Source organism: Acidovorax sp. SRB_14 (assembly GCF_012932145.1).
Taxonomy (GTDB): domain Bacteria; phylum Pseudomonadota; class Gammaproteobacteria; order Burkholderiales; family Burkholderiaceae_C; genus Simplicispira.
In genome coordinates this window covers 366,324-421,520 of record NZ_MWOK01000001.1, presented here as the reverse complement: position 1 = coordinate 421,520, position 55,197 = coordinate 366,324, and the positions used below count along the sequence as shown (strand labels likewise).

52 protein-coding genes and 3 tRNA genes (1 of these 55 cut by a window edge) are annotated in these 55,197 nt (G+C 66.2%); 28 read left to right on the top strand and 27 right to left on the bottom strand.

Features of this window, described 5'->3' with window-relative positions; genetic code table 11:
• Positions 1 to 135: 135 nt before the first annotated feature.
• The 3 genes from sufC to B2J86_RS01920 all read right to left on the bottom strand — a co-directional run bounded on the left by sufC (position 136) and on the right by B2J86_RS01920 (position 3,815).
• Positions 136 to 906: a Fe-S cluster assembly ATPase SufC gene (gene sufC / locus B2J86_RS01930; protein ID WP_169167775.1), complete on the bottom strand. Its 771-nt coding sequence runs from the start codon at positions 904 to 906 to the stop codon at positions 136 to 138.
• A gap of 85 nt (positions 907 to 991) precedes the next feature.
• Positions 992 to 2,461, bottom strand: a complete 1,470-nt coding sequence (gene sufB, locus B2J86_RS01925; protein ID WP_169167776.1) for a Fe-S cluster assembly protein SufB — start codon at positions 2,459 to 2,461, stop codon at positions 992 to 994.
• Between the two features lie 163 nt (positions 2,462 to 2,624).
• Complete coding sequence (locus tag B2J86_RS01920) at positions 2,625 to 3,815, bottom strand: GNAT family N-acetyltransferase (RefSeq protein ID WP_169167777.1); 1,191 nt, start codon at positions 3,813 to 3,815, stop codon at positions 2,625 to 2,627.
• An 89-nt stretch (positions 3,816 to 3,904) separates the two neighbouring features.
• On the opposite strand from B2J86_RS01920, the gene B2J86_RS01915 reads away from it, so the two are divergent.
• Positions 3,905 to 5,563 carry an NAD+ synthase gene (locus B2J86_RS01915; protein ID WP_169634443.1) on the top strand — a complete coding sequence of 553 codons (1,659 nt, stop codon included), beginning with the start codon at positions 3,905 to 3,907 and terminating at the stop codon, positions 5,561 to 5,563.
• 59 nt (positions 5,564 to 5,622) lie between these two features.
• Positions 5,623 to 5,961: a P-II family nitrogen regulator gene (locus tag B2J86_RS01910; RefSeq protein ID WP_173024586.1), complete on the top strand. Its 339-nt coding sequence runs from the start codon at positions 5,623 to 5,625 to the stop codon at positions 5,959 to 5,961.
• A gap of 37 nt (positions 5,962 to 5,998) precedes the next feature.
• Here B2J86_RS01910 and B2J86_RS01905 read toward each other — a convergent pair whose 3' ends face one another.
• From B2J86_RS01905 to B2J86_RS01880, 6 genes are read right to left on the bottom strand one after another with little or no spacing between them, the layout of a single operon-like run.
• Entirely contained in the window at positions 5,999 to 6,592 is a 594-nt protein-coding gene (locus tag B2J86_RS01905) for a TIGR00730 family Rossman fold protein (protein WP_173024585.1), read from the bottom strand.
• Complete coding sequence (locus B2J86_RS01900; RefSeq protein ID WP_169167781.1) at positions 6,585 to 6,995, bottom strand: diacylglycerol kinase; 411 nt, start codon at positions 6,993 to 6,995, stop codon at positions 6,585 to 6,587. The genes B2J86_RS01905 and B2J86_RS01900 overlap by 8 nt, the downstream gene beginning before the upstream one ends.
• Before the next feature lie 43 nt (positions 6,996 to 7,038).
• On the bottom strand, positions 7,039 to 7,572 hold the full coding sequence (locus B2J86_RS01895) for an RDD family protein (RefSeq protein WP_169167782.1): 534 nt from the start codon (positions 7,570 to 7,572) through the stop codon (positions 7,039 to 7,041).
• Positions 7,573 to 7,590: 18 nt separating this feature from the next.
• On the bottom strand, positions 7,591 to 8,448 hold the full coding sequence (locus B2J86_RS01890; RefSeq protein WP_169167783.1) for a DUF3106 domain-containing protein: 858 nt from the start codon (positions 8,446 to 8,448) through the stop codon (positions 7,591 to 7,593).
• Between the two features lie 17 nt (positions 8,449 to 8,465).
• On the bottom strand, positions 8,466 to 8,909 hold the full coding sequence (locus B2J86_RS01885; protein ID WP_169167784.1) for a DUF3619 family protein: 444 nt from the start codon (positions 8,907 to 8,909) through the stop codon (positions 8,466 to 8,468).
• Positions 8,906 to 9,475: an RNA polymerase sigma factor gene (locus tag B2J86_RS01880; RefSeq protein WP_169167785.1), complete on the bottom strand. Its 570-nt coding sequence runs from the start codon at positions 9,473 to 9,475 to the stop codon at positions 8,906 to 8,908. Before B2J86_RS01880 ends, B2J86_RS01885 begins: the two co-directional genes overlap by 4 nt.
• A 280-nt stretch (positions 9,476 to 9,755) precedes the next feature.
• Between B2J86_RS01880 and B2J86_RS01875 the strand changes: the two genes are divergently transcribed.
• From B2J86_RS01875 to B2J86_RS01850, 6 genes are all read left to right on the top strand, one after another.
• Positions 9,756 to 11,534: an acetolactate synthase 3 catalytic subunit gene (locus B2J86_RS01875; RefSeq protein ID WP_169167786.1), complete on the top strand. Its 1,779-nt coding sequence runs from the start codon at positions 9,756 to 9,758 to the stop codon at positions 11,532 to 11,534.
• A gap of 143 nt (positions 11,535 to 11,677) precedes the next feature.
• Positions 11,678 to 12,169 carry an acetolactate synthase small subunit gene (ilvN, locus tag B2J86_RS01870; protein WP_169167787.1) on the top strand — a complete coding sequence of 164 codons (492 nt, stop codon included), beginning with the start codon at positions 11,678 to 11,680 and terminating at the stop codon, positions 12,167 to 12,169.
• Between the two features lie 52 nt (positions 12,170 to 12,221).
• Positions 12,222 to 13,238, top strand: a complete 1,017-nt coding sequence (ilvC, locus tag B2J86_RS01865; protein ID WP_169167788.1) for a ketol-acid reductoisomerase — start codon at positions 12,222 to 12,224, stop codon at positions 13,236 to 13,238.
• A 174-nt stretch (positions 13,239 to 13,412) separates the two neighbouring features.
• The gene (gene pssA / locus B2J86_RS01860) at positions 13,413 to 14,249 is read left to right on the top strand and encodes a CDP-diacylglycerol--serine O-phosphatidyltransferase (protein ID WP_169167789.1); all 837 of its coding nucleotides are present in this window, start codon (positions 13,413 to 13,415) and stop codon (positions 14,247 to 14,249) included.
• A 207-nt stretch (positions 14,250 to 14,456) separates the two neighbouring features.
• Positions 14,457 to 15,995: a 2-isopropylmalate synthase gene (locus B2J86_RS01855; protein WP_169167790.1), complete on the top strand. Its 1,539-nt coding sequence runs from the start codon at positions 14,457 to 14,459 to the stop codon at positions 15,993 to 15,995.
• Positions 15,996 to 16,128: 133 nt separating this feature from the next.
• Positions 16,129 to 17,205: a serine hydrolase gene (locus tag B2J86_RS01850; RefSeq protein WP_169634438.1), complete on the top strand. Its 1,077-nt coding sequence runs from the start codon at positions 16,129 to 16,131 to the stop codon at positions 17,203 to 17,205.
• 57 nt (positions 17,206 to 17,262) lie between these two features.
• Here the strand turns inward: B2J86_RS01850 and B2J86_RS01845 are convergent, their stop codons facing one another.
• Genes B2J86_RS01845 through aat form a run of 3 tightly spaced genes read right to left on the bottom strand, consistent with a single transcriptional unit; the run spans position 17,263 to position 19,631 of the window.
• Entirely contained in the window at positions 17,263 to 18,078 is an 816-nt protein-coding gene (locus tag B2J86_RS01845; RefSeq protein WP_169634437.1) for an IclR family transcriptional regulator, read from the bottom strand.
• A 15-nt stretch (positions 18,079 to 18,093) separates the two neighbouring features.
• Positions 18,094 to 18,879, bottom strand: a complete 786-nt coding sequence (locus tag B2J86_RS01840) for an arginyltransferase (RefSeq protein WP_173024584.1) — start codon at positions 18,877 to 18,879, stop codon at positions 18,094 to 18,096.
• Positions 18,876 to 19,631, bottom strand: a complete 756-nt coding sequence (gene aat, locus B2J86_RS01835) for a leucyl/phenylalanyl-tRNA--protein transferase (RefSeq protein ID WP_169167870.1) — start codon at positions 19,629 to 19,631, stop codon at positions 18,876 to 18,878. The genes B2J86_RS01840 and aat overlap by 4 nt, the downstream gene beginning before the upstream one ends.
• A 216-nt stretch (positions 19,632 to 19,847) precedes the next feature.
• Between aat and B2J86_RS01830 the strand changes: the two genes are divergently transcribed.
• The 4 genes from B2J86_RS01830 (at position 19,848) to B2J86_RS01815 (ending at position 22,455) form a co-directional block, all read left to right on the top strand.
• Positions 19,848 to 20,612: a metallophosphoesterase gene (locus B2J86_RS01830; RefSeq protein WP_169167794.1), complete on the top strand. Its 765-nt coding sequence runs from the start codon at positions 19,848 to 19,850 to the stop codon at positions 20,610 to 20,612.
• Between the two features lie 114 nt (positions 20,613 to 20,726).
• Positions 20,727 to 21,437, top strand: a complete 711-nt coding sequence (locus tag B2J86_RS01825) for an RNA polymerase sigma factor (RefSeq protein ID WP_173024583.1) — start codon at positions 20,727 to 20,729, stop codon at positions 21,435 to 21,437.
• A gap of 17 nt (positions 21,438 to 21,454) precedes the next feature.
• On the top strand, positions 21,455 to 22,030 hold the full coding sequence (locus tag B2J86_RS01820) for a ferritin-like domain-containing protein (RefSeq protein WP_173024582.1): 576 nt from the start codon (positions 21,455 to 21,457) through the stop codon (positions 22,028 to 22,030).
• On the top strand, positions 22,027 to 22,455 hold the full coding sequence (locus B2J86_RS01815) for a cytochrome c family protein (RefSeq protein WP_173024581.1): 429 nt from the start codon (positions 22,027 to 22,029) through the stop codon (positions 22,453 to 22,455). Before B2J86_RS01820 ends, B2J86_RS01815 begins: the two co-directional genes overlap by 4 nt.
• A gap of 41 nt (positions 22,456 to 22,496) precedes the next feature.
• Here B2J86_RS01815 and B2J86_RS01810 read toward each other — a convergent pair.
• The 3 genes from B2J86_RS01810 to B2J86_RS01800 form a co-directional block, all read right to left on the bottom strand.
• Positions 22,497 to 22,572, bottom strand: a tRNA-Asn gene (locus tag B2J86_RS01810).
• A 51-nt stretch (positions 22,573 to 22,623) separates the two neighbouring features.
• A tRNA-Asn gene (locus B2J86_RS01805) sits at positions 22,624 to 22,699 on the bottom strand.
• 90 nt (positions 22,700 to 22,789) lie between these two features.
• On the bottom strand, positions 22,790 to 23,206 hold the full coding sequence (locus tag B2J86_RS01800; RefSeq protein WP_169167797.1) for a YbaN family protein: 417 nt from the start codon (positions 23,204 to 23,206) through the stop codon (positions 22,790 to 22,792).
• Positions 23,207 to 23,336: 130 nt separating this feature from the next.
• On the opposite strand from B2J86_RS01800, the gene def reads away from it, so the two are divergent.
• Positions 23,337 to 23,876: a peptide deformylase gene (gene def, locus B2J86_RS01795; protein WP_173024580.1), complete on the top strand. Its 540-nt coding sequence runs from the start codon at positions 23,337 to 23,339 to the stop codon at positions 23,874 to 23,876.
• Between the two features lie 24 nt (positions 23,877 to 23,900).
• Here the strand turns inward: def and B2J86_RS01790 are convergent, their stop codons facing one another.
• The 3 genes from B2J86_RS01790 to map all read right to left on the bottom strand — a co-directional run bounded on the left by B2J86_RS01790 (position 23,901) and on the right by map (position 28,047).
• Positions 23,901 to 24,338, bottom strand: a complete 438-nt coding sequence (locus tag B2J86_RS01790; RefSeq protein ID WP_169167799.1) for a universal stress protein — start codon at positions 24,336 to 24,338, stop codon at positions 23,901 to 23,903.
• 232 nt (positions 24,339 to 24,570) lie between these two features.
• Entirely contained in the window at positions 24,571 to 27,171 is a 2,601-nt protein-coding gene (locus B2J86_RS01785) for a [protein-PII] uridylyltransferase (protein WP_173024601.1), read from the bottom strand.
• A gap of 60 nt (positions 27,172 to 27,231) precedes the next feature.
• Positions 27,232 to 28,047, bottom strand: coding sequence for a type I methionyl aminopeptidase (gene map, locus B2J86_RS01780; protein WP_169167800.1), 816 nt, complete (start codon positions 28,045 to 28,047; stop codon positions 27,232 to 27,234).
• Between the two features lie 173 nt (positions 28,048 to 28,220).
• Between map and purL the strand changes: the two genes are divergently transcribed.
• The 3 genes from purL to B2J86_RS01765 all read left to right on the top strand — a co-directional run bounded on the left by purL (position 28,221) and on the right by B2J86_RS01765 (position 33,641).
• On the top strand, positions 28,221 to 32,249 hold the full coding sequence (purL, locus tag B2J86_RS01775) for a phosphoribosylformylglycinamidine synthase (protein WP_173024579.1): 4,029 nt from the start codon (positions 28,221 to 28,223) through the stop codon (positions 32,247 to 32,249).
• Between the two features lie 142 nt (positions 32,250 to 32,391).
• Positions 32,392 to 33,375, top strand: coding sequence for a DUF808 domain-containing protein (locus tag B2J86_RS01770; protein WP_173024578.1), 984 nt, complete (start codon positions 32,392 to 32,394; stop codon positions 33,373 to 33,375).
• A 98-nt stretch (positions 33,376 to 33,473) separates the two neighbouring features.
• Positions 33,474 to 33,641: a hypothetical protein gene (locus B2J86_RS01765; protein ID WP_169167803.1), complete on the top strand. Its 168-nt coding sequence runs from the start codon at positions 33,474 to 33,476 to the stop codon at positions 33,639 to 33,641.
• 106 nt (positions 33,642 to 33,747) lie between these two features.
• On the opposite strand, the gene B2J86_RS01760 is transcribed toward B2J86_RS01765, so the two are convergent.
• The 4 genes from B2J86_RS01760 to asd form a co-directional block, all read right to left on the bottom strand.
• Positions 33,748 to 35,409: an L-lactate permease gene (locus B2J86_RS01760; protein WP_169167804.1), complete on the bottom strand. Its 1,662-nt coding sequence runs from the start codon at positions 35,407 to 35,409 to the stop codon at positions 33,748 to 33,750.
• Between the two features lie 357 nt (positions 35,410 to 35,766).
• Positions 35,767 to 37,050, bottom strand: a complete 1,284-nt coding sequence (locus B2J86_RS01755; RefSeq protein ID WP_173024577.1) for an O-acetylhomoserine aminocarboxypropyltransferase/cysteine synthase family protein — start codon at positions 37,048 to 37,050, stop codon at positions 35,767 to 35,769.
• A 202-nt stretch (positions 37,051 to 37,252) separates the two neighbouring features.
• Positions 37,253 to 39,256, bottom strand: coding sequence for a U32 family peptidase (locus B2J86_RS01750; protein ID WP_173024576.1), 2,004 nt, complete (start codon positions 39,254 to 39,256; stop codon positions 37,253 to 37,255).
• 64 nt (positions 39,257 to 39,320) lie between these two features.
• The gene (gene asd, locus B2J86_RS01745; protein ID WP_169634425.1) at positions 39,321 to 40,184 is read right to left on the bottom strand and encodes an archaetidylserine decarboxylase; all 864 of its coding nucleotides are present in this window, start codon (positions 40,182 to 40,184) and stop codon (positions 39,321 to 39,323) included.
• 292 nt (positions 40,185 to 40,476) lie between these two features.
• On the opposite strand from asd, the gene B2J86_RS01740 reads away from it, so the two are divergent.
• The 5 genes from B2J86_RS01740 to B2J86_RS01720 all read left to right on the top strand — a co-directional run bounded on the left by B2J86_RS01740 (position 40,477) and on the right by B2J86_RS01720 (position 44,102).
• Positions 40,477 to 41,664 carry an HPP family protein gene (locus B2J86_RS01740; protein WP_169167808.1) on the top strand — a complete coding sequence of 396 codons (1,188 nt, stop codon included), beginning with the start codon at positions 40,477 to 40,479 and terminating at the stop codon, positions 41,662 to 41,664.
• A 239-nt stretch (positions 41,665 to 41,903) separates the two neighbouring features.
• The gene (gene infA, locus B2J86_RS01735; protein ID WP_169167809.1) at positions 41,904 to 42,152 is read left to right on the top strand and encodes a translation initiation factor IF-1; all 249 of its coding nucleotides are present in this window, start codon (positions 41,904 to 41,906) and stop codon (positions 42,150 to 42,152) included.
• Between the two features lie 102 nt (positions 42,153 to 42,254).
• Positions 42,255 to 42,331, top strand: a tRNA-Pro gene (locus B2J86_RS01730).
• Between the two features lie 356 nt (positions 42,332 to 42,687).
• Positions 42,688 to 43,098, top strand: a complete 411-nt coding sequence (locus B2J86_RS01725; RefSeq protein ID WP_254067942.1) for a hypothetical protein — start codon at positions 42,688 to 42,690, stop codon at positions 43,096 to 43,098.
• 218 nt (positions 43,099 to 43,316) lie between these two features.
• Positions 43,317 to 44,102 (top strand): heparan-alpha-glucosaminide N-acetyltransferase domain-containing protein, encoded by a 786-nt coding sequence (locus tag B2J86_RS01720; protein ID WP_206041805.1) that lies wholly within the window; start codon positions 43,317 to 43,319, stop codon positions 44,100 to 44,102.
• Positions 44,103 to 44,178: 76 nt separating this feature from the next.
• Here B2J86_RS01720 and B2J86_RS01715 read toward each other — a convergent pair whose 3' ends face one another.
• The 5 genes from B2J86_RS01715 to B2J86_RS01695 all read right to left on the bottom strand — a co-directional run bounded on the left by B2J86_RS01715 (position 44,179) and on the right by B2J86_RS01695 (position 47,769).
• Complete coding sequence (locus B2J86_RS01715; protein WP_169167810.1) at positions 44,179 to 44,964, bottom strand: peptidylprolyl isomerase; 786 nt, start codon at positions 44,962 to 44,964, stop codon at positions 44,179 to 44,181.
• 67 nt (positions 44,965 to 45,031) lie between these two features.
• Positions 45,032 to 45,301 (bottom strand): BolA family transcriptional regulator, encoded by a 270-nt coding sequence (locus B2J86_RS01710; protein ID WP_169167811.1) that lies wholly within the window; start codon positions 45,299 to 45,301, stop codon positions 45,032 to 45,034.
• On the bottom strand, positions 45,298 to 45,852 hold the full coding sequence (locus B2J86_RS01705; protein WP_169167812.1) for a septation protein A: 555 nt from the start codon (positions 45,850 to 45,852) through the stop codon (positions 45,298 to 45,300). Before B2J86_RS01705 ends, B2J86_RS01710 begins: the two co-directional genes overlap by 4 nt.
• 25 nt (positions 45,853 to 45,877) lie before the next feature.
• A complete protein-coding gene (msrB, locus tag B2J86_RS01700) occupies positions 45,878 to 46,291 on the bottom strand; it encodes a peptide-methionine (R)-S-oxide reductase MsrB (RefSeq protein ID WP_169167813.1) in 414 nt (137 codons plus the stop codon).
• A complete protein-coding gene (locus B2J86_RS01695) occupies positions 46,288 to 47,769 on the bottom strand; it encodes a YdiU family protein (RefSeq protein ID WP_169634424.1) in 1,482 nt (493 codons plus the stop codon). The genes msrB and B2J86_RS01695 overlap by 4 nt, the downstream gene beginning before the upstream one ends.
• A gap of 176 nt (positions 47,770 to 47,945) precedes the next feature.
• Here B2J86_RS01695 and B2J86_RS01690 point away from each other — a divergent pair, with 176 nt between their 5' ends.
• From B2J86_RS01690 to B2J86_RS01660, 7 genes are all read left to right on the top strand, one after another.
• Positions 47,946 to 49,583: a 3-(methylthio)propionyl-CoA ligase gene (locus tag B2J86_RS01690; protein WP_173024575.1), complete on the top strand. Its 1,638-nt coding sequence runs from the start codon at positions 47,946 to 47,948 to the stop codon at positions 49,581 to 49,583.
• Between the two features lie 134 nt (positions 49,584 to 49,717).
• Entirely contained in the window at positions 49,718 to 50,953 is a 1,236-nt protein-coding gene (locus tag B2J86_RS01685) for a branched-chain amino acid ABC transporter substrate-binding protein (protein WP_169167816.1), read from the top strand.
• Between the two features lie 71 nt (positions 50,954 to 51,024).
• The gene (locus tag B2J86_RS01680; protein ID WP_169167817.1) at positions 51,025 to 51,978 is read left to right on the top strand and encodes a branched-chain amino acid ABC transporter permease; all 954 of its coding nucleotides are present in this window, start codon (positions 51,025 to 51,027) and stop codon (positions 51,976 to 51,978) included.
• Between the two features lie 4 nt (positions 51,979 to 51,982).
• Complete coding sequence (locus B2J86_RS01675) at positions 51,983 to 53,305, top strand: branched-chain amino acid ABC transporter permease (protein ID WP_173024574.1); 1,323 nt, start codon at positions 51,983 to 51,985, stop codon at positions 53,303 to 53,305.
• A 3-nt stretch (positions 53,306 to 53,308) separates the two neighbouring features.
• Positions 53,309 to 54,091: an ABC transporter ATP-binding protein gene (locus tag B2J86_RS01670; RefSeq protein ID WP_169634421.1), complete on the top strand. Its 783-nt coding sequence runs from the start codon at positions 53,309 to 53,311 to the stop codon at positions 54,089 to 54,091.
• 1 nt (position 54,092) lies between these two features.
• Positions 54,093 to 54,788, top strand: a complete 696-nt coding sequence (locus B2J86_RS01665; protein WP_173024573.1) for an ABC transporter ATP-binding protein — start codon at positions 54,093 to 54,095, stop codon at positions 54,786 to 54,788.
• Positions 54,789 to 54,892: 104 nt separating this feature from the next.
• On the top strand, positions 54,893 to 55,197 hold the 5' portion of the coding sequence (locus B2J86_RS01660; protein ID WP_173024572.1) for a 3-hydroxyacyl-CoA dehydrogenase NAD-binding domain-containing protein. The gene runs 1,795 nt beyond the window's last position; the window shows 305 of its 2,100 coding nt (coding positions 1–305); the start codon lies at positions 54,893 to 54,895; its stop codon lies off the right edge, out of view.

Here is a 55,197-nt window from a genome sequence, read left to right as displayed (position 1 = left end):
CGGGGCATCGCCCAGCCAGACCTCGGCGCCCGGCGGCGGCAGGTGGCGGAACGATTCGCTGCGCGCGGGGATCCAGCCGCGCACCGCGAGGCGGTCGCGCGCGGCGAGGGCTTCGGCTCTTGCGCTGTCCATGGCTCAGGCCTCCACGGGTTCGGCGGCGCGCGCGAAGCCGGTTTGGGCAATGCCGCGTGCCAGCGCCACACCGCCGGTCTCGGCAATGCAGCCCTGGTCGAGGCGCAGCACGGCGTCGGGCTGCAGCGACTCGATCAGCTGCAGGTAGTGCGACACCACCACGAAGGCCGTGCCCTGGGTGCGCAGCGTCTGAATGAGCTGCACAACAGCGCGCACGCCATCGACGTCCATGCCCGAATCGATCTCGTCGAGCAGTGCCAGGCGCGGCTGCAGCAGCGCGAGCTGCAGGAGTTCGTTGCGCTTGCGCTCGCCGCCCGAAAAGCCTTCGTTGACCGGGCGCGACAGCATCGCTTCGGGCAGGCCCAGCTGCCGGGCGGCGGCGCGCGCACTGCCCAGAAAATCAAACGCATCGAGCGGCGCCTCGCCCCGCGCCTCGCGCACGGCGTTGAGGGCACTGCGGATGAACAGGTTGTTCTTCACGCCCGGAATGTCGGGCGGCGCCTGGAAGGACACGAACAGGCCGGCGCGCGCGCGCTCCTGGGCGTTGAGCGCGAGCAGGTCCTGCCCGCCAAACCGCGCATGGCCGCCGGTGACGCGGTAGCTCGGGTGGCCTGCCAGCGCCAGGCCGAGCGTGCTCTTGCCGCTGCCGTTGGCGCCCATCAGCACCACCAGCGCGCCCGGGGGCACATCGAGCGATATGGACTTGAGCACGTTGCGCTCGCCCACATCGACGCGCAGGTCGCGCACGTGCAGCAAGGGGAGGGTCGATGTCATAGGACGGTCTTTCTTCAAATTTAATAGCTGCTAACGATTGCTGGGTAAGGCGTTGATGGCTTTTTCGTTTCAATCGTTCTGCGGCTCAGCCCACGGCGCCTTCAAGCGACACGGCGAGCAGGGCCTTGGCCTCGAGGGCGAATTCCATGGGCAGCTCTTCGAGCACCGCCTGGCAGAAGCCGCCAACGATCAGCGCCGTGGCCTCCTGCGGGTCCATGCCGCGCTGCTGGCAATAGAACAGACGCTCCTCGGAGATGCGCGTGGTGGTGGCCTCGTGCTCGACCACGGCGTCGTTGCGCGCGGTGTCGATGTACGGGTAGGTGTGTGCGCCGCAGTCGGGGCCGATCAGCAGCGAATCACACTGCGTGTGGTTTGCGGCGCCGGCGGCGGTGGGCGCCACGCGCACCAGGCCGCGGTAGCTGTTCTGCGCATGTCCGGCGCTGATGCCCTTGGAGACGATGCGGCTCTTGGTGTTGCGCCCCAGGTGGATCATCTTGGTGCCGGTGTCGGCCTGCTGGAAGTGGTTGGACACCGCGATCGAATAAAACTCGCCGCTCGACCCGTCGCCGCGCAGCACCACGCTGGGGTATTTCCAGGTGATGGCCGAGCCGGTCTCGATCTGCGTCCAGGCAATGTGCGCGCGCTCGCCGGCGCACAGCCCGCGCTTGGTGACAAAGTTGTAGATGCCGCCGCGCCCGTGCTCGTCGCCGGGGTACCAGTTCTGCACGGTCGAGTACTTGATGTGCGCGTCGGCGTGCGCCACCAGCTCGACCACGGCCGCATGCAGCTGGTGCTCGTCGCGCTGCGGCGCGGTGCAGCCTTCGAGGTAGCTCACATGGCTGCCTTCTTCGGCAATGATCAGCGTGCGCTCGAACTGCCCGGTGTTGCGGGCATTGATGCGGAAGTACGACGACAGCTCCATCGGGCAGCGCACGCCCCGGGGGATGTAGACAAACGAGCCGTCCGAAAACACGGCCGAGTTGAGCGCGGCATAGAAGTTGTCGCCCTGCGGCACCACCGTGCCCAGGTAGCGCTCGACCAGTGCGGGGTGGTGCTGCACCGCGTGCGAGAACGAGCAGAAGATGACGCCGACCTGGGCCAGCTGCTCACGGAACGTGGTGCCGACCGAGACCGAGTCGAACACCGCATCCACCGCCACGCCGGCCAGGCGCGCGCGCTCGTGCAGCGGCACGCCGAGTTTTTCGTAGGTTTCGAGCAGTTTGGGGTCGACGTCGGCCAGGCTTTGGGGGCCGCCCTGGTGCGACTTGGGCGCCGAGTAGTAGCTCAGCGCCTGGAAGTCCACCGGCTCCATCTGCAGCTTGGCCCAGGACGGCACCGGCATGGACAGCCAGCGCTCGAATGCCGCCAGGCGCCATTGCAGGAGGAAATCGGGCTCGCGCTTGCGCCGCGAGATCGCGCGGATGGTGCCTTCGTCGAGCCCGGGTGGCAGGGCGTCGGATGCGATATCGGTGACAAAGCCGTGCAGGTAGGGGCGCTCGAGCGCCTGGGTCAGCGGCGGCGCTTGCGCCGGCGTGGGCAGGGGGGTGCGGGGCATCGTGGTGGCTCGGTGGTTAATAGATTCATTAAATATGAATCTTTAAATTCCGGGCAAGCTTTCCTGGGTTGACCGTGCCATCGCCATGGATATCCGGGTGGGTTCGGAGCCGGCGCTGCAGAGCGGCCCAGCACGCTGGGAAATGCCCGGAAAAATGCCCGCTTCAAGGCTGGCGAAACGGGCTGCGCGCCTGCAGGTGCTCCAGGTACTGCGCCACGCCCGCGCCTTCGCGCTCCAGGAAGCGGTCCACCGCGTCGGCAAAAGCCGGGTGCGCGAGCCAGTGTGCGCTGTGCGCTTGCACGGGCAGCAGCGCACGCGCCATCTTGTGCTCGCCCTGCGCGCCGCCTTCAAATCGCTGCACGCCGTGGTCTATGCACCACTGCAGCGGCTGGTAGTAGCAGGCCTCGAAGTGCAGGCAGTCCACGCGCTCCAGCGCACCCCAGTAGCGGCCATAGGCGACCTGCTCTTGCGGTTTAAGGTCTTTTTGGCCTCCAACGCTTACTGAGTCTGCGTTGATAGCTATCAAACTGCTAGCGATGGGGCGGCCCGCGCGCTCGGCGATGCACAGCAGCCAGTGGCCGGCCATGTCGCGCTGCATGCGCGCGAAGAAATCGCGCGTGAGGTACGGCGGGTTGCCATGCTCAAGGTAGGTGCGCTCGTAGCAGCGGTAGAAAAAATCCCAGTCCGCTGCCGCGATGTCGGCGCCGCGCGACCAGCGGAACGTGACGCCGGCCTCGGCCACACGGCGGCGCTCCTGGCGGATCTTCTTGCGCTTGTCCTGTGCCAGCTGGGCCAGAAATTCGTCGAAGCTGCGGTAGCCGTGGTTGGTCCAGTGAAACTGCACCGTGTGGCGCGGCATCAGGCCGCCTGCCGTGCAGGCGGCCAGGTCGCCGTCGTCGGCGAACAGCACGTGCAGCGACGACAGGCGTTTTTCCTCGCACCAGCTGCGCACGGCCTCGAGCAGGGCCTGGTGCGTGGCGGCATCCCGCGCCATCAGGCGCGTGCCCGGCACCGGCGTGAACGGCACGGCCACCACGGCCTTGGGGTAGTAATTCAGGCCGTGCTGCTCGTAGGCATGGGCCCAGGCCCAGTCGAACACGTATTCGCCATACGAATGGCTTTTGGCGTACAGCGGGCAGGCGGCCACCAGCGCGCCGGCCTGCCACAAGGTGATGAAGCGCGGCGTCCAGCCGGTGCGCGGCGTGGCGCTGCCGCTCGCGTGCAGCGCGGCCAGGTACTCGTGGCGCATGAAGGGCGTGGCGTGCGGCTGCGCTGCCAGCAGGGCGTTCCAGGCGCCGGCGGCGATGTCCAGCGGAGAGTCGAACACGCGGGTGATAATCGCGTTTTCAGCCACGCACGCTCCTGTGGCCGCAGCCTGCCCCTCGGGCCGGCCCGGCGGGCCGATTGACGAACCTTGCGGCCACGGCGGCCGTTTTCCAATCCATGACGCTCTCCATTTGCACTGCGCAGCTCAATTTTGTCGTGGGCGACATGCCCGCCAACGCGCAAAAGATCATTGCCGCCGCGCGCGAGGCCCATGCGGCGGGCGCGCAGCTCCTGCTCACGCCAGAACTGGCCATCTGCGCCTATGCGGCCGAAGACCTGTTCCTGCGGCCGGCGTTTCTGGCGGCCTGCGATGATGCCGTGAAAACCGTGGCCCGCGAGACCGCGGGGTTGAACGGTCTGGCCATCGTGGTCGGCCACCCGCACAGCGGCGCGGCCGGCGCCGATGGTGTGACAGCCTGCTTCAACGCGGCCAGCGTGCTGCGCCACGGTGTGGTCGAGCACACCTATGCCAAGCGCCACTTGCCCAACTACGGCGTGTTCGACGAGCGCCGGCATTTCACACCGGGCACGCAGACCTGCGTGTTCGACGTGGCCGGCCTGCGCGTGGGCCTGCTGATTTGCGAGGACGCCTGGTTCCCGGGCCCCGCGCGTGCGGCGGCCGAGGCCGGCGCCCAGCTGCTGGCGGTCATCAATGCCTCGCCGTTCCACGCCGGCAAGGGTGCCGAGCGCGAGCAGACGCTGCGCGCGCGCGTGCTCGAAACCGGCCTGCCCGTGGTCTATGCCCACTTGGTCGGCGGCCAGGACGAGGTGGTCTTCGACGGCGGCTCGTTCGCCCTGAACGCCGACGGCAGCCTCGCCGGACGCGCGCCGGTTTTTGAGGAAAAACTGGTGTTTTCGCACGTCCAGCATACGCAATCAGCTATCAAAATAGAAGCTGACATCGCACCGCAGCCGACGCGCGAGGCCGAGCTGTGGGGCGCGCTGGTGCTGGCCGTGCGCGACTATGTCGGCAAGAACGGTTTTCCGGGCGTGCTGCTGGGCCTCTCGGGCGGCATGGATTCGGCGCTGGTGCTGGCCATCGCGGTCGATGCGCTGGGCGCCGACAAGGTGCGCGCGGTGATGATGCCTTCGCCGTACACGGCCGACATCAGCGGCATCGACGCGCACGACATGGCGCAGCGCCTGGGCGTGCGCTGCGACGAGATCGCGATTGCGCCGCAGTTCGAGGCGTTCAAGGCCGCGCTGGCGCCCGAATTTGCCGGCCACCCCGAAGACACGACCGAAGAGAACCTGCAGGCGCGCATCCGCGGCACGCTGCTGATGGCACTGTCGAACAAGTTCGGCGCGCTGGTGCTGACCACCGGCAACAAGAGCGAGCTGGCCACCGGCTACTGCACGCTGTACGGCGACATGGCGGGCGGTTTTGCCGTCATCAAGGACGTGCCCAAGACGGTGGTCTATGCGCTGGCGCGCTGGCGCAACCAGAACGATCCGCACGGCACGGGGATGAACCCTATTCCCGAGCGCATCATCACGCGCGCGCCCAGCGCCGAGCTGCGGCCCGACCAGACCGACCAGGACAGCCTGCCGCCGTACGAGGTGCTCGATGCGATCGTTGCGCGCTACATGGAGCGCGACGAGCCGATAGAGAGCATTGTGGCCGCCGGCTTTGCGCGTGCCGATGTCGAGCGCGTCACGCGGCTGATCCAGGTCAACGAATACAAGCGCCGCCAGGCGCCGCCGGGCCCGCGGGTGACGCACCGCGCCTTCGGCAAGGACTGGCGCTACCCGATCACCAACCGTTTTCGCGCCTGAGCGCCCCCGGTCGGCAGCCGCCGCCGCGCACCGCATTCCACGTTCCAGGAGTTTCCGCCATGAAAATGATCACCGCCGTCATCAAGCCCTTCAAGCTCGAAGAAGTCCGTGAGGCCCTCGCCGATTGCGGCGTCACGGGTCTCACGGTCACCGAGGTCAAGGGCTTCGGCCGCCAAAAGGGCCACACCGAGCTGTACCGCGGCGCCGAGTACGTGGTCGACTTCCTGCCCAAGGTGAAAATCGAGGTGGTGGTCAAGACCGCCGACCTGGACCGCTGCGTCGATGCCATCGTGAATGTGGCGCGCACCGGCAAGATCGGGGACGGCAAGATTTTTGTCACGCCCGTCGAGCGCGTGGTGCGCATCCGCACGGGCGACCTCGACGACACGGCGATCTGACGCCCCCGGCGAAGCCTGTGCCGCGGCCCAGGGCCGCTCAGATCACCGAGCGCAGCGGCAGGGTTGCCGTGTGGGTGCCCGCTGCCTGCACCAGCGCGCGCAGCAGCGCGTCTGTGTCGCTGCCGGACTCCATCAGGCCCATCTGCCACTCGCTCATGAAGCCGCTGGCCACGCTGGTGCGCAGGAAGCCCAGCATGCCGTCGTAGTAGCCGGCCACGTTGAGCAGCCCGATGGGCTTGTCGTGGTAGCCGAGCTGGCGCCAGGTCCAGACCTCGAACAATTCCTCGAACGTGCCGATGCCGCCCGGCAGCGCCAGAAAGGCGTCGCTGCGCTCGGCCATCAGCGCCTTGCGCTCGTGCATGGTCTGCACGATGTGCAGCTCGTCGCAGGCGTGGCGCGCATGCTCCTTGTCCACCAGCGCCTGCGGAATCACGCCCACCACGCGCCCACCGGCGGCCTGGGTGGCGTCGGCCACGATGCCCATCAGGCCGCTGCGGCCGCCGCCATAGACGAGCTGCCCGTCGCGCGCGCCGATCCAGGCGCCCACGGCGCGCGCGGCGTCGGCAAACAGCGGGTTCTCGCCGGGGCGCGAGCCGCAATACACACACACGGAAAAAGCCGGTTCAGCCATGGAAAAACCTCTGGTAAAGCGCTGCGGCCCAGATGCCGGCGCACAACAACAAGCTCAGCAAGACAGCCGCGCTGCCCATGTCCTTGGCGCGCTTGGACAACGCGTGCCACTGCGGCCCGATGCGGTCGATGGCGGCCTCGATGCCGGTGTTGAGCAGCTCCACCACCATCAGAAAAACGACCGAGCCCGCGAGAAGCGCCACCTCGACCCAGCTCTGGCCCAGCCACAGGGATGCGGGCAGCAGCACGGCCGCGGCGATGGCCTCCTGGCGAAACGCCGTTTCGCCCCAGCCCGCGCGCAGGCCTTGCAGGGAATAGCGCGTGGCATGCCACAGGCGGTGCAACCCTTTGCGGGATTTTTGCGCGTTGGCGGACTCTGTGGGAAGCGGGGGCGGTGATTGCATGGCCGCATTTTGACCCAGCGGTGGCGGTGGGTCGACGCTGCCGCTACCTTTTGGCGCTGTCGAAATGCACCAGGCGGGTGCCGGCCAGCGCGTCGTGCCAGAACTGCCGCTGCGGGTGAAAGCGGCTCAGCAGGGCCCAGACCGCCACCCAGCCCAGCACGACCACCGCAATTTCTGCCGCGGGCAGGGAAAACGGTGCCACCGCCACCAGCGGCGGCAAAAACCACAGCCAGCTGAGCACATAGCGCCCCAGGGCGCGCGGCTGGGTCAGTGGCCGGCCAGCCGCGTCGACCACGCGGATGTGCCAGGTCTTCATCGCCAGCGTCTGGCCCTTGGCCCAGAACCAGGTGAAGTAGATGCCAAACACCACGAACAAGAAGGCCTGCAGCGGATGGCGGTTGTCCATGGCGTTGCGTGTCTGGCTCAGCGTGCCAAACAGGTAGCCCGCAATGAAGACCACGCCGAACATCAGCATGCCCTCGTACAGCCAGCAGGCCATGCGGCGTGCCAGAGCGGGTGCTTGCAGGGAAGGGCCCGGGGGCGGGGCGGTCGTGGCAGCGGCGGGACGGACGGACATGCAGGGTGCGGTGGAAATTCAGTGGGAGTATTGGGATGCCGTGTCCGCGGACAGGGGTGCACCGGGCTCCGGGGTGCCTGCAGGCGCGAGGGGAGGGAGGGGCGCGGGCACGGCCTGGGGCACGGTGACGGGGGCGGTTTCCACGGCGGTGGGGGCATGGGATGGCGCTTTGCTCTCGCTATCCGATGGCGGGCGCGCCGGGACCGCATGCGTCGGTACCACGGCCGAGGCCGGAATCTTGGGCGGGTTGGCCCGGTTGTTGTGGCTGGCCGCGGCGGCAGGCACCTGGACGAGCTTGCGCGGCGACACCGGTCGCAGGGCTGTGGCGGCGCCCATGGTGCGCTGCGCCGCGGCCGCGGCGAGGCGGTTTTTTTCTTCCGTGCTCAGGGCCTGGTAGGCCTCCCATTGCGCGCGCTTGTTGTCCGGCGCGAGGGTGTTGGTGACGGCGTAGTTCAGGCGCGCCTGGTTGCGCTGCTGTGCGCTGAGGGTCGTCCACTCGGCCATGCGCTCGTGCAAGCGCTGTTGCTCGGGCTCCGGCAGCGAGGAGAAATTTTGCGCGAGCACCAGCCAGCGGCGCTTTTGCAGCTCGCTGAGCACCGCCCAGCGCTCGGCTAGCGGATACAGGGCCAATTTCTGGGGCGTGGTGAGCACCTCCCAGCCCGGCCCTGCACTCGGAGCGGCAGCGCCCACCGGACGCATGTCGCTGCTGCGCGCGGCGGACGGGGCCGCCAGTGCCTCCATGGGCACGGGGGTGCCGGGCACCATACGCACCATCTGCCATGCTTGCCAGGCTCCCACGGCCATCGCGCCCAGCAACGCCAACGCCAGCACGGTGGCTGGCGTGGGACGGAAAGCGTGGTTTTGCGGTGCGTGCATGCAGGCGTGGGACCGGGTCAATTGCTTTGCGTTCCGCCTGTTTTCAGAAATTGCACGAATCCGGGGTCGGCATAGGCCGCGGGCGGCAGGTCATCGGTCAGCAGGGCTGCGTCCACCGCGACCACTTCGGCCGTGCCGTACTCGTCTTGTGCAAAGTTGATGATCACCAAGCCTGCGAGCAGGGCCATGACCGGAACCGCAGAGAGCACCGAGCGCCACCATGAGCCTCCCTCGCTGCCCCAGCCCAGCGCGGCGCTGGCCCCCAAGGGAACTACGGCGGGTGCCGGCTGGTGCACCGGGGCCGGCTTCTTGCGCTTGGCCAGTGCCTGCATGCGCGCGGCCCGCAGGCGCTCGGAGACGTCGTAAGGCAACTCACCTGCGCCCTGGTCCAGGCGCGCGGTGACGCGGCGCGCAAAACGGTCGGCAGCCAACTCAGGGGGGGGCGGTGGTGAAGTTTTCATAGTTCTATTCCTTTTGCCTTCAGGGCTTTGCTGAGGGCCTGGACGGCGCGAAAGCAGTGGGTTTTGACACTCCCTTCAGAGCATCCCATGGCGGCTGCGGTTTCGGCCACGTCCATCTCTTCCCAATAACGCATCAAAAACGCCTCTCGTTGACGGGCCGGCAGACTTTGGATCTCTATTTCGATGTCCCGCAGCGTCTGGCCGCGCCGCGCCAGGTCTTCGGCGCTCTGCACGCGCTCGCCGCCGTCGGGGCCGGCCCAGGCTTCGAGCAGGTCGAAGTCGCCGCCCTCGTTGTCGGGCCCTTCGAAGTCGCTCATGTGCGAAAACAGCGCATTGTGGGTTTTTTGCCGGCGAAACCAGTCCAGCGTGCAGTTCGACAGAATGCGCTGGAACAGCATCGGCAGTTCGTTGACCGGCTTATCGCCATAGTGTTCGGCCAGCTTCATCATGCTGTCCTGCACGATGTCGAGTGCCGCCTCCTCGTTGCGAACGTGGTAGACCGAGCGTTTGAAGGCACGCTTTTCCACGCTTTTGAGGAAGTCGGAGAGTTCTTGTTCAGTGGCCAAGAGGTTTCAGGCGGGAGGAGGGCTTGCCGGCGTGCTGCGCGGGCGGTGGTTTGCACTAGGCGCTGGATTATGGCACCGGGACAGTTTTTTTCAGGCATGCGCGCATTCCCTATGTTGCGGTGCGATAATCGCGCTTGCAATTCAACAGGCAAACGGGTCACGGTCCGGCGCGTCAATCATCTCGCCCATGTCCTTGGCCTCAAGTTCCAAGCCGGCTTCACAAGAGCCCGTGCAAGGAGCACCCTAGGTTTTTCGTTAGAGAAAATCACAAAGGTTCATCATGGAAATCACCAAGGCCGAGCTCTCGCTTGCCGCCGCAGCACAACCTTCTTCCGACTCCCCAGAGCTCATGGGCTCGGAAATCCTCGTCAAGTCGTTGCAGGCCGAAGGCGTGCAATACATCTGGGGTTACCCCGGCGGGGCTGTTCTCTATATTTACGACGCCCTGTACAAGCAGGACACCATGCAGCATGTGCTGGTGCGCCACGAGCAGGCCGCAGTGCATGCCGCAGACGGCTATGCGCGCGCCACCGGCAACGTCGGCGTGGCCCTGGTCACGTCCGGCCCGGGTGTGACGAACGCTGTCACCGGCATCGCCACGGCCTACATGGACAGCATTCCGATGGTGATCATCACCGGCCAGGTGCCCACGGCCGCGATTGGCCTGGACGCGTTCCAGGAGTGCGACACCGTCGGCATCACCCGCCCCATCGTCAAGCACAACTTCCTGGTCAAGGACGCGCGCGATCTGGCCACGACGATGAAAAAGGCCTTCCACATCGCCCGCACCGGCCGTCCCGGCCCGGTGGTGGTCGATATTCCAAAGGATGTGTCGTTCAAGAAGGTGCCCTACCACGGGTATCCGCAGAGCGTCGAGATGCGCTCGTACAACCCGGTGCGCCGCGGCCACGGCGGGCAGATCCGCAAGGCCCTGCAGCTGCTGTTGACGGCCAAGCGCCCGTATATCTACACCGGTGGCGGCGTCTTGCTGGGCAATGCGACGAACGAGCTGCGCACCCTGGTGGACATGCTGGGCTACCCGGTCACCAACACGCTGATGGGCCTGGGGGCCTACCCGGCGAGCGACCGCAAGTTCCTGGGCATGCTGGGCATGCACGGCACGATCGAGGCCAACAATGCCATGCAGAACTGCGACGTGCTGCTGGCCGTGGGCGCGCGCTTTGACGACCGCGTGATCGGCAACACCAAGCATTTCGCGCAGAACGAGCGCAAGATCATCCACATCGACATCGACCCGTCGAGCATCTCCAAGCGCGTCAAGGTCGACATCCCGATCGTCGGCGACGTCAAGGACGTGCTGACCGAGCTGATCTCCATGGTCCGCGAAACCACCACGCGCGCGGACGCCGGCGCGCTGGCTGCCTGGTGGGACACCATCGAAGGCTGGCGCAAGCGCGACTGCCTCAAGTACGACATGGGCAGCCAAGACGTCATCAAGCCGCAGTACGTGGTCGAGACGCTCTGGAACATGACCAAGGACGCCGACACCTACATCACGTCCGACGTGGGCCAGCATCAGATGTGGGCCGCGCAGTACTACCGCTTCGACGAGCCGCGCCGCTGGATCAACTCGGGGGGCCTGGGCACCATGGGCGTGGGCATTCCCTATGCCATGGGCATCAAGCTGGCCAAGCCCGAATCCGAGGTGTTCTGCATCACCGGCGAAGGCTCGGTGCAAATGAACATCCAGGAGCTGTCCACCTGCCTGCAGTACAACACGCCGATCAAGATCTGCTCGCTCAACAACCGCTACCTGGGCATGGTGCGCCAGTGGCAGGAGATCGAGTACTCGGGCCGCTACAGCCACAGCTATATGGATGCGCTGCCCAACTTCGTGAAGCTCGCCGAGGCCTATGGCCATGTCGGCATGCTGATCGAACACCCCAAGGACGTCGAGCCTGCGCTGCGCGAAGCGCGCAAGCTCAAGGACCGCACGGTGTTCATGGATTTCCGCACCGACCCCACCGAGAACGTGTTCCCGATGGTGCAGGCCGGCAAAGGCATCACCGAAATGCTGCTGGGATCGGAAGATCTTTGAGCGAAATCGGGTCCTAACGCTTATCAGGTAAGCGCACGCAGCTATCTTTTTGATGGCTATCCATCTTTGACGAATCTATTGCCTGCCAAGCCCGCGCATTACCGTGCGCGGGGGAGGGCAGCGAAAAGAGGAATCTGCACGCCATGAAACACATCATTGCCGTTTTGCTCGAGAACGAGCCCGGCGCGCTCTCGCGCGTCGTGGGCCTGTTCTCTGCCCGGGGCTACAACATCGAATCGCTCACTGTGGCGCCGACCGAGGACCCCTCGCTGTCGCGCATGACCATCCAGACCACGGGCTCGGACGACGTGATCGAACAGATCACCAAGCACCTCAACCGCCTCATCGAGGTCGTGAAGGTGGTCGACCTCACCGAGGGCGCCTACACCGAGCGCGAGCTCATGATGGTCAAGGTGCGCGCCGTGGGCAAGGAGCGCGAGGAGATGAAGCGCATGGCCGACATCTTCCGCGGCCGCATCATCGACGTGACCGAGAAGAGCTACACCGTAGAGCTCACGGGCGACCAGTCGAAGAACGACGCGTTCCTGCAGGCCCTCGACCGCACGGCCATCCTTGAAACCGTCCGCACCGGTGCCAGCGGCATCGGTCGCGGCGAGCGCATCCTGCGCGTGTAAGACAATCCCCTGTTTTTCCTTCCCCAACAACGCATTTCAACCGGAGCGACCCATGAAAGTTTTCTACGACAAAGACTGTGACCTGAGCCTGATCAAGGGCAAGACCGTGGCCATCATCGGCTACGGCTCGCAGGGCCACGCCCATGCACAGAATCTGAACGACAGCGGCGTCAAGGTCGTGGTCGGCCTGCGCAAGGGCGGTGCTTCGTGGGACAAGGTCGGCAAGGCCGGCCTGAACGTGATGGAAGTCAACGACGCCGTGAAGGCCGCCGACGTGGTCATGATCCTGCTGCCCGACGAGCAGATCGGCGAGGTCTACACCAACAACGTGGCGCCCCACATCAAGCAAGGCGCATCGCTCGCCTTCGCCCACGGCTTCAACGTGCACTACAACCAAGTCGTGCCGCGCGCCGACCTCGACGTGTGGATGGTCGCCCCCAAGGCCCCCGGCCACACCGTGCGCAACACCTACACCCAGGGCGGCGGCGTGCCACACCTGGTGGCCGTGCACCAGGACAAGTCCGGCAAGGCCCGTGACCTGGCCCTCTCGTACGCCATGGCCAACGGTGGCGGCAAGGCCGGCATCATCGAGACCAACTTCAAGGAAGAAACCGAGACCGACCTGTTCGGCGAGCAGGCCGTGCTGTGCGGCGGTGCCGTCGAGCTGATCAAGATGGGTTACGAAACCCTGGTCGAAGCCGGCTACGCCCCCGAGATGGCCTACTTCGAATGCCTGCACGAGCTCAAGCTCATCGTCGACCTGATCTACGAAGGCGGCATTGCCAACATGAACTACTCGATCTCGAACAACGCCGAGTACGGCGAGTACGTGACCGGCCCCGAAGTGATCAACGAGCAGTCGCGCGTGGCCATGCGCAATGCCTTGAAGCGCATCCAGAGCGGTGAGTACGCCAAGATGTTCATCCAGGAAGGCCGCCTGAACTACCCGAGCATGACGGCCCGCCGCCGCAACACCGCCGACCACAGCATCGAAGTGGTCGGTGCCCAACTGCGCGCCATGATGCCCTGGATCGCCAAGAACAAGCTCGTCGACCAGACCCGCAACTGATCGACCGCCGCTTTTTTGCGCGCTGCAAAGGCCACTTCGGTGGCCTTTGCCATTTCTGTCTTCCCGGGCCAGGGCGCTTGCTGGCACGGCTACACTCGCCGGTGTCCGGGTGGTAAGATACTATCGTTTTTATAGCTGCTTGCGCTTGATAGATAAGCGCTGGAGGTCAATTTGATGCATGATGGCAACGAGTCCCATGGGGGTGGAGATGTGGTGGTGCGCAAGCGCCGCAAGGGCATCTACATCCTGCCCAACCTGTTCACGCTGGCCGCGCTGTTTGGGGGCTTCTACTCGGTCGTCATGGCCATGAACGGTCGTTTCGACCTGGCTGCGATCGGTGTGTTCTGCGCCATGGTGCTCGACAGCCTCGATGGCCGCGTCGCGCGCATGACGAACACGCAAAGCGCCTTCGGCGAGCAGATGGATTCGCTCTCCGACATGGTGTCCTTCGGCGCCGCGCCTGCGCTGATCGCCTACGAATGGTCGCTCAAGGGCCTGGGACGCTGGGGCTGGATCGCCGCCTTCATCTACTGCGCCTGCGCCGCGCTGCGGCTGGCGCGCTTCAACGTCAACACGGGCGTGGTCGACAAGCGCTACTTCCAGGGCCTGCCTTCGCCTGCCGCCGCGGCCCTGGTGGCGGGGTTCATCTGGCTCATGACCGAGATCGGCGTGCAGCGCGGCATGGATTCGTTCTTGATGAGCTGGACGCAGATCACCTGGACCATGTTCGGCTTCACGCTGTATGCGGGCCTGACCATGGTCACCAATGTACCGTTCTACAGCTTCAAGGACGTGCACCTGAAAAAGAGCGTGCCCTTCGTCGTCATCGTGCTGATCGCCTTGGGCATCGCGGTGATCAACATCCATCCGCCCATCGTGTTGTTTGGCGTGTTCGTGCTGTACGGCCTCAGTGGCTATGCGGTCTACGGCTGGCGCAAGGCCAAGGGCCAGCACAGCAGCGTGATCAGCATTTCCACCGACGAACCGGATGAGCGCGGCCTGCACAAGTGAGCGCGCCGCGCTGCCACTTGTGCTACATTGCAATGCATGAAAACGTTTGCCCTGGCCCTACTGCTATCCCCCCACGGGCGGAGACAGTAGAGCGCGCGCGCACTCTTTTTCCTCAAAGGCCCGTATGCACCCGCAACGGGCCTTTTGTTTTGTGCACCAGAATTTTGACGTTGCGGCACACCGAAATCAGGAACCAGGAGTAAACACATGGCTGACCAGCTGATCATTTTCGACACCACCTTGCGCGATGGCGAGCAATCGCCGGGCGCCTCCATGACCAAGGACGAGAAACTGCGCATCGCCCGCCAGCTCGAGCGCCTGAAGGTGGACGTGATCGAAGCGGGCTTTGCCGCCAGCTCCAACGGCGATTTCGAGGCCGTGCAGCTCATTGCCAACACTATCAAGGACTCGACCATCTGTTCCCTGTCGCGCGCCAATGACCGCGACATCGCGCGCGCCGCCGAAGCGCTCAAGGGCGCCCACCGCGCGCGCATCCATACCTTCATTGCCACGTCCGCCCTGCACATGGAAAAGAAGCTGCGCATGACGCCCGACCAGGTGCTGGAACAGGCCAAGCAGTCCGTGCGGTTTGCCCGCAACCTGTGTGGCGACATCGAATTCAGCCCTGAAGACGGCTATCGCAGCGATGTCGACTTTTTGTGCCGCGTGATCGAGACCGTGATTGCCGAAGGCGCCACCACGATCAACGTGCCCGATACCGTTGGTTATGCCATCCCCGAGCTGTACGGCAACTTCATCAAGACGCTGCGCGAGCGCGTGCCCAACAGCGACAAGGCGATCTGGTCGGTGCACTGCCACAACGACCTGGGCATGGCGGTGGCCAACTCGCTTGCCGGTGTCAAGATCGGTGGCGCCCGGCAGGTGGAGTGCACGATCAACGGCCTGGGCGAGCGCGCCGGCAATTGCGCGCTGGAAGAGATTGTCATGGCCGTCAAGACACGGCGCGATTATTTCAACCTTGACCTCAACATCGACGCGCAGCACATCCTGGCCGCCAGCCGCATGGTCAGCCAGACCACCGGCTTCGTCGTACAGCCCAACAAGGCCGTGGTGGGCGCCAATGCCTTCGCGCATGCCAGCGGCATCCACCAAGACGGCGTGCTCAAGGCCCGCGATACCTACGAGATCATGCGCGCCGAGGACGTGGGCTGGACCGCCAACAAGATCGTCCTGGGCAAACTCAGCGGGCGCAATGCGTTCAAGCAGCGCCTGCAGGAACTGGGTGTCAGCCTGGAAAGCGAAGCGGACAACAACGCCGCATTCGCACGCTTCAAGGAACTGGCCGACCGCAAGAGCGAGATCTTCGACGAGGACATCCTGGCGCTGGTCAACGATGAGCACACGGCCGGCGAAAAGGACCAGTTTGGTTTTGTCTCGCTGTCGCAGCACAGCGAAACCGGCGAGCGCCCCCATGCTACCGTGGTGTTCACGGTCAGCGGCAAGGAAGTGACTGGCGAGTCGGACGGCAACGGGCCGGTCGACGCTTCGCTCAAGGCCATTGAGTCGCACGCCCGCAGCGGCGCCGAAATGGTGCTGTATTCCGTCAATGCCATCAGTGGCTCGACCGAAAGCCAGGGCGAGGTGACGGTGCGCCTGCAAAACAGCGGTCGCGTGGTCAATGGCGTCGGGGCAGATCCGGACATCGTTGTCGCATCGGCCAAGGCTTACCTGAGTGCGCTGAACAAGCTACACAGCAAGGCCGATCGCGTCGCTGCGCAGGGGTGAAGGCTTCCGCGGCCACAGGCCGCAGCCTATAATTTCATCCTGATTGTTGAAAAGTCGCGCAAGCCATTGATCTTGCGCGATTTTTTGTTGCCGCTACACTTCTGCACATTTTCTGCCCATTGGAGACACCTTAATGCAAAGCCGCCCTCGCACCGCATTGCGCTCGTTCATTCAGGTGTTGGGCGTTGCGGCGCTGGGCGTTGCCCTCGCAGCCCCGGGCGCAGATGCGGCGGAACGCAAGAAATCTGCGGCCAAGAAGCAGGTCAGCACGGTTGCCGCCAAGCGCTCGGTGGCACCCCGAAAAGCTGCACCCCGAGTCAAGGTCACGCGCGCTTCTGCCGTGTCCGCACGAGCGCCCGTGCGCACCGCCTATGTGGCGCCGGCGCGGCCCTCATTTGGCGAGCTTGCGGGTCTGCACACCCTGACCGATCCGCTGGCACTCAAGTCCAGCGTGGCGCTGGTGATTGACCAGGATACCCACGAGGTGCTGCTCAGCAAGAACGACCATGCTGTGTTGCCCATCGCGTCGCTCACCAAGCTCATGACCGGGCTGCTCATCACCCAGGCCAACCTGCCCATGGACGAGCCGATCACCATCACGCAGGACGATGTTGACACCGAAAAAGGCAGCCGCTCGCGCTTGTCCGTGGGCACGACGCTCACGCGCCGTGAAATGCTGCACCTGGCGCTGATGTCCAGCGAAAACCGCGCCGCCCATGCGCTCGGACGCACCTATCCGGGGGGACTGGCCCTGTTCGTCGGACAGATGAACGCCAAGGCGCGCCTGTTGGGCATGGCAGACACGCGCTACGTGGAGCCAACAGGTCTGTCGAGCAACAACCAGTCGAGCGCCCGCGACCTGGCGGTGCTGGTGAATGTTGCGCACAGCGATCCGGTGCTGCGCGAATTTTCCACTTCGCCAGGCTACGAGGTGGCGGTGGGCGCCAAGACCTTGCAGTACAACAACACCAACCGCCTGGTGCACAGCCCGGCGTGGGACATCGGTCTGCAAAAGACAGGCTATATCTCGGAAGCGGGGCGCTGCCTGGTGATGCAGACGCAGGTGGCCGGACGCAAGCTGATCATGGTGTTTCTGGACTCGGCCGGAAAATTCAGCCGCCTCGGTGATGCCGAGCGGGTGCGCAGCTGGGTGGAGTCCACACCGGCCCTCCGCTCTGCGGTGCCGCATGCGGTGCGTGGCAACGGCTGAGTCTCGGCAACTGGTCCTCCTCTCGAAGGCCAGGCAGCTGCGTTATCCGACAGGCTCCTAAGAGCCCTGGGCAGGGACTGGAGAGGAGAATCCAGGCGTGCCGTTAAAACCCAGAGCCGCCGAGATTTCTTGGGCGGTCGCCTGCAGCTTGGGCAGCCAGCCCTCATCGAGTCGGTCCGCTGGCGCTGAAATCGACAGTCCTGCGACCAGTTTGCCCTGATCGTCATGGATGCCAGCGGCCATGCAGCGCACCCCCAGCTCCAGTTCTTCGTTGTCGCGTGCCACCCCATATTGGCGTGCCTTGGCCAGTTCGCGCTCCAGCACGGACAGCTGCGTGATGCTGTTGCGGGTGTGTCCTGCAAGGCCTGTGCGTGTAGCGTAGGTGCGCACCCGTTGCGGGTCGTCCGCCGCCAGAAACAGCTTTCCGGTGGAGGTCAGGTGCAGGGGGGCGCGCCCGCCGATGGCGCGCACCACCTGCATGCCCGAGCGTTCGCTGTAAGCGCGCTCGACGTAGATGATTTCATCGCCCTGGCGCATGCTCAGGTTGACCGGTTGCTGGGTGAGCCGGTGCAGTTCGCGCATTGGGACAAGGGCTGCGTCGCGCACACTCAGGCGGGCCTTGACCAGATTGCCCAACTCCAGCAAGCGCATGCCAAGGCGGTAGCTGCCCGATTCCGGCCGATCAACAAAGCGGCCGGTGGCCAGATCGTTCAGGATGCGATGGGTGGTCGAAGGGTGAAGTCCGGTCTTCTCGCTGATTTCCTTGAGTGAAATGGCTTCTTCACGCGAGGCCAGCACATCTATCAGGGCAAACATGCGTTCTATGACCTGAACGCTGGGTTTGGTTGGAATCGCCGGGTCGAATGTTTTCATGGGCAGCGAACTCTCCTAAAGTCCGTGCATTTTACTTGGTGAAATTTCATCCCCTGGCGGCGACCGGTGCAGGCTTTCGACGCGTTGCCATTGCTGGTGGATGAGGACTTCGTGCGGCAGGAAAACTGCCTTGTAATTCATCTTGGCACTGGCGGCGATCCAGTAGCCCAGATAAACGTGGGGCAAGCCGAGGCGGCAGGCCTGTTCGATCTGCCACAGCACGTTGTAGGTGCCATAGCTGCTGCGCGCTTCCGGCTCATAGAAGGTGTAGACAGCGGACAGGCCGTCGTCGAGCATGTCCAGGATGGACACCATCTTGAGTCTGCCGTCCATGCCGGGTTCGCGGAACTCCACAAGGCGCGAATCCACTCGGCTGTGGAGCAAAAACTGCGTGTATTGGTCAATGCTGTCGTGGTCCATTCCGCCCCCGGCGTGGCGTGCATTTTGGTAGCGCAGATAGAGTTGGTAGTGTTCAGGCACAAAGCCGGGCCGCAGGATGCGGACCTGCAGGTCCGCGTGGCGCTGCCGGGCACGCCGCTGACTGCGGTCGGGCTGGAACTCCCGGGCCAGCACGCGCAGTGGCGTGCAGGCCTGGCAGCCGTCGCAGTAGGGACGGTAGGTGAACATTCCGCTGCGCCGGAACCCCTGGGCCACGAGGTTGGAGTAGGTGTCGCTGCGCACCAGATGCCCCGGCGTGGCTACCTGGGAGCGTGCTTGCCGATGGGGCAGGTAGCTGCACGCATACGGGGCAGTTGCGTAAAACTGCAGTGTCTGGGCCGGAAGATCGTTGAGTTGCGTCATGCCACTGGTGCCGTGGGAGACAAAATCTCATTCCAGTATACGGGCTTGAAATGCCATGCGATCGCAGGCATGGCTTGGGCCTGGACAAGGTGTGCCATGAAGTCGGTGCGGGCGATTTCGTGGGCCCCGAGGGAGGCCAGGTGCTGGGTGTTTTGCTGGCAATCAATGAGCGCAACGCCGTGCCGCAGCGACAGGCACACCAGAGCGGCGAGTGCGATTTTGGACGCGTCCGTGGCGCGGGCGAACATCGACTCGCCGAACACCGCCCGGCCCAGGCCGACGCAGTACAGCCCGCCTGCCAGACGGCCGTCAACCCAGGTCTCCACGCTGTGTGCGTAGCCGGCAGCGTGGAAAGCGCCATAGGCGTCCACCATCTCCGGTCCGATCCACGTGCCGCTTTGGCCCGTGCGCTGCGCGGCCGCGCAGGCGCTTATCACATCGCGGAAGTTGTGGTCCACCCGAATCTCGCAGCGCGGATCGGCACGGAACCGCTGCAGCGTTTTACGCAGAGACCGGTGCAGGCGAAACGCGCCGGGCCGCAGCACCATGCGCGGGTCGGGTGCCCACCACAGGATGGGCTGGTCACCGCTGAACCACGGAAAAATGCCCTGACCATAGGCGCGTCGCAGGTGCGCCACGTCCAGCGCTGCACCTGCGGCCAAGAGGCCGGGGGCCGGATCGTTCTGGCCCCATGCGTGGTGTGGCGCGGGAAATGGCTCGTCAGGCTCCAGCCAGGGCAGGGGTGAGGGCATCGGTCGGGGCAGGGTGATCGGTAAGGCGCATTGTCGCCGCAGCAGCCCCGCAGTGCGGGCTGGCATGACAGATGCACAGCGGCCAGCGGTACGAGCGCAAGGGCCATAGGGAACGCACAGTGCAGGTCTGGAGTAGCCGATGTAAAAGCAGACTGCCTGCCACCGTTGGGCGGTTTTGTAGCGCTGCCTCGTGGCTCCGCTTTTCACGGGCCTTCCATGAAGATCAATATTCTGTCGGACCTGCATTTGGGCCAAGGCGACCTGGATATCCCACGCAACGATGCCGATGTGGTCATCCTTGCGGGAGACGTTGCGCGTCCGCTCCAGGCGCTGGCCTGGGCGCAGGGTTTGGGCAAACCCGTGCTCTATGTTCCGGGCAACCATGAGTATTACGGCGGCAGCCTCCGGGGGGTTGCCGCTCAGTGGCGGGCGCTGACGGAGGGCACCCGGGTCCAGGTGCTTCAGCAAGGCGAGCGGGTGGTGGCGGGTGTGCGCTTTCTTGGCGCCACGTTGTGGACCGACTTTCGCCTGTTTCCGGACCGGCAGCGCAGCGCCGCATGCCAGGCTGAAGCGCAGCGCATGCTGCGGGATTTCAGCCGGATTGCGCTCGAGGACGGCGCACTGGACCTGCTCACGCCGGCCCACTGCACCGCGCTGTTCGATCGCCACGCCGCTTGGCTGGAGCAGAAGCTCGCCCAGCCGCACAGGGGGCCGACGGTGGTCATCACCCACCATGCCCCCTCGCCACGCAGCATCCACCCGCGCTTTGCGCAGTCGCTGCTCAATGCCTGCTTTGTGTCGAATGCCGAGCACCTGCTCGATGGCCGGCGGGTGCAGCTGTGGGTGCATGGCCATGTGCACGACAGTTTTGACTACTGCGTCAACGGCACGCGCGTGGTCTGCAATCCGCGAGGCTATGCCCTGGGCGGGGCCAATGAAAACACCTTGTTTGATCCGAACTTCACAGTGGACATCGGCTGACGCCGGCGGGGCCGCCTCGGAGTAAGGGGCCGTTCGCAAGGCTCCTGCCCCAGGCGGGAGGCTGCGCGGGAACGGCGCAGGCAGGCAGGGCATCTAACGAATAAAGGACATGCCATGCACACGACCCCGACCCTGCAGCTTTCCGGGTTGCCGGACGACGCCTCCGACGCGGATTTGGCCGCGCGCGCCGCCCAGGGCAATGCCCAGGCATTTGCCCTGATCATGCGGCGACACAACCGCCTGCTGTTTCGCACGGTACGCAGCATCTTGAAAAGCGACGCCGATACCGAAGAGGCGCTCCAGGAGGGCTACCTGAGTGCCTGGCGCGCGCTGGGCACGTTCCGTCAGGAGGCGCGGCTTTCCACCTGGCTGGTGCGCATCGTCATCAATGAGGCACTGGGCCGGGTGCGGCGCCGTGCGGGCCAGGTCATCGCCTTGGATACCGGCCAGGAGGTGGGTGCCATGGACGCCGAAGCAGGGATGGAAGCCAACCCCGATGAGCAGCCCGAGGCGGCAGCAGCACGCACGGAGATGCGCCGGCTCATGGAGCGGCGCATCGACGCGTTGCCCGAGGCGTTTCGCACCGTGTTTGTCCTGCGCGCAGTGCAGGAGTTATCGGTGGAGGAAGTGGCGGCCGCGCTCGGCTTGGCTGAGGCGACGGTGCGCACGCGCTTTTTTCGCGCCCGCGGCCTGCTGCGGGAGAGCCTGTCGCGCGAGATGGACTTCGCCATGGAAGACGCATTCTCGTTTGCCGGCGCGCGCTGCGATCGCATCGTGGCGCATGTGCTGGCCAACATCGCCGCGGGCGCCCCGCCCATTCCTTGATCCGCCAGGAGAACGCCATGTCTTTTCTCGCCATGCCTCATCCCGCCGCTGCGCGGCGCCTGTTCTTGGGCCGTTCGGGCCTCGTCCTATCGGGGGCGGCGGTCGCGCTGCTGTCCGGCAATGAGGCGCTCGCTGCCAAGGCCCGGAGTGCCAACCAGGCCGCCGGTGACACGCAGATTCTCAACACCGCGCTGGGCGCCGAGCTGGAGGCCATTGCCGCCTACCAGGCAGGCGCCGAAAGCCAGCTGCTCGAAAAGCCGGTGCTCGATCTGGCCGTGGGGTTCCAGGGCCACCACAAGCAGCATGCCGACCTGCTGGCCAAGACCATCACCAAGCTCGGCGGAAAGCCCGTGGCGGCCAAGGACAAATACGACTTTTCGGGGGAGCGGCTCCAATCGCAGGCCGATGTGCTGAGATTTGCCGCGCGGCTGGAGCAGGGGGCTGTCAGCGCCTACCTGGGCGCCGTGCCCCTGTTTGGCAACCGCGACCTGGCCAAGGCGGCCGCCAGCATCCTGGGCGACGAGGCCATGCATTGGGCGGTGCTGCGCCAGGCCCTGGGCGAAAACCCCGTGCCATCGGCCTTCATGTCATGAGCTCCGTGCATGGGTGGCTGCGGTGGGGTGTGGCTGTTCTGGCCTGCGGCGTGACTGCCCTGGCTGCGGCTGCGCCCGACGCGCTGCGGGGCGAGCAGGTCTACGCGCGGTGCCTGGCCTGCCATGCATTGGCCTACGACCGGGTGGGGCCGCACCACTGCGGCTTGCTCGGGCGCCGCGCGGGAAGTGTGCCGGGGTTTGCCTATTCCGACGCGATGAAGAAGTCGGGCCTGGTGTGGGACGAGAAGACGCTCGACCTGTTCCTGCGCAAACCCCTCGCGCTGGTGCCGGGCAGCAGCATGGCCTACGACGGCGTGCCCGACGCAAGCGAGCGCAGCGACCTGATCGCCTACCTCCGGCAGGCCGGGCAGTCGCCGCAATGCAGGCCGCAGGCCAAGGACGGGGCGGGCCCGAAGGGCCCATAAAAAAAGCGACCACCCCATCCTGGGGTGGTCGCTTTTTGGGCTGGCTCCTCGACCTGGGCTCGAACCAGGGACCTACGGATTAACAGTCCGGCGCTCTACCGACTGAGCTATCGAGGAATGATCGGTACGTAAAAGGCCCTGCGTACACCTGCAGGGCCTGTGAATTCTTGGCTCCTCGACCTGGGCTCGAACCAGGGACCTACGGATTAACAGTCCGGCGCTCTACCGACTGAGCTATCGAGGAACAAGACTTAGATTATATACACAAAATGGAGCGCTTTTGGCCAGTTGCCGCATCCTCGGCTTCTTGTCTGCAGGAAGGGCGTCCAGCGCATCAACGCGGCTCCGGGCGATGCCACAGCCACACCAGCACGCAGGCCATGCATGCGCTGGCCAGGGCGGCGGCCCACAGGCGCGTGCCGGTGGCAAACAGCACGGCCGCGCACAAGGCCATGAGCACGGTGGCGCTCCATTTGGCCCGGCGGCCGACGCAACCCCCTTGGGACCAGTCGCGCAGCAGGCGGCCAAACAGCCGGTGTTGCCACAGCCACGCATGCAGGCGCGGCGAACTGCGTGCTGCCGCCCAGCCAGCCATCAGGATGAAGACCGTGGTCGGCAGGCCCGGCACAAACACGCCCACCACGCCCAGCACCAGGCACAGGATGGCAAAGGCCAGCAGCAGCCAGCGCAGCGGGGCGCTCAGGCGGCGGTGCGGCGGGACAGGAGCGGCGGGCGGGTGTGGGAGCGGCATGGCCGTGGCGGGCGGTGGACGAAGCCTTGGCATTGTGCATGGGCTTGGGCGCCTGGCCGCCTTCCCACGCGCGCGGCCAGCTATGCTGGCGGCCCAGGGCTGAACCTTTTCAGACGCATTTGCCGACACCATGACCCTCCACACCATCTTGAAAATGGGCGATCCGCGCTTGCTGCGCGTGGCCCAGCCCGTCACCGCGTTTGACACGGACGAGTTGCACCGCCTGGTGCACGACATGCAGGAGACCATGCGCGCCGCCAACGGCGCGGGCCTGGCCGCGCCGCAGATCGGCGTGGACCTGCAGCTGGTCATTTTTGGCTCGCACGAAAGCAACCCGCGCTACCCCGACCGCCCCCAGGTTCCGCCCACTGTGCTGCTCAACCCGGTGATCACGCCGCTGGGCGACGCAGAGGAGGAAGACTGGGAGGGCTGCCTGTCGGTGCCCGGCCTGCGTGGCAGGGTGCCGCGCTGGTTGCGCATCCACTACCGCGGCCTGGACCCTTATGGCGACCCCATCGAGCGCACGGCCGAGGGCTTCCACGCCCGCGTGGTGCAGCACGAGTGCGACCACCTGCTGGGCAAGCTGTACCCGATGCGCATGCGCGACTTCACGCAGTTTGGCTACACCGAGGTCCTGTTTCCCGCCATCGACGCGGCCGAGGACGACTGAAGGCGAACACGCCCGCGCGGTGGCTCAGCGGTGCACCAGCACCGGAATCCTGCTGTGGGCCAGCACCTTTTGCGTTTCACTGCCGAGCAGGAAGCCTTCGACGCCGCGGCGCCCATGGGAGGCCATGAGGATCAGGTCGCAGCCCCGGTCCTGGGCCGCCTTGATGATGGCCTCGTAGGGGCGGTCGCTGGTGGTCATGACGGTGTCGCAGGCCACGCCTTCCTTCTGCGCTGCCGCCTGCACGTAGCCGAGCACAGCCTCGGCATGCGCCACTGCCTGCGTCTCGAACATGGTCTCCGTGTCCTTGAGCATGGCCGTGGTATAGCCCATCACGCGGAATTCCGGCATGGCATAGAAGCCCGTTACCTTGGCACCGAGTTCTCTGGCAAAGCGCATGCCGCGGCGCACGGCGTCCTCGGACAGGGCGGTGCCGTCGGTGGGCAAGAGCAGGTGTTTGAACATGTCTTTCTCCGTTCGCGCGCGCGGGGTTGCGGGCGCCGCTTCGTGCCACGTTCTTATAGGCCGCAGTCCTGCGCAAAGCAAGCCGAGGCAGATGTTCGACCCCCCGCGGGGCACCGCCCTGCGCGGGGTCGGGGCGCGGCGTACGCGGTCGGCCCCGTCCCGTATTCCTATTGAAACGGCCGCAAACGCTTGCGTGGCAAGCGCTGGCAGCTATCAAATAGACACCTCTGCCTCAGGACGACAGCGCCTGCAGGACTTCGGTCTCGATCTGGATCTGCCGCGCGCTGTTTTGCAGTTCGGGGCCCTCAACCAGGAAGGTGTCCTCCACGCGCTCGCCCAGGGTGCTGACCTTGGCCAGCTGCACGCTCAGGCCGTGGCGCGCCAGCACGCGTGCCACCAGGTACAGCAGGCCTGCACGGTCGCTGGCCGAGATGCCCAGCAGCCAGAGCTGGGCCTTTTCATCGGGCCGCAGGGTCACGCGCGGCGCCACGGGGAAGCTCTTGGCGCGGCGCGAGAGGCGCCGCTGGCCGGGTTCGGGCAGGGGGCCGCCTTGTTCGATGGCGCGCGCGAGGTCGCTTTCGACCATGTGCATGAGCTCCCGGTAGTGCCCGGGCAGCGTGGCCGTGATGACCTGGAAGGTGTCGAGCGCATAGCCGTTGCGGGCCGTGTGCACGCGCGCGTCCAGGATGGAGAAGCCTGCGCGGTCGAAGTAGCCGCAGATGCGTGCAAACAGATCGGCCTGGTCGCTGGCATAGACCATGACCTGCAGGCCTTCGCCGGCCAGCGACTGGCGCGCGCGCACCACCGGGCGGGCCGTGCCCACATGGCGCGAGAGGTGGCGCGCGTGCCAGGCGATGTCGGCGGCCTCGTGGCGCATGAAGTAGCTCACGTCGAGCGTCTCCCACAGCGCGCGGTGCGCCCCGGAGGGCTGGGCGCTCAGGGCCAGCAGCACGAGCGCGTCGCGCTTGCGTGCCTCGACGGCGGCGGCCGCGTCGGGCGCGCGCCCGCCCAGGGCGCGCAGCGCCAGCTGGTACAGGTCTTCGAGCAGCTTGCCCTTCCAGGCATTCCAGACCTTAGGACTGGTGCCGCGGATGTCGGCCACCGTGAGCAGGTACAGCGCCGTGAGGTAGCGCTCGTTGCCCACGCGCTGCGCAAACCGGGCGATCACGTCCGGGTCGCTCAGGTCCTGCTTCTGCGCCACCTGGCTCATGGTCAGGTGCTCCAGCACCAGGAATTCGATGAGCTGGGCGTCGTCGCGCCCGATGCCATGCGGGCCGTGCTGGCGGCAAAAGCGCCGCGCCTCGGCCCCGCCGATCTGGGAATGGTCGCCGCCGCGCCCCTTGCCGATGTCGTGGAACAGCGCCGCCACGTACAGGATCCAGGGCTTGTCCCAGCCGGCCGCGAGCTGCGAGCAAAACGGGTACTCGTGCGCATGCTCGGCGATGAAGAAGCGCCGCACGTTGCGCAGCACCATCAGGATGTGCTGGTCCACGGTGTAGACATGGAACAGGTCGTGCTGCATCTGGCCGACGATGCGGCGAAACGGCCAGACATAGCGCCCCAGCACCGAGGTCTGGTTCATCAGCCGCATGGCGTGCGTGAGGCCCGAGGGCTGCTGCAGGATGCGCATGAAGGCGGCGCGGTTGACCGGGTCGCGGCGGAACGTGCTGTCCATGACGGCGCGCGCGCTGTAGAGCGCGCGCAGCGTGCGCGCCGAGAGGTGCTGCAGCGCGGCCGAACTCTGGAAGAGCAGAAAGGTTTCGAGGATGGCGTGCGGGTCGCGCTGGTACAGGTCGTCGCTGGCGACGTCGATCATGCCCGCCTTGTCGAAGAAGCGCGCGTTGATCGGCTGCGGCGGCCGCGCCGGCGGGTTGAGCCGCTCCTCGATGTTCAGCAGCAGGATCTGGCACAGCTGCGTCACCGCCTTGGCGGCCCAGTAGTAGCGGCGCATCAGTGTCTCGCTGGCGCGCATGGGCAGGCGCTGGCCGTCGGGCGTGAGCGAGCGGTAGCCAAACGACTCGGCCACGGCGGTCTGCAGGTCGAACACCAGGCGGTCTTCGCGCCGCCCGGCCAGCACATGCAGGCGCGCGCGGATCGCGCAGAGCACGGCTTCGTTGCGCGCGATCTGGCGCACCTCGAACGGCGTGGCCAGGCCGCTGTCGGCCAGTTCCTGCCAGGTGCGGCCCAGGCCCGCCGCCTGCGCCACCCACAGCACCATCTGCAGGTCGCGCAGGCCCCCGGGCGACTCCTTGCAGTTGGGCTCCAGCGCGTAGGGGGTGTTTTCGTACTTGTTGTGGCGCTGGCGCATCTCCAGCGTCTTGGCGACCAGGAAGGCCTGGGGGTCCAGGTGCGCACGGTATTGGTGCTGGAAGTCGGCAAAGAGCGCGGCATTGCCGCACAGCAGGCGCGCCTCCAGCAGCGAGGTACGCACCGTCACGTCGCGGTCGGCCTCGGCGATGCACTCGGGCACGGTGCGCACGCTGGAGCCGATTTCGAGGCCGGCGTCCCAGCAGCTGCGGATGAAGGATTCGACCTGGCCGTTCAGCGCGGCGCCGTCGGCGCCGCCGCCGTCCTCGGGCAAGAGCAGCAGCACGTCCACATCGGAGTAGGGAAACAGCTGGTCGCGGCCAAAGCCGCCGACGGCGACCAGCGCCAAGCTCTGTGGCAGGGCCGCGTGCGCCCACAGCGTGCACAGCAGGCTGCCGGTGAGGCCCGAGAGCTTGCGCAGGCGCGCGTGGATGCCGCGCGTGGACGCCTGCGAGGCCTGCAGCGCGGCCAGCAGGGCCGCTTTGTGCTGGCGGTAGGTGTCGCGCAGGTCGTGCAGTTCGGTCATGGACAGGGCAGGGTCAGAGGACATGGCCCGCAACCATGCAAGAAGCGTGCGCGGTGGCGCTCAGGTGGCCGTGGCCTGGACGAAGGGGGGCAGGGCGGGTGAGCCGGCGGAGAGCGTCAGCACGTCGTAGCCGGTTTCGGTAACCAGCACCGTGTGCTCCCACTGGGCCGAAAGGCTGTGGTCCTTGGTGACGATGGTCCAGCCGTCGTTGCCGAATTCCTTGATCTCGCGCCGGCCGGCATTGATCATCGGTTCAATGGTGAAGACCATGCCGGGCTTCAATTCTTCGAGCGTGCCGGGGCGGCCGTAGTGCAGCACCTGCGGCTCCTCGTGGAACACCTTGCCGATGCCGTGGCCGCAGAACTCGCGTACCACGCTGAAACCATGGCCTTCGGCGAACTTCTGGATGGCGTGGCCGATGTCGCCCAGGTGGGCGCCGGGCTTGACCTGCTGGATGCCCAGCCACATGGCGTCGAAGGTGATGGCCGACAGGCGCTTGGCGGCGATCGAGCATTCGCCGATCAGGTACATGCGGCTGTTGTCGCCGTACCAGCCGTCCGGGGTGATCACGGTGACGTCGACGTTGACGAAGTCGCCCTTCTTGAGCGGCTTGTCGTTGGGAATGCCGTGGCAGACCACATGGTTGACCGAGGTGCACAGCGACGCGGGGTAGGGTGGGTAGCCCGGCGGCTGGTAGCCGATGGTGGCCGAAATGGTGCCCTGCTGGGCCATGCATTCGGCGCCCAGGCGGTCGATTTCGCGGGTGGTGATGCCGGGCCGGATGTGCGGTGCGATGTAGTCCAGCACTTCAGAGGCCAGGCGGCATGCCACGCGCATGCCGGCAATGTCTTCTGCCGTTTTGATGGTGATGCTCATGCGGCAATTATCCCATCGCGCCCTGTGCCCTGCCGGCCACCGGGAGCTGCCCCTGCCCCCAGCCCGGTAAAATGCCGGGCTTCGATCCCGCGTGCGCAGGCCTTCCGGCGCCGCCATCGCCGGGCTGCCCCCGGTCGGTCCCTCTGTCCTCTCAAACCCTTCAGGCCGCCACTGTGACCTTGCACATGACCACGCTTGCGGGCGGTAACGCTCTCAGCCCTTTCCGCGCCCAACAACTCCAGGCTGCGCTCGAAGCCATCCACCCGAAGATCGCCGCCATCGCCGCGCGCCATGTGCACCTGGTTGCCACCGACGTGGCACCGACCCCCGAGCAGCAGCAGCGCTTGGCCGACCTGCTGACCTACGGCGAGCCCTACGCCGGCCCGGCCGAGGGCCCCGCCATCGTCGTCACGCCGCGCCTGGGCACCGTCTCGCCCTGGGCGTCCAAGGCCACCGACATCGCGCGCAACTGTGGGCTGCAGATCCACCGGGTCGAGCGCGTCACCGAATACCGCCTGCAACTGCAGTCGGGCCTGCTGGGCCGGCCGACGCTCAGCGCCGAGCAGCTGGCGCAGGTCGCCGCACTGCTGCACGACCGCATGACCGAGTCCGTGGTGGCCGACCTGGCCGGCGCGCAGGCGCTGTTCACCGCGCTGCAGCCCCAGCCCATGGAGCATGTGGACGTGCTCGGCGGCGGGCGCGCGCAGCTCGAAGCGGCCAACGTGCGCTTTGGCCTGGCGCTGGCCGACGACGAAATCGACTACCTCGTTCACGCCTTCCAGGGCTTGGGCCGCAACCCCAGCGACGTCGAGCTGATGATGTTCGCGCAGGCCAACAGCGAGCACTGCCGTCACAAGATCTTCAACGCGCAGTTCACCATCGACGGCGCGGCGCAGGGCGTGACCCTGTTCGGCATGATCCGCCACACGCACCAGACCAGCCCGCAGCACACGGTGGTGGCGTACTCCGACAACGCCTCGGTGATGGAAGGCACGCAGGTCGAGCGATTTGTGGCCAAAATGGCCTCTAGCGCAAGCGGGTCCAGCGCTTCTAGCTATCAAAAAAAGAGTGCGTTGCAGCACGTGCTGATGAAGGTGGAAACGCACAACCACCCCACGGCGATCTCGCCGTTTCCCGGTGCCTCCACGGGCGCGGGCGGCGAAATCCGCGACGAAGGCGCGACCGGGCGCGGCTCCAAGCCCAAGGCGGGCCTGACGGGCTTCACCGTCTCCAAGCTCTGGGGCGGCGCTTCCGACCAGGAGGGCGGCAAGCCCGGCCACATCGCCAGCCCGCTGCAGATCATGACCGAGGGGCCGCTGGGCGGCGCCGCGTTCAACAACGAGTTCGGCCGACCGAACCTGCTGGGCTACTTCCGTGAGTACGAGCAGACCGTCGCGGGCGTGGCGCGCGGCTACCTCAAGCCCATCATGATCGCCGGCGGCCTGGGCGTGATCGACGCCGCGCAAACGCAGAAGATCGAATTCCCGGCCGGTTCGCTGCTGATCCAGCTCGGCGGCCCGGGCATGCGCATCGGCATGGGCGGCAGCGCCGCCAGCTCGATGGCCACGGGCGCCAACGCGGCCGAGCTCGACTTTGACTCGGTGCAGCGCGGCAACCCCGAAATCGAACGCCGCGCGCAGGAGGTCATCAACCACTGCTGGGCGCAGGGCGCGGCCAACCCGATCCTGGCGATCCACGACGTGGGCGCGGGCGGGCTCTCGAACGCCTTCCCCGAGCTGACCAACGACGCCGGCCGCGGCGCGCGCTTTGACCTGCGCGCCGTGCAGCTCGAAGAGTCGGGCATGTCGCCGAAAGAAATCTGGTCCAACGAAAGCCAGGAGCGCTACGTGCTGGCGATCGCGCCGGAGTCGCTGGACCAGTTCCAGGCCTTCTGCGAGCGCGAGCGCTGCCCGTTCGCCGTCATCGGCACGGCCACCGAGGAGCGCCAGCTGGTGCTCGAAGACACGGCCGCCACGGCGGACGACCAAAAGCTGCCGGTCGACATGCCCATGTCCGTGCTGCTGGGCAAGCCGCCCAAGATGCACCGCGACGTGGCCACCGTGGCGCGCGAGTTCGCGCCCATGGTTCTCACCGGCGTCAGCCTGCAGCAGTCCGTCATCGACGTGCTGAGCCACCCCACGGTGGCGTCCAAGCGCTTCCTGATCACCATCGGCGACCGCAGCGTGGGCGGCCTCACGCACCGCGACCAGATGGTCGGCCCCTGGCAGGTGCCGGTGGCCGACGTGGCGGTGACGCTGGCCGATTACAAGGGCTTTGCCGGCGAGGCCATGGCCATGGGCGAGCGCACGCCGCTGGCCGCCATCGACGCGCCGGCTTCGGGCCGCATGGCCGTGGCCGAAGCCATCACCAACCTGCTGGCCGCGCCGATCGAGCTGCCGCGCGTCAAGCTCTCGGCCAACTGGATGGCCGCCTGCGGCGAGCCCGGCGAAGACGCCGCGCTGTACGCCACCGTGAAGGCCGTGGGCCTGGAGCTGTGCCCGGCGCTCGGCGTGTCGATTCCGGTCGGCAAGGACTCCTTGTCGATGCGCACGCAGTGGCAGCACGCAGGCGAAGCCCACAAGGTGGTCTCGCCCGTCAGCCTGGTCATCACCGCATTTGCCACGCTGGCAGACGTGCGCGGCACGCTGACGCCGCAGCTTGACGCCACGGAGGACGACACCACGCTGGTGCTGATCGACCTGGGCAAGGGCCAAAGCCGCATAGGCGGCAGCATCCTGGGCCAGGTGCTCGGCCAGGCCGGCGACACCGTGCCCGACCTTGACGACGCGCAAGACCTGAAGAACCTCGTGGCCGCCGTGAACGCGCTGCGCGCGCAGGGCAAGATTCTGGCCTACCACGACCGCAGCGACGGCGGCCTGCTGGCCGCGGTGGCCGAGATGGCCTTTGCCGGCCACGTCGGCGTGGCGCTGAACGTCGACATGCTGGTCATCGAAGGCGACGGCATCTCCGACAGCCGCATGGAAACCGGCGACGCCAAGAATTGGGCGCAGCAGGTCAGCGCGCGCCGCGAAGAGCTGACGCTCAAGGCGCTGTTCAACGAAGAGCTGGGCGTGGTGCTGCAGGTGCGCACGGCCGAGCGCAACGAGGTCATGCAGACGCTGCGCGCGCACGGCCTCTCGGCCTTCAGCCACTTCGTCGGCAAGACGCGCCCGGCCAGCTCTGCCATCGACGCGGGCAAGGGCCAGCTGTCGGTGTGGCGCGACGCCAAGGAAGTCTTCAGCGCGCCGCTGCACGACCTGCACCAGGTCTGGGACAGCGTGAGCTGGAAGATCTGCCAGCAGCGCGACAACCCGGCCGGTGCCGACGCCGAGCACGCCGCCGCCGGCGCGCCGGCCGACCCCGGCATGCATGTGCACCTGGCGTTCGACCCGGCCGTCAACGTGGCCGCGCCGTTCTTGAACCTCGCGCGCCCCAAGGTGGCCGTGCTGCGCGAGCAGGGCGTGAACTCGCACATCGAAATGGCCTATGCCTTCACCGAAGCGGGCTTCGAGGCGCACGATGTGCACATGACCGATCTGCAGACCGGCCGCGCCCGGCTGCAGGACTTCCAGGGCGTGGTCGCGTGCGGTGGCTTCAGCTACGGCGACACGCTGGGCGCCGGCATTGGCTGGGCGCGCAGCATCACCTTCAACCCCGTGCTGGCGGCGCAGTTCCAGGGCTTCTTCGCGCGCCAGGACACCTTCGGCCTCGGCGTGTGCAACGGCTGCCAGATGTTTGCCGAGCTGGCCGACATCATTCCGGGCGCGCAGGACTGGCCGCGCTTCACGACCAACCAGAGCGAGCGCTTCGAGGCGCGGCTGTCGATGGTCGAGGTGCTCGAATCGCCGAGCCTGTTCTTTGCCGGCATGGCCGGCAGCCGCCTGCCGATCGCCGTGGCGCACGGCGAGGGCTATGCCAACTTCAAGCACCGCGGCAACGCGGCGCAGGCGATTGCCGCCATGCGCTTCGTCGACCACCACGGCGCGGCCGCCGAGCAGTACCCGTTCAACCCCAACGGCAGCGCCGGCGGCTTGACGGCCGTGACCACCGCCGACGGGCGCTTCACGGCCATGATGCCGCACCCCGAGCGGGTCTTCCGCAACATCCAGATGAGCTGGACCGACCTGGCCGCCACCGGCGGCGCGGCCGCGGCGAGCCCCTGGATGCAGATCTGGCGGAACGCGCGCAAGTGGATCGGTTGAGCTTGGGACAGCGCGCGCAGCGGCCGCGCTGCTGACCTGTTTCACTATCAAAAACATAGCTTCCAGCGCATGTCCTACAAGCGTTGGAAGCTTTTTTTATCCATAATCCGTCCACTTTCAGACTCTCTCCCAAGGAGTTTCCATGGCCGGAGCCAGCCTGCTGACCCTGTTGGACGACATTGCCACCATCCTCGACGACGTGGCCCTGATGACCAAGGTGGCAGCGAAGAAAAGCGCTGTGATCGCGGACGACGTGTCGGCCATGACCAAGGTGGCCACGCAAAAGACCGCTGGCGTCCTGGGCGACGATCTGGCGCTCAACGCGCAGCAGGTGTCGGGCGTGCGGGCCGAGCGCGAGATCCCCGTGGTCTGGGCCGTGGCCAAGGGCTCGATGGTCAACAAGGTCATCCTGGTGCCGGCGGCGCTGGCCATCAGTGCCTTCATCCCCTGGGCGGTGACGCCGCTGCTCATGCTGGGCGGCGCCTTCCTGTGCTTCGAGGGCTTCGAGAAGCTGGCGCACAAGTTCCTACACGGCGCGCCGCGCGCCGCGGCCGAGCACGACATCCTCGTGCAGGCGAACGCCAATCCCGCCGTCGACATGGTGGCGTTCGAAAAGGGCAAGATCCAGGGCGCCGTGCGCACCGACTTCATCCTGTCGGCCGAGATCATCACCATCGCACTGGGCACGGTGGCGGAGGCGCCCTTCGTGCAGCAGCTGGCGGTGCTGACGGCCGTCGCGGCACTGATGACCGTCGGCGTCTACGGCCTGGTGGCGGGCATCGTCAAGCTCGACGACCTCGGCTTGTGGCTCACCGACCGCAGCAACGCCGTGGCCCAGGCCCTGGGGCGCGGCGTGGTGCGCGCTGCGCCGGGGCTGATGAAGGCGCTCAGCGTGGCGGGCACGGCGGCCATGTTCCTCGTGGGCGGCGGCATTCTGGTGCACGGTTGGCCTGCGCTGCACCACGCGATCGAGGGCTGGGCCGTTGCGGCGTCCCAGGTCGGGGCTTGGGCGCAGGTCCTGGCCGCAAATGGCCTCAACGCCGTGGTCGGCCTGGTCGCCGGTGCGCTGGTGCTCGCGGGCGTGACCCTGGTGCAGCGCCTGCGTGGGCGTGCCGGCGTGCCATGAAGCCACGCAGGGCCATGGCGCTTGGGTCAGGGGCGCCGCAGCTATGGCCTAATAGAGGGCTTTCCCTTTTTCTTTTCACTTTTTAGCGGAGGCCTCCCATGGGCAACAAAATCGTCACCGAAGCAGATCGCAAGCGCACCCCCCAGCCGAAAACCCTGCCTGGCTTCACCCTGCCCACCGCCGGCCGTGGCCAGCGCGTGAGCCTGGAGCGCGGCGTGTCCACGCGCAGCAAGAAGAACCCCGGCAAGCGCCCCCACCAGGGTTGATCGCCATTTGGCGGTGCGGCCTTGTGGCCGCTGCAAACACAAAAGCCCTCTGACGAGGGCTTTTGTGTTTCTCGGTCGGCGCGGCTTAGGGTCGCGTCTTGCCCGTTCAGTGCACGACCATCAGATGGAATGGCCAGACATAGGCCTGCAGCGTCACGTACAGGCCCACCAGGCAGGCCAGCGCAATCGAGTGGAAGAACACGTAGCGCAGGATGTCGCCTTCGTGGTTGAACCAGCGCGTGGCCGTGGACGCCACGACGATGGACTGCGCGTCGATCATCTTGCCCATCACGCCGCCCGAGCTGTTGGCCGCGCCCATCAGGTTGGGCGACAGCCCCAACTGCTCGGCCGCCACCTTCTGCATGCCGCCAAACAGCACGTTCGAGGCCGTGTCCGATCCGGTGAGCGCCACGCCCAGCCAGCCCATCAGCGTGCCGAAGAACGGGTAGAGGACGCCGGTGTTGGCAAACGCCAGGCCCAGCGTGGTGTCGGTGCCCGAGTAGCGCGTGAGCGTGCCCAGGGCCAGCATCAGAACGATGGTGAGCAGTGAATACTTCACCAGCCACACCGTCTTGAAGAAGGTGCGCACGATGGCCACCGGGTTGTACTTCATGAGCAGCGCGCTGACGATGGCCGACAGCAGGATGCCCGTGCCGGTGGCTGAAAGCAGGTTGAGCGTATAGATGGCGCCTTCCTTGGTCGGCTGGGTCACCACGGGTGGCACCTTTTCGACCAGGTTGTGCAGCCCGCTCATGGGGAAGGCGGGGGCGAAGAGGCCGTTGAGCCAGGTCTTCACCACGGGCAGGCCCCAGATGAACACGAACACCGACAGCACCACCCAGGGCATCCAGGCGCGCAGCAGTTCAGCGCGGCTGTGCTGCGCGACCGCCTGGGGCGGCTTGGCCTCGGCAGCGCTGATGTCCTTGCCGCGCAGCGACGGCGAGGTCCACACCTTCTTGGGCTGCCACACGCGCAGGAAGCCCACCAAGCATGCCATCGAGATGATGGCCGCAATGATGTCCACCAGTTCCGGCCCGATGAAGTTGGACACCAGGTACTGCGGCACGGCAAACGACACGCCCGTCACCAGGATAGCCGGCCAGATTTCCATCATGCCCTTGCGCCCGGCGAACGCCCAGATCAGCCAGAACGGCACCAGCAGCGAGAAAAACGGCAGCTGGCGTCCGATCATGGCGGTGACTTCCATCAGATCGTAGCCATGCACCTTGGCCAGCGTGATCACGGGCGTGCCCAGCGCGCCAAAGGCCACTGGCGCGGTGTTGGCGATCAGCGACAGGCCCGAGGCCGCCAGCGGCGAAAAACCCAGGCCGATCAGGATCGCGGCCGTCACCGCCACGGGCGTGCCAAAGCCGGCCGCGCCCTCGAAGAACGCGCCAAAGCAGAACGCGATCAGCAGCAGCTGGATGCGCCGGTCTTCGGTGATGCCCGAGAGCGAGTCCTGCAGCACCTTGAAGCTGCCGTTCTGCTCGGTCAGCTGGTGCAGAAAGATGATGTTCAGCACGATCCAGCCAATCGGCAAGAGGCCGGTGAAGCCGCCGTAGAGTGCTGCGCGCCCGGCCATGTCCACCGGCATGCCATAAGCAAAGATGGCCACCAGCAGCGCTGCCACCAGCCCCATGCCGGCCGCAATGTGCGCCTTGATGTGGAAGAAGCCCAGCGCCGCAAGCATGACCACCACCGGGATCGCAGCCAGCGCGGTGGAGATGATCATGTTGCCGAACGGGTCGTAGATTTGCTGCCAGGTCATTCTTGTCTCCATTTATGTGCCGCTGCGGGGCCGAACCCCTGCATCCGACGGGCTGCGTTGAAGGCAGTACCGGACTTTAAGAAATGCGGCTTTGGCACGGCGTGAAAACGCTTGCAGCGTTGCATGAAGCTTTTTCAGGAACCGCTGGCGCATCGTAAGCCCAAGCAGTGGTAATGCATGCCGCTGCGCTGCATCGCTGTTGTGAACTTTCCACAGCCCATACAGCGCCTTTTGAATGCTTCTAATTCGATAGCTTGAAGCGCTTCGTGCACAAGCGCTTGGGGCCAAAAATCCCCTGTTTTTCAGCACGCCCGCCGCGCACCGCCTGCGGCGCTGGGGCAGGCGCGGTGCGGCGACTCAGACGCGTTCGAGCGCCTGCGCCAGGTCGGCCTGCAGGTCGTCGATGTGCTCGATGCCGACCGACAGGCGCACCATGTTTTCGCTGACGCCGGCCTTGGCCAGTTCTTCGGGGTTGAGCTGGCGGTGCGTGGTCGACGCCGGGTGCGTGGCCAGCGACTTGGCGTCACCGATGTTCACAAGGCGCGTGAACAGGCCGAGCGCGTCGAGGAAGCGCGCGCCGGCGGCGCGCGGGTCGGCGTCGCTGGCTTTGAGGCCGAACGACAGAATGCCCGAGGCCTTGCCGCTCATCTGGCGCTGCGCCAGCGCGTGGTCGGCGTGGTCGGGCAGGCCGGCGTAGCGCACCCATTCGACCTTGGGATGGCTCTGCAGGAACCGGGCCAGCGCCAGCGTGTTGTCGCAGATGCGGTCCATGCGCAGCGGCAGGGTTTCGATGCCCTGCAGCGTGAGCCAGGCGTTGAACGGCGAGAGCGCCGCGCCCATGTTGCGCAGCGGCACCACGCGCGCGCGGCCGATGTAGGCGGCAGCGCCCAGGGCTTCCGTGTAGACCACGCCGTGGTAGCTCACGTCGGGCTCGTTGAGGCGCTTGAAGCGTTCCTTGTGCTGGCCCCAAGGGAACTTGCCGCTGTCGACGATCACGCCGCCGATGCTGTTGCCATGGCCGTTCATGTATTTGGTGAGCGCGTGCACTACGATGTCGGCGCCGTGCTCGATCGGGCGGCACAGGTAGGGGCTGGGCACGGTGTTGTCGACGATCAGCGGCACGCCATGGTCGTGGGCGATCTGGGCCAGCGCGGCGATGTCGGTCACGTTGCCCAGCGGGTTGCCGATCGATTCGCAGAACACGGCCTTGGTGCGCGCGTCGATCAGCGCGGCGAAAGTCTCGGGCCGGCCGGGGTCGGCAAAGCGCACTTCGATGCCCTGCTGCGGGAAGGTGTGGGCAAACAGGTTGTAGGTGCCGCCGTACAGCGTGCTGGCCGAGACGATGTTGTCGCCGGTCTCGGCAATCGTCTGGATCGCTGCCGTGATGGCGGCCATGCCCGAGGCCAGCGCCAGCGCGGCCACGCCGCCTTCCAGGGCCGCCACGCGCTGCTCGAGCACGTCGGTGGTCGGGTTCATGATGCGCGTGTAGATGTTGCCCGGCACCTTCAGGTCGAACAGGTCGGCGCCGTGCTGGGCGCTGTCGAATGCGTAGGCGACCGTCTGGTACAGCGGCACGGCGGCGGACTTGGTGGTGGGGTCGGGCGTGTAGCCGGCATGGACGGCCAGGGTTTCGATGCGCATGGGTCTCCTCGGGATGGGTGTGGAACACAACATGCCAGCGCGGGCTGGCAATGGCGGCCATTGTCGCCAGCTGCCGCGCTGGCGCCAAACAAGCTTTGGCTATGTTCTTATGCGCAGCGCAAGATGCTGCGGTTTTGGTAGCTCACGGCGCTTGTCCTGTAAGCGCTGGAGGCCGATTTGACCCATATTCCGCAGAGCGGCGTCACACGGCAGAGGACGGCCGCGTGCGGTAGAACTGCAGCGGCTTCTCGGCCATCTCCTGCCGGTGCTGGTTCAGGACCGAGCGCTTCATCTTGCCCACCACATGCATCTCGCAGGGCTTGCAGTCAAAGCGCAGCGTGAGCTTTTCCTTGCCGTTGACGAGGTGCAGCGGCTCGGCCTTGATGGTGCCCTTGACGCCGATCACGCCCTTGGCCTGCTTGGGGCACAGGCTGAGCGAGTAGCGCACGCAGTGCTTGGTGATCATCAGGCTGACTTCGCCTTCCTCTTCCTTGCTTTCGTACGCCGCGGCTATCACCTGCACGCCGTGCTTTCGGTAGAAGTCGTGCGCCTTGGTGTTGTAGACGTTGGCCAGGTAGCTCAGCGTATCTTCGGGGAAGGGGGCGGGCGGCTGCACGGGCTGGGCGCGCGGCAGGCGCGGCAGGCCGGCGGCGCGGGCGGCCTCGAGCGCGGCCACGGCGTCGCGGCGCAGCGGGTTCAGGATGGACGCCGGCACAAACCAGGGCTGCGACAGGGTGAGCGCGATGTCGTGCACCGAAAAAATCGTGCTGCCAAAGCGGCCCAGCTGCTCGCGCAGCGCGGACTCGGCCTGCGCGGCATCGGTGGCGCGCTGGTGCGGCAGGTCCGCGCTGGCGCTGCCGACGACGCCGTCCTCGTCGGTCAGCGTGAGGGTGAAGCCCGTGGGGGTCTCCGTCAGCTGCGCCCACAGGCCGATGCGGCGCTCGCTCGATTTCTTGTCGAGCATGCGGACCCAGTCCATGTCGCGGTTGCGGTTGATTTCGACGCCCTTGCGCAGGTCCTTCAGGCCCGCGATCGGGTCCTTGGGGTAGACGCGCCACTGGCCCACGCTGCGGCCGGAGGCCGGCTCGGCGCGGTTGATGGCCAGGCCGACCAGCTCTTTCTGCAGGTCGTAGTAGCACAGGCCGTCGCCGTTGTGCAGCACGGTCTCGGGGCTGCTGGTCTCGAGTTCGACAAAGTCTTCGCCGACTTTGGTCACCCAGCCGATGGCGCGGCCGGGCGTCTTGGGCGTGTCGAAGGCGCCGATGTCGTCCTTGCGGCCGTTGACGAAGTAGTCGGTGAACTCGCGGTTGAAGTTCTGGTCGGGGTCGGGCGTGAAGAAGAAGCGCGTGCTGCCGCTCGATGCGCGCGCCAGCGGCTGGCCCGAGCATTCGCGCTCTTCGATGATGGCGTCGAGCAGCGTGCGGTAGTGGGCCGTGATGTTCTTCACATAGCCCAGGTCTTTGTAGCGGCCCTCGATCTTGAAGCTGCGCACGCCCGCGTCGATGAGGGCGCGCAGGTTGTCCGACTGGTTGTTGTCCTTCATCGACAGCACGTGCTTGTCGTGCGCGATGAAGCGGCCCTGGTCGTCGGTGACCTGGTAGGGCAGGCGGCAGGCCTGGTTGCAGTCGCCGCGGTTGGCGCTGCGCCCGGTGTGCGCGTGGGTGATGTAGCACTGGCCCGAATAGGCCACGCACAGCGCGCCGTGAACGAAGAACTCGATGCTGCAGCGCTCCGGGTCGGTGGCGGCGCGCACGGCGGCGATCTGCTGCAGGGTCAGCTCGCGCGCCAGCACGATCTGCGACAGGCCCGCGTCCTGCAGGAAGCGCGCTTTCTCGGGCGTGCGGATGTCGGTCTGCGTGCTCGCGTGCAGCTGGATGGGCGGCAGGTCGAGTTCGAGCAGGCCCATGTCCTGGATGATCAGCGCGTCGGCGCCGGCGTTGTAGACCTGCCAGGCCATCTGGCGCGCGCCCTCGAGCTCATCGTCGCGCAGGATGGTGTTGAGCGTGATGAAGATGCGGCTGCCAAAGCGGTGCGCATGCTGGATCAGGCGCTCCAGGTCGCGGAGGTCGTTGCCGGCCGTGGCGCGCGCGCCAAAGGCCGGGCCGCCGATGTAGACGGCGTCAGCGCCGTGGTTGACAGCCTCGATGCCGATGTCGGCGTCGCGGGCGGGGGAGAGCAGTTCGAGCTGGTGGGGCAGGAGGGACATGGGGCGGGATTATCCCCGTGCCCAGCGGGCCCGCGCCGGCCGGGGCTTTCGGCGCCTTGGCGGCTCAGGCGCTGGTCGGCGCCGCGCCGCGCGAGGCCATGGCCTCGCCGAGGCGGATGGCGCGGCCCGGCGCCCAGGCGGGGTTGAAGCGCAGCGGCCCGGCCGGGAACAGCATCACCACGGTGGAACCCAGCAGGAAACGCCCCATTTCCTCGCCCTGCTGCAGCGCAATCCCCTGGCCGGTGTAGTCCCACTGGCGCGGCACGCCACTGCGCGGCGGATTCACCTGCCCGTGCCAGACGGTGGCCATGCTGCCCACGATGGTGGCGCCCACCAGCACCAGCACGAACGGCCCGTGCTCGGAATCAAAGGTGCAGACCACACGCTCGTTGCGCGCGAACAGCCCGGGCACGCCGCGCGCGGTGGTCGGGTTGACCGAGAACAGGTCGCCGGGCACATGCACCATGCTGCGCAGGGTGCCCGCGCAGGGCATGTGGATGCGGTGGTAGTCGCGCGGGCTCAGGTAGAGCGTGGCGAAATGGCCGTCGGCAAACTGCGCCGCCAGCGCCGCATCGCCGCCGACCAGGGCCGTGGCCGAGTAGCTGTGGCCCTTGGCCTGGAAGACCTGGCCCTGGTCGATGGCGCCGAACTGGCTGATGGCGCCGTCGACCGGGCAGACCAGGTCGGCCTGCGCCAGCGGCCGGGCGCCGGGCCGCAGCGCGCGCGTGAAGAAGGCGTTGAAGCTGTCGTAGGCGGCCATGTCCGGCTCGGCCGCCTCGGCCATGTCGACCCCGTAGCGCGCGACGAAACGGCGGATCAGTGCCGTGCTCAAGCCGCCCGCGCGGGCCGAGGCGATGCGCCCCGCGAGCGTGGTCAGCAAGCGCTTGGGCAAAAGGTACTGCGGCAAAACGGCAAGGCGATCAGACACGTGGGCGGGCCCGGTAGTGGTGGGAGCGGGCCATTCTATCGGCCCCTGCGCGCTGTTCGGCCGGGAACTGGGGCTGGCCGGGCCACGGTTTTGCGGGGCTCGCGCCTGGGGGGCTGGCACCCCGCCGCCGACAGGGCCATTGCGCTGCAGCAGCAGGTTGGGGGAGCGGCGGGCACAATGCGCGGTTTGCCCGCGGCGGCACTTCGGAAATCGTCCCACCGCGCCGCAGCCCCCGCGCCGCGCCATGGGGGCTCCAGCCGCCGCCTCTGTGTTCTTCCATCGCGCTTTGTCCATGCCTTCTTCAGATATCGACCGGCGGCCACTACCTGCCGCCAGCGCTGCCGCGCCAGCGCACTCTGCCAGGGCGCAGCTGCTGCAGTGGCTGCGCAACTTCTGGCCCGCCCCGATGCGCATCAATGGGCGCGAGCGGGTCCGCATCACGCTGGGCGTGGCCCTGGGGGTGCTGTGCATGGCCCTGCTGGGGCGGTGGTGGGCGCACACGGGGAGCGCGCAGCCGTGGATGGTCGCTTCCCTGGGCGCCAGCGCCGTGCTGGTGTTTGCCATTCCGTCGAGTCCCCTGTCGCAGCCGTGGCCGCTGCTGGGGGGTAATACGCTGTCGGTGCTGGTGGGCGTGGCCTGCGCGGCCCTGGTGCCCGACCCGGCCTGGGCAGCGGCCCTCGCGGTGGCGCTTGCGGTCGCCGCCATGCTGTCGTTGCGCTGCCTGCACCCGCCCGGTGCGGCGCTGGCGCTGTTCGTCGTGCTCAACCACGGTCTGGGCGCGCAGCTGGCGGCATTTCCGGTGCTCTTCAGCTCGGTCGTGCTGCTGGCGGCGGGCGTGGTCTACAACAGCCTCACGGGGCGCAGCTACCCGCACCCGCAGCGCACGCCGGAGGCCAGGGCCGATCCCCAGCACGGGGGCTTCATCTCGGCCGACCTGGACGCTGCTCTGGCGCACTACAACGAGGTGCTGGACATCAGCCGGGCCGACCTGGAGGGGCTGCTGCACATGGCAGGGCGCGCTGCGTTTGCGCGCACGCTGGGCGAGCTGCGCTGCCGCGACATCATGTCCAGACCGCCCTTCGCGGTCGAGGCGGGCGCCCCGCTGGCCCACGCCTGGACCCTGATGCGGCGCGAGCAGATCAAGGCCTTGCCCGTGGTCGACGCGCAGCACGCGGTGCTGGGCATCGTCACGGTGGCCGATTTCATGCGCCTGGCCAACCTCGACGAGCGCGAAGGCCTGGGACAGCGCCTGCGCAGGCTGGTGATGGGACGCGGACACCAACCCAAGGTGGTGGGGGAGATCATGTCGGCCCCCGTGCAGGTGGCCCAGGCCCTGCAGCATGTGATGGAGCTGGTGCCGCTGTTTTCGCACGGCGGGCACCACCACATTCCCATCGTCGATGAGCAGCAGCGCCTGGCGGGCATCATCACGCAGACCGACCTGGTGCGCGCCCTGGCCGCTGCTGTGCAGGTACAGTGAAGAGCCCATAGGCACGGCAGCCGCATCGCGCTACAATTGACAGGCTAAAGCACAGCGCTCGCCTGTCCATTGAAGCCGTCTCAGCCGGCATCCTTCCCGACCTGCTCCAATTGGGTGCAGCGACTCCCACAGCCCGCAATGCACAGTGTGCCTAGTCCTTCACAGGGCTTCGCTGCCCGGGGCGGACGCGCCATGCGCAGGCGCTGAACACGGATTGATTTGTTTTTAAGAGATTGAACATGGCCAAAGAAGAACTGATTGAAATGCAGGGCAGCGTCACGGAAGTGCTGCCCGACTCACGCTTTCGCGTGACCCTGGACAACGGGCACCAGCTGATTGCCTACACCGGCGGCAAGATGCGCAAGCACCACATCCGCATCCTGGCCGGCGACAAGGTGTCGCTGGAAATGTCGCCCTACGACCTGACCAAGGGCCGCATCACGTTCCGCCACCTGGCTGGCCGCGGTCCTGGGCCGGGCAGCCGCTGAGCACTTGCACGCGGGCCAGACGCGTGCCCGGGAGCATTTAAATTGAAATCGTACGGGCTCCTTCAAAAAACCGCCTGTTTTCCAAGTTAGAATATTAGCTGTCGGAGCGTAGCGCAGCCTGGTAGCGCATCTGCTTTGGGAGCAGAGGGTCGCGAGTTCGAATCCCGCCGCTCCGACCATTGATATCAAGGCCTTAGGTTGTAATGACCTAGGGCCTTTTGTCTAACAGAACAGCCACTGTCTTACGGCGATCGCGTAGCGCCAGCGCGAACTGTCTTCTTGTGCCTTGCCTCATCCGCCACCTGGGATTGGATGGTGTGGGCACCTGTCCTCTGTCTCCTGCGTGCTTCGTCCTCCTCGGCGCTGTCCAGCGTCTTGCCGGCCGGAACGAGGGTGGCGCCGAAATCACTGGACGTTGTCTGACAGCATCACGGCCCCCAGGACGGGGCGAACGGTGTAGTGTGCAGCCTACAACGGAGATGCAGCGAGTGCCCGGCCCGGCTCGCCTCATCGTCAACTTCCGAAGGAGAAGCCCATGAACGCATCCACCACACAACAGAGCGGTGTAAAGCCTGTGGACCCGGACCTTGCCGAGCAGGCGGTTCCGGGCCACGGTGTTCCGTCGCAGGATCCGACGCCCGCAGCTCAGGTTGCGCTCGAGCCCGGGGAAGCCGAGCGGGAATCGCAGTCCGCGATGATGGGAGGCGGCGTCATTGCAGGTTCGGCCGCGGGCGCCGCAGTCGGCGCGGCGGTGGGGGGGCCGGTGGGCGTGTTGGTCGGCGGCACCATTGGAGCCGTTGCCGGAGCGCTGGGAGGCGGCGCCGCTGGCAAGTTGGTGGGTGGCGCCGACACAGTGCCTGCAGATGATGCGGACTCCCCCATCGGCGACCATGGAGGCAGCAGTCCGCCGCGCTCACCCATAGAGACGGCGGGTAAACCCACCTAGCGGTGGCGCTGCGCACGCCGCACTGCCGCAAGGCAGGTCCTGCGTGCGCTGGTCGCGTGCCCTGCGACACAGATCGACGCGCCGCAACTTGTCGCGCGCAAACCAAGGCCGTCGCCGCTGGCATGCCATCGATTTGAGGGCGTCGACGCGCAAGGTCGGAGAGGTCGGTGTGTGCGCCCTGGCATCATGGGCTGTGCCTGTTTCACTTTTCTGTATCCGTGATACCTTTTCAGACCCAACCCGGCCCCGCAGCGCCGCGTCGCCGCTTTGACCGGGTGGATGCGCTGCGCGGTGCGGCGATGCTGTGGATGACGGTCTTCCATGCCTGTTTTGACCTCAGCCACTTCGGCTATTGGCCGCAAGACTTTCGCACCGACCCCTGGTGGACCTGGCAACGCACCGCCATCGTCAGCATGTTCCTCTTTTGCGCCGGACTGGGGCAGGCCATTGCCGTGCACCAGGGGCAGGGATGGCCGCGTTTTGGGCGGCGCTGGGCGCAGATCGCAGGCTCTGCCTTGCTGGTCAGTGCGGGCTCGTTCGCCATGTTTCCGCAGAGCTTCATTTATTTTGGCGTGCTGCATGCCATGGTGGTGGTGCTGCTGGTGGCACGCTGCACGGCGGGCTGGGGGCGCGCGCTGTGGTTTGCCGGCACCGTGGCGCTGGCGCTGCCCTGGCTGGCCCAATGGGCACTTGCGGGTCCGCTGGCGGATGTCGCCGGCCCCATGAATGCCCGCAGCCTCAACTGGCTTGGGCTGGTGTCACGCAAACCCTACACCGAAGACTATGTGCCCGTCTTTCCATGGCTGGGCGTGGTGTGGTGGGGGATGGCTGCGGGGCAATGGCTGCTGCAGCGCAGGCCGGCATGGCTGCAGGGCGATGTGTTTGCCGCCCTGCGCCCGCTTGCGGTGCTGGGGCGCTGGAGCCTGAGCTATTACATGCTGCACCAGCCCGTGCTGATCGGCGCATTGATGGCCGCAGGCTGGGTGCTGGGCCGCACGGCCTGAGCGTGCAACAAAAAAGCGGCCGAAGCCGCTTTGCAGAGTGTGGGCAGTTGCCGCGAGCTGGCCCGCGACGAACGCCTTATTCGACCTTGGCCTTGGCGCGCAAATCTTCCTGGAACTTGGCCAGTTTTTGCTGCTGCAGCTGCTGGGCCACCTGGGGCTTGACTTCGTCGAGCTTGGGCAGCTGCGCTTGGCGCACGTCGTCCAGGCGGATCACGTGCCAGCCGAACTGGCTCTTCACGGGCGTCTGCGTCATCTTGCCCTTGTCGAGCTGGATGAGGGCCTCGGTGAACTCAGAGACATAGCTGCTGGGGTTGGCCCAGTCGAGGTCGCCACCCTTGGCGCCAGAGCCTGGGTCCTTGGACTTCTTCTTGGCGAGGTCTTCGAACTTCGCCCCTTTCTTGATCGAGGCGATGATGGCCTTGGCCTCGTCTTCGCTGTCGACCAGGATGTGGCTGGCCTTGTATTCCTTGCCGCCGTTGGCCGCGACGAACTTGTCGTACTCGGCCTGGATTTCCGCGTCGGTAACGGGGTTCTTCTTCTGGTAGTCGGCAAACAGCTCGCGGATCAGGATGGTCTGGCGCGCCAGTTCCATTTGCGCCTTGTAGTCCTGCGACGCTTCGAGACCGCGCTTTTGCGCTTCCTGCATGAAGATTTCGCGGGCGATGACTTCTTCCTTGATTTGGCCTTCCATTTCTGGCGTGACCGGACGGCCTGAACGCTCGACCTGCTGCTTGAGCACTTCGGCGCGCTCCTTGGGAACGGGCTTGCCGTTCACGATGGCGATGTTCTGGGCAAAAACGGGCATGGCCACGGTGCCCAGCAAGGCGGCGGCCACGAGGCCGGACAGAAGCTGTTTCTTCATGTGGAATCCAAATAAGAGAAATGGGCTGCAGGCTGACGGCCGGCGAGCGGAAAAGATGGGGGCCAGATCAGAGAATTTCTATGGCAATGGCATGGGCGCCGCGGTCAATAAATTCTTGCAGCGCATCATACACAAGGCGGTGCTGCCGCACGCGGGGCAAACCGGTAAACAAAGGTGAGGCCACGCGCACCCGGAAATGGGTTCCAAACCCGGTGCCGTTGGCGCCGGCGTGGCCGGCGTGGGCATGGCTTTCGTCGAGCACTTGCAGGGCGGTGGGCGCGAGGGCGGCGCGCAGGCTGTGCTCCATGGCAGAGGCAGTGATGGCTTCGGTGTTCATGGCTGGGGCTTGTTGGAGGTGTCGGTGTCCTTGGCGTAGCGGCCCAGGTACAGCGCCTGTGCAATGACAAAGGCGAACATCAGTCCCATGCCGCCAAACAGCTTGAAGTTGACCCAGGTGTCGGTGTCAAAGTGGTAGGCCACCCAGAGGTTGAGCACGCCCATCACGGCGAAAAAACCGGCCCAGCTCCAGTTCACGGCACGCCAGGCGGCCTCGGGCAGGTCCATTTGCGTGCCCATCAGGCGGCGGATGAGGTTGGTGCGAAACACCAGCTGCCCGACCAGCAGCGCGCCGCCCATCAGCCAGTACAGCACCGTGGGTTTCCATTTGATGAACGTCTCGCTCTGCGAGAGCAGGGTGGCGCCGCCAAATAGCACGATCACGCCCAGGCTCAGCCATTGCATGGGCTCCACCTTGCCGTGCTTGAAGCGCAGGTAGCCGATCTGCAGCACCGTGGCCGCAATCGCCACGGCGGTCGCGGTGAAGATGCCCCAGGCCTTGAAGGCGGCAAAGAACAGGATGATGGGGAAGAAGTCGATGAGAAGTTTCATGGCGCCAGGGGCAGTGGAAAACGTTTCAGGATCCGCCCGCCTCAAAGTCCAGCGACGCGGAATTCATACAGTAGCGCAGGCCCGTGGGGGCGGGGCCGTCCTCAAAGACGTGGCCCAGATGCGCACCGCATTGTGCACACACGGTTTCGACCCGCACCATGCCATGGCTGCGGTCGGTGATTTCAGAGATGGCCCCGGGCACGGCCTGTGAGAAGCTGGGCCAGCCGCAGCCGGCGTCGAACTTGGTGGCCGAGTCGAACAGTTTGGCGCCGCAGCAGACGCAGTGGTAGCTGCCGTCGGCCCAATGGGCATTGAACTTGCCGGTGAAAGGCCGCTCGGTGGCGGCGTGCCGCGTGACCTGCAGCGCGCCAGGCTCGGCGCCCTTGCCCTGGAGCAGGGCCTGCCATTCGGCCTCGGTTTTCTGGATGGAAAAGCTCATGATGAACAGCTGATGGAGAGGGTGGATGCCCAGTCGGGCGGGAAGTCTGCATAGGCCTCATGGCCGGGGTGCTCGTCAAACGGGCGCTCCAGCAGACGCTGCAGGGTTTGGAGTTCGCTGAAGTCGCCAAGTTTCGCGGCGCGGATGGCCTGCTCGGCCAGGTGGTTGCGCAAGACATAGCGCGGATTGGTTTTGAGCATCAAATCGGCATCAAACGCACTACCAGTCTGCGCTGTTAGCTCTGAATAGGAGAGCAACCACTGGTCAAATCCGGCGCGATCGGCAAACAGGTCGCGCACCGGCTCGAACTGCCCTTGCGCCACAGCATGCGAGAGCCGGCGCCAGAAGATGGGGTAGTCGACGCGGTTGTCGGCCAACAGGCGCAGGAGGGAGTCCATGGTGGCGCCGTCGCCCTCCGTGGCCTGGCGCAGCCCGAGTTTGGCGCGCAGGCGTGCCATCAGCTCGGCCGGAAAGCGCGTCTTGTAGGGCTCCAACGCCGCCACCACGACTTCGGGCTCGCCAATCAGCGGCTGCAGCGCCTGGCCCAGGCAGAACAGGTTCCAGTAGACGACGTTGGGCTGGCGGTTGAAGGCGTAGCGGCCCTGGGTGTCGCTGTGGTTGCAGACGTGGTTGGGCTCAAAGGCGTCGAGGAACTGGAACGGGCCATAGTCGATGGTCAGGCCCAGGATGCTCATGTTGTCGGTGTTGAGCACGCCATGGCAAAACCCCACGGCCTGCCAGTGCGCTGCCAGGTCCGCCGTGCGCTCGGTCACGGCCTGGAGCAGCGCAGCGTAGGCGTTGCCGCCGTAGTGCGGTGTGTCGCGGCATTCGGGGTAATGGCGGTCGATCACATGGTCGGCCAGCGCGCGCAGCGGCCCGAGCAGGTTGCGCGACGCAAAGTGTTCGAAATGCCCAAACCGGATGAAGGTGGGCGCGGTGCGCGTGACCACCGCCGCGGTCTCGGTGGTTTCGCGCCGCACGGGCTGGGGCGAGCCGACCACGCACAGCGCGCGCGTGGTGGGAATGCCGAGCGCGTGCATGGCTTCGCTGCACAGGAATTCGCGGATGCTCGAACGCAGCACGGCGCGCCCATCGCCCATGCGCGAATACGGCGTCATGCCACTGCCTTTGAGTTGAACCTCCAGGCCGGCGGCCGTTTCGCCCAGCAGGATGGCGCGCCCATCGCCAAGCTGCCCGGCCCAGACGCCGAACTGGTGTCCGCTGTAGACGCTGGCCAGCGGGTCGCTGCCCTGCAGCGTGCGGTTGCCGGCAAACACCTGCAGAGCCGTGTCGGATTGGAACCACTCCGGGTCCAGGCCCAGCGCGTGGGCCGCGGCGTCGCTGCGGCCCACCCAGTGCGGCGCCGGCAACGGCGTGGGCGACAGGCGCGTGAAGAACTCGGGCCCCAGCCCGGCAAAGGCGTTGTTCCAGGTCAACCCCGCATCCAGGGTGGTCGTGCGGTCGGCAAGCTGTGTCATCGGAACATTGTCCCGCAGACGACAAGGCCCAGTTCCTGCAGGGCCAAGCGGTCTCGCGGGGAGGGGGTTTCAGGGGCCACAATGCACACGCTTGCGGCGCACGCCAGCACGGCTGTGGCCTGGCAAAAACGCTGGGACGGCGTTTGTTGTAGCGACCAATTATTCAAGGAGCACCTATGTTGGGTTTGATGCAGGATCAGCCGCTGCTGATTTCGTCTTTGATCGAGTTTGCAGAACGCCACCACGGCGACGGCGAGATCGTCTCGCGCCGCGTCGAGGGCGACATCCACCGCTACACCTACCGCGACCTGGCGGCGCGCTCGCGGCGCCTGGCCAATGCGCTGGATGCGCTGCAGCTGCAGTTCAGCGACCGCGTGGCCTCCTTGGCCTGGAATGGCTACCGCCACCTGGAGATGTACTTTGGCGTGAGCGGCTCGGGCCGCGTGCTGCACACCATCAACCCGCGCCTGCACCCCGACCAGATCGCCTGGATCATGAACCACGCCGAAGACCGGGTGCTGTGCTTTGACCTGAGCTTCCTGCCGCTGGTGCAGGCCGTGCACGCCAAATGCCCTACGGTGAAAAAATGGGTGGCGCTGTGCGATGCCGACCGGCTGCCGCAGGACAGCGGCATTCCCGGCCTGGCGAGCTACGAAGAGTGGATCGGCGGGCACCCAAGCGTCTACGTGTGGCCGCAGTTCGACGAGAACACCGCGTCGAGCATGTGCTACACCAGCGGCACCACGGGCGATCCGAAGGCGGCGCTCTACAGCCACCGCTCGACCACGCTGCACGCCTATGCGGCGGCCCTGCCCGATGTGATGTGCCTGTCGGCGCGCGACTCCGTACTGCCCGTGGTGCCCATGTTCCACGTCAATGCCTGGGGCATTCCGTATTCGGCGGCGCTCACGGGCTGCAAGCTGGTGTTTCCGGGCCCGGCCATGGACGGCAAGTCGATCTACGAACTGATGGAGGCCGAGGGGGTGACCTATGCCGCTGGCGTGCCCACCGTGTGGCAGATGCTGCTCTCCCACCTCAAGCCCACGGGTCTGAAGTTCTCCACCCTCAAGCGCACGGTGATCGGTGGTTCGGCCTGCCCGCCGGCCATGATCACCGCCTTCCAGGACGACTATGGCGTCGAAGTGCTGCACGCCTGGGGCATGACCGAGATGAGTCCGCTGGGCACGCTGTGCACGCTCAAGAACAAACACCTGTCCCTGCCCAAGGACGAGCAGATGAAGATCCTGCAAAAGCAGGGGCGTGCCATCTATGGCGTGGACATGAAGATCGTCGATGGCAACGGCAAGGAACTGCCCTGGGATGGCAAGACCTATGGGGACCTGCTGGTGCGGGGACCATGGATCCTGGACACCTATTACCAAGGTGACAGCCCGCTGGTGCCCGACGCGCAGGGCCGCAACTGGTTTCCGACCGGTGACGTGGCGACCATCGACGCCGATGGCTTCATGCAGATCACCGACCGCAGCAAGGACGTGATCAAGTCGGGCGGTGAGTGGATCAGCTCGATCGACATCGAGAACATCGCCATGGGCCACCCGGCCATCGCCATGGCTGCGTGTATCGGCATGCCGCACCCCAAGTGGGATGAGCGCCCCATCGTGGCGGTGACGCTCAAGCCCGGCATGCAGGCCACGCGCGAGGAGCTGCTCCAGTTCTACGAGGGCAAGACCGCTAAATGGCAGATTCCGGACGACGTGGTGTTCGTCGATGCGATTCCGTTGGGCGCCACGGGCAAGATGCTCAAGGTCAAGCTGCGCGAAGTGCTCAAGGACTACCAACTGCCAGGCGTGTGAGGCCTCGGCCTGCTGCGCCCGGGCGGGCGCAGCAGGCAGTCGCGCGGGCGATAGCGGCTAGGGGCATTCCCTGAGCGGCGCGCTCGGCACGGCACGGTACGCTGCCTTTTGTTGATTCACCAGGAGATCTGACAATGAGATTTGCTATCAAGGCAGTAGCGGCATCCATCATGTTGGCGAGCGCGGGAGGCGTTTTTGCCCAAAAGGGCGAGACCGTGAAGATTGCCTGGCTTGATCCCCTCTCAGGTCTCATGGCCGCTGTGGGCACCAACCAGCTCAAGAGCTTTCAGTTCCTGGCGGAAGAGGTCAACAAGAAAAACGCGGCCGGGGTGAAATTCGAAATCATCGGCATCGACAACAAGCTCAGCCCCCAGGAAACCACCAGCGCCTTGCGCTCGGCCATGGACCAGGGCGCGCGCTATGTGGTGCAGGGCAACGGCTCCGGCCCGGCGCTGGCGATCATCGACGCGCTGGAAAAGCACAATGCGCGCAACCCCGGCAAGGAGGTGGTCTACCTCAACTACGCCGCCGTGGACCCCGACCTGACCAACAGCAAGTGCAGTTACTGGCACTTCCGCTTCGACGCCGACACCTCGATGAAGATGGAAGCGCTCACCACCTACATGAAGGATTTGCCGGAGGTCAAGAAGGTCTACCTGATCAACCAGAACTATTCGCACGGCCAGCAGGTCTCGAAGTTCGCCAAGGACATGCTCAAGCACAAGCGCCCCGACGTGCAGGTCGTCGGCGACGACCTGCACCCGCTGGCGCAGGTGCGCGACTTCGCGCCTTACATCGCCAAGATCAAGCAGTCGGGCGCCGACACTGTGATCACCGGCAACTGGGGCTCCGATCTGGCGCTGCTGATCAAGGCAGCCAACGACTCGGGCCTGAACAATGTCAAGTTCTATACCTACTACGCGGTGACTACCGGCACGCCGACCGCCATGGGCGCGGCATCGGACGGCAAGGTCTATCAGGTGGGTTATGGGCACTACAACATGGGTGGCGACATCGGCAAGCTGGCCGCGCAATACAAGGCCAAGTTCAACGATGACCTCTACACCACCGACATACAGACGGTGTATGACGCGCTGGTCGAGGCCTTTGTGCGCGCCAAGTCCACCGACCCCGCCAGGGTGGCAGCGACGCTCGAGGGCATGAAGTTCAAGAGCTACAACGGCGATGTGGAAATGCGCAAGGCCGACCACCAGCTGCAGCAGGGTCTGTACATCACCAAGTGGGAAAAGGCCAGCGCCAAATACCCTTACTCGCCCGAGAACACCGGCTACACGCTGGCGCCAGTGAAGTATTTCGAGCCCTACGTGGCCAGCACGCCCACGTCCTGCCAGATGAAGCGCCCTTCCTGAGCGCGCTGCGCGCTCGCACGAGGCCCGACACCCCTCGGGCCTTTTTTTTACCCCTGTGACGAAGCTTTTCGATGAATCCAGAGTTTTTCGTGATCTCGCTGCTCAATGGCGTCAGCTATGGGTTGCTGCTTTTCATGCTGAGTTCGGGCCTCACGCTGATCTTCAGCATGATGGGCGTGCTCAATTTCGCGCACACCAGTTTCTACATGCTCGGGGCCTACCTGGCCTATACCATTTCCAGCGTCGTCGGGTTCTGGCCGGCGCTGGTGCTGGCGCCGCTGGCCGTGGGCGTGCTGGGCGCGCTGTTCGAGCGCTACAGCCTACGCCGCGTGCACAAATTCGGCCATGTGCCCGAACTGCTCGTCACGTTCGGCCTGTCGTACCTGATCCTGGAACTGGTGCAGCTGGTGTGGGGGCGCTCCACCGTGCCCTACGGACTGCCCACGCAGCTGCAGGGGCCGCTGTTCACGCTGTATGGGACGCAATTTCCCAAGTCGCGCTCCTTCATCATGCTGGTGGCGCTCTTGATGCTGCTGTCGGTGTGGCTGCTGCTCACGCGTACGCGCATCGGCCTGGTGATCCAGGCGGCGCTCAAGCACCCGGAGATGGTGCAGGCGCTCGGCCACAACGTGCCGCGCGTATTCATGCTGGTGTTCGGCGGGGGCTGCGCGCTGGCGGGCTTGGCCGGTGTGATTGGCGGAAACACCTATGTCACCGAACCGGCCATGGCGGGCTCGGTCGGCTCCATCATTTTCGTCGTGGTGGTGGTGGGCGGCATGGGGTCGCTGGCCGGGGCGTTCCTCGCTTCGCTGCTGATCGGGCTGCTGCAGACGTTCGCCGTGGCGATCGACTATTCGCTCGCGCAGGCGCTGCAGGGGCTGGGCGTGGCGGTGTCCGAGAGCACTTTTGGCTGGCCGCTGCTCAAGCTCACGGTGTCGCAGGTGGCGCCGATCCTGCCGTACCTGTTCCTTGTGCTGATCCTGATCTTCCGCCCCAAGGGCCTGCTGGGCACCCGGGAGGACTGATGCCATGACCCCATCCACACCCCCTGATCCGCGCGCCGTGCCCGCCTACCGTTTCCGGCCCTGGAACGTGGGCCGATTTGTCGTCTGGACGCTGTTTGCGCTGCTGCTCATCGTCTCGCCCCTGCTGTTCACGAGCAGCCTGGCCCTGACCATGCTCTCGCAGATGGGCTACCTCATCATCATCTGCCTGAGCTACAACATCCTGCTGGGCCAGGGCGGCATGCTGAGCTTCGGCCATGCGGTCTACACCGGCCTGGGCTCGTTCATCGCCATCCACGCCATGAACCTGGCGGGCAAGGGCACGCTGCCGATACCGCTGGTGCTGATCCCGCTCGTCGGCGGCTTGGCAGGCATGCTGTTTGCGGTGCTGTTGGGCTTCGTGACCACCAAGAAGTCGGGCACGACGTTCGCGATGATCACGCTCGGCATTGGCGAACTGGTGGCCTCGATGGCGCTGATGTTCCCCGAGTTCTTCGGCGGCGAGGGCGGCATCACCACCGACCGCGTCTACGGCAAAGGGTTCCTGGGCATCAGCTTCGGCCCGGCGATCCAGGTGTATTACCTGATCGCGGCGTATTGCTTCGTCTGCACCGCCGCCATGTTCGCCTTCACGGGAACGCCCCTGGGCCGCATCCTCAACGCCGTGCGCGACAACCCCGAGCGCGTCGAGTTCATTGGCTACAACACGCAGCGCGTGCGCTACTTCGCCTTCATCATCGCGGGCTTTTTTGCCGGCATTGGCGGCGGCCTCGCCGCGATCAACTTCGAGATCGTGACCGGCGCCGACAGCGTGGGTGTGGTGCGCTCGGGCGGCTACCTGCTCTTCACCTTCCTCGGCGGTGCGACGTTCTTCTTCGGGCCGATCATCGGCGCGGTGCTGCTGGTGTTGGCCTCGGTGCTGCTGTCCGAGCTGTCCAAGGCCTGGCTGCTGTACCTGGGCCTGGTTTTCCTGTTCATGGTGATGTATGCGCCCGGGGGCATTGCCAGCCTGATCATGATGAATTTGCGCGTGGCCCGCTACGGGAAGCTGGGGCGTCTCACCATGACCTATCTGGCGTTGGCCGCAACGGCGCTGGTGGCGGTGCTCGGCGCGGCCTGCATGGTCGAGATGACCTACCACCTGCAACTCAACGCGGCGATGGGGCCAGAGCTGCGGTTTCTGGGGACCACGATCAATGCCACCGCGTGGACCAGCTGGTTGGGCGCAGGTGCCGTGCTGCTCGTGGGCATGGCCATGTTCGAATGGTGCCGGCGCCGGTTCGTGCGCCAGTGGAGCCGCATCCAGGAAGAAATAGAGCATGCGATCCAGCGTGGGGAGGCGCTGTAAACCATGGCAGACCACGCACCCTTTGCCCTGGAGCTGCGCGACCTGCGCAAGAGCTTCGGCAAGACAGAAATCATCCGCGGCGCGGACCTGGCGGTTCGGCCGGGCGAGCGGGTGGCCATCATCGGCCCCAATGGCGCGGGCAAATCCACGCTGTTCAACCTCATCAGCGGGCGCTTTGCGCCGACCAGCGGGCAGGTGCTGCTCAACGGCCAGCGCATCGACGGCAAGAAGCCGTTCGAGATCAACCGGCTCGGCCTGTCGCGCAGCTTCCAGATCACGAACATCTTTCCCAAGCTCAGCGTGTTCGAGAACCTGCGCTGCGGCGTGCTCTGGAGCCTGGGCTACAAGTACACGTTCCTGCGTTTGCTTGCGGGCCTGCACGACGCCAACGCGCGTGCGCAGCAGCTCATGGAGCAGATCCACCTGGACAAGAAGCGCGACGTGCTGGCCGTCAACCTGACCTATGCCGAACAGCGCGCGCTCGAGATCGGCATCACCATCGCCGGCGGCGCCAACGTCATCCTGCTCGACGAGCCCACCGCCGGCATGAGCCGCAGCGAGACCACGCGCTTCATCCAGCTGATCAAGCAGGTGACCGAGGGCCGCACGCTGCTCACGGTCGAGCACGACATGGGGGTGGTCTTTGGATTGGCCGACAAGATCGCGGTGGTGGTGTACGGCGAGGTCATCGCCTTCGACAACCCTGAGAAGGTGCGCGCCAACCCGCGCGTGCAAGAGGCCTACCTCGGCTCGGCCGTGGCCGACGAGCAGCCGGAGGGCCACTGACATGCTGCACATCCACGACCTCCACGCCTACTACGGCAAAAGCCATGTGCTGCATGGCGTGGGCTTCAACGTACAACCGGGCGAAATCGTGGCGCTGCTCGGGCGCAATGGGTCGGGCCGCTCGACCACGGCCAAGGCGATCATGGGCCTCGTGGACTGGGAGGGCGCCATCGAATGGAAGGGCCAGCCGCTCACGGGACGCAAGGCCTACGAAATCGCCCATGCGGGCCTGGGCTATGTGCCCGAGAGCCGCGACGTGTTCCCCCACCTCACGGTGCACCAGAACCTGCTGCTGGGCCAAAAGGGCAATGGCAAGGGCAGCCGCTGGTCATTCGATGACATGTATGCCATGTTCCCGCGCCTCAAGGAACGCCAGCACACCGAGGCCGGCGTCATGTCGGGCGGCGAGCAGCAGATGCTGACGCTGTGCCGCACGCTCATGGGCGACCCGGACCTGATCATCATCGACGAGCCCACCGAGGGCCTGGCACCAAAAATAGTCGAACTGGTCGGCCAGTACCTGCAGGCGATCAAGGCGCGCGGCATCTCGGTGCTGCTGATCGAGCAAAAACTCACCATCGCCATGAAGGTGTCCGACCGCGCGCTGGTCATGGGCCACGGCAGCATCGTCTTTGATGGAACGCCCGACGGCCTGCGCGCCAACGACGCCGTGCGCAAGGAGTGGCTGGAGGTTTGAGCAGTTGTCCCGGGTGGGACAAAACGGCAAGGGCAGGGCGGACAAAACTCCCTACAATCAAAAACGCACGACCGTTCTTTTATCACTACGCAAGGAACAACAGCATGACCGCTGAATACCAAGTCCACGGCGACGTTGCCGTGATCACCCTGGCCAACCCGCCCGTCAACGGTTTGGGTCTGTCGACCCGCCAGGGCATCGTGGACGGTCTGGACCGTGCCCAGGCCGACGCCGCGGTGGCGGCCATCGTCATCACCGGCGCGGGCAAGGCCTTCTCGGGCGGCGCCGACATCAAGGAATTCGGCACCGACAAGGCGCTGCAGCAACCCAACCTGCACGCCGTGATCGCCGCCATCGAGAACGCCACCAAGCCGGTCGTGGCCGCGATCCACAGCGTGTGCATGGGCGG

Bases quoted from the DNA above. Each gene is read 5' to 3' on its own strand.
- B2J86_RS01725 (WP_254067942.1), top strand. From the start codon at position 42,688: ATGAACGCATCCACCACACAACAGAGCGGTGTAAAGCCTGTGGACCCG.
- B2J86_RS01705 (WP_169167812.1), bottom strand. From the start codon at position 45,852: ATGAAACTTCTCATCGACTTCTTCCCCATCATCCTGTTCTTTGCCGCC.
- B2J86_RS01825 (WP_173024583.1), top strand. From the start codon at position 20,727: ATGCACACGACCCCGACCCTGCAGCTTTCCGGGTTGCCGGACGACGCC.
- B2J86_RS01680 (WP_169167817.1), top strand. From the start codon at position 51,025: ATGAATCCAGAGTTTTTCGTGATCTCGCTGCTCAATGGCGTCAGCTAT.
- ilvC (WP_169167788.1), top strand. From the start codon at position 12,222: ATGAAAGTTTTCTACGACAAAGACTGTGACCTGAGCCTGATCAAGGGC.
- B2J86_RS01785 (WP_173024601.1), bottom strand. From the start codon at position 27,171: ATGACCGAACTGCACGACCTGCGCGACACCTACCGCCAGCACAAAGCG.
- B2J86_RS01750 (WP_173024576.1), bottom strand. From the start codon at position 39,256: ATGTCCCTCCTGCCCCACCAGCTCGAACTGCTCTCCCCCGCCCGCGAC.
- B2J86_RS01850 (WP_169634438.1), top strand. From the start codon at position 16,129: ATGCAAAGCCGCCCTCGCACCGCATTGCGCTCGTTCATTCAGGTGTTG.
- B2J86_RS01910 (WP_173024586.1), top strand. From the start codon at position 5,623: ATGAAAATGATCACCGCCGTCATCAAGCCCTTCAAGCTCGAAGAAGTC.
- B2J86_RS01670 (WP_169634421.1), top strand. From the start codon at position 53,309: ATGGCAGACCACGCACCCTTTGCCCTGGAGCTGCGCGACCTGCGCAAG.
- B2J86_RS01685 (WP_169167816.1), top strand. From the start codon at position 49,718: ATGAGATTTGCTATCAAGGCAGTAGCGGCATCCATCATGTTGGCGAGC.
- B2J86_RS01905 (WP_173024585.1), bottom strand. From the start codon at position 6,592: ATGGCTGAACCGGCTTTTTCCGTGTGTGTGTATTGCGGCTCGCGCCCC.
- B2J86_RS01875 (WP_169167786.1), top strand. From the start codon at position 9,756: ATGGAAATCACCAAGGCCGAGCTCTCGCTTGCCGCCGCAGCACAACCT.
- B2J86_RS01675 (WP_173024574.1), top strand. From the start codon at position 51,983: ATGACCCCATCCACACCCCCTGATCCGCGCGCCGTGCCCGCCTACCGT.
- B2J86_RS01885 (WP_169167784.1), bottom strand. From the start codon at position 8,909: ATGAAAACTTCACCACCGCCCCCCCCTGAGTTGGCTGCCGACCGTTTT.
- B2J86_RS01715 (WP_169167810.1), bottom strand. From the start codon at position 44,964: ATGAAGAAACAGCTTCTGTCCGGCCTCGTGGCCGCCGCCTTGCTGGGC.
- B2J86_RS01895 (WP_169167782.1), bottom strand. From the start codon at position 7,572: ATGTCCGTCCGTCCCGCCGCTGCCACGACCGCCCCGCCCCCGGGCCCT.
- B2J86_RS01695 (WP_169634424.1), bottom strand. From the start codon at position 47,769: ATGACACAGCTTGCCGACCGCACGACCACCCTGGATGCGGGGTTGACC.
- B2J86_RS01760 (WP_169167804.1), bottom strand. From the start codon at position 35,409: ATGACCTGGCAGCAAATCTACGACCCGTTCGGCAACATGATCATCTCC.
- ilvN (WP_169167787.1), top strand. From the start codon at position 11,678: ATGAAACACATCATTGCCGTTTTGCTCGAGAACGAGCCCGGCGCGCTC.
- B2J86_RS01800 (WP_169167797.1), bottom strand. From the start codon at position 23,206: ATGCCGCTCCCACACCCGCCCGCCGCTCCTGTCCCGCCGCACCGCCGC.
- B2J86_RS01855 (WP_169167790.1), top strand. From the start codon at position 14,457: ATGGCTGACCAGCTGATCATTTTCGACACCACCTTGCGCGATGGCGAG.
- B2J86_RS01915 (WP_169634443.1), top strand. From the start codon at position 3,905: ATGACGCTCTCCATTTGCACTGCGCAGCTCAATTTTGTCGTGGGCGAC.
- sufC (WP_169167775.1), bottom strand. From the start codon at position 906: ATGACATCGACCCTCCCCTTGCTGCACGTGCGCGACCTGCGCGTCGAT.
- infA (WP_169167809.1), top strand. From the start codon at position 41,904: ATGGCCAAAGAAGAACTGATTGAAATGCAGGGCAGCGTCACGGAAGTG.
- B2J86_RS01820 (WP_173024582.1), top strand. From the start codon at position 21,455: ATGTCTTTTCTCGCCATGCCTCATCCCGCCGCTGCGCGGCGCCTGTTC.
- aat (WP_169167870.1), bottom strand. From the start codon at position 19,631: ATGCCCTCACCCCTGCCCTGGCTGGAGCCTGACGAGCCATTTCCCGCG.
- B2J86_RS01900 (WP_169167781.1), bottom strand. From the start codon at position 6,995: ATGCAATCACCGCCCCCGCTTCCCACAGAGTCCGCCAACGCGCAAAAA.
- B2J86_RS01830 (WP_169167794.1), top strand. From the start codon at position 19,848: ATGAAGATCAATATTCTGTCGGACCTGCATTTGGGCCAAGGCGACCTG.
- B2J86_RS01665 (WP_173024573.1), top strand. From the start codon at position 54,093: ATGCTGCACATCCACGACCTCCACGCCTACTACGGCAAAAGCCATGTG.
- B2J86_RS01710 (WP_169167811.1), bottom strand. From the start codon at position 45,301: ATGAACACCGAAGCCATCACTGCCTCTGCCATGGAGCACAGCCTGCGC.
- B2J86_RS01815 (WP_173024581.1), top strand. From the start codon at position 22,027: ATGAGCTCCGTGCATGGGTGGCTGCGGTGGGGTGTGGCTGTTCTGGCC.
- def (WP_173024580.1), top strand. From the start codon at position 23,337: ATGACCCTCCACACCATCTTGAAAATGGGCGATCCGCGCTTGCTGCGC.
- B2J86_RS01840 (WP_173024584.1), bottom strand. From the start codon at position 18,879: ATGACGCAACTCAACGATCTTCCGGCCCAGACACTGCAGTTTTACGCA.
- B2J86_RS01790 (WP_169167799.1), bottom strand. From the start codon at position 24,338: ATGTTCAAACACCTGCTCTTGCCCACCGACGGCACCGCCCTGTCCGAG.
- B2J86_RS01845 (WP_169634437.1), bottom strand. From the start codon at position 18,078: ATGAAAACATTCGACCCGGCGATTCCAACCAAACCCAGCGTTCAGGTC.
- sufB (WP_169167776.1), bottom strand. From the start codon at position 2,461: ATGCCCCGCACCCCCCTGCCCACGCCGGCGCAAGCGCCGCCGCTGACC.
- pssA (WP_169167789.1), top strand. From the start codon at position 13,413: ATGCATGATGGCAACGAGTCCCATGGGGGTGGAGATGTGGTGGTGCGC.
- B2J86_RS01755 (WP_173024577.1), bottom strand. From the start codon at position 37,050: ATGCGCATCGAAACCCTGGCCGTCCATGCCGGCTACACGCCCGACCCC.
- B2J86_RS01690 (WP_173024575.1), top strand. From the start codon at position 47,946: ATGTTGGGTTTGATGCAGGATCAGCCGCTGCTGATTTCGTCTTTGATC.
- B2J86_RS01740 (WP_169167808.1), top strand. From the start codon at position 40,477: ATGCCTTCTTCAGATATCGACCGGCGGCCACTACCTGCCGCCAGCGCT.
- B2J86_RS01770 (WP_173024578.1), top strand. From the start codon at position 32,392: ATGGCCGGAGCCAGCCTGCTGACCCTGTTGGACGACATTGCCACCATC.
- map (WP_169167800.1), bottom strand. From the start codon at position 28,047: ATGAGCATCACCATCAAAACGGCAGAAGACATTGCCGGCATGCGCGTG.
- B2J86_RS01890 (WP_169167783.1), bottom strand. From the start codon at position 8,448: ATGCACGCACCGCAAAACCACGCTTTCCGTCCCACGCCAGCCACCGTG.
- B2J86_RS01765 (WP_169167803.1), top strand. From the start codon at position 33,474: ATGGGCAACAAAATCGTCACCGAAGCAGATCGCAAGCGCACCCCCCAG.
- msrB (WP_169167813.1), bottom strand. From the start codon at position 46,291: ATGAGCTTTTCCATCCAGAAAACCGAGGCCGAATGGCAGGCCCTGCTC.